Annotated in this window: 56 protein-coding genes and 4 pseudogenes (2 of these 60 only partly in view); 39 read left to right on the plus strand and 21 right to left on the minus strand. The window is 69.5% G+C overall.

Annotation, left to right across the window (positions count from 1 at the left end; genetic code table 11):
• From IO30_RS0113760 to IO30_RS0113775, 4 genes are all read left to right on the plus strand, one after another.
• A protein-coding gene (locus IO30_RS0113760; RefSeq protein ID WP_031142742.1) for a hypothetical protein crosses the window boundary here: on the plus strand, window positions 1-83 show its 3' end. 580 nt of this gene lie to the left of the window's left edge; 83 of the gene's 663 nt are visible here — the last part of the coding sequence; the start codon falls outside the window, past its left edge; it ends in the stop codon at window positions 81-83.
• A gap of 304 nt (window positions 84-387) precedes the next feature.
• The gene (locus tag IO30_RS0113765) at window positions 388-591 is read left to right on the plus strand and encodes a cold-shock protein (RefSeq protein WP_031142743.1); all 204 of its coding nucleotides are present in this window, start codon (window positions 388-390) and stop codon (window positions 589-591) included.
• A 630-nt stretch (window positions 592-1221) separates the two neighbouring features.
• A complete protein-coding gene (locus tag IO30_RS0113770) occupies window positions 1222-2706 on the plus strand; it encodes an MFS transporter (protein ID WP_031142745.1) in 1485 nt (494 codons plus the stop codon).
• Window positions 2707-2943: 237 nt separating this feature from the next.
• Complete coding sequence (locus IO30_RS0113775) at window positions 2944-3432, plus strand: DUF4265 domain-containing protein (protein ID WP_031142746.1); 489 nt, start codon at window positions 2944-2946, stop codon at window positions 3430-3432.
• 45 nt (window positions 3433-3477) lie between these two features.
• Here IO30_RS0113775 and IO30_RS43390 read toward each other — a convergent pair whose 3' ends face one another.
• The gene (locus IO30_RS43390; RefSeq protein ID WP_078904674.1) at window positions 3478-4359 is read right to left on the minus strand and encodes a barstar family protein; all 882 of its coding nucleotides are present in this window, start codon (window positions 4357-4359) and stop codon (window positions 3478-3480) included.
• A gap of 327 nt (window positions 4360-4686) precedes the next feature.
• On the opposite strand from IO30_RS43390, the gene IO30_RS0113785 reads away from it, so the two are divergent.
• From IO30_RS0113785 to IO30_RS0113810, 5 genes and pseudogenes are all read left to right on the plus strand, one after another.
• Window positions 4687-5337, plus strand: coding sequence for a dihydrofolate reductase family protein (locus tag IO30_RS0113785; RefSeq protein WP_031142749.1), 651 nt, complete (start codon window positions 4687-4689; stop codon window positions 5335-5337).
• 74 nt (window positions 5338-5411) lie between these two features.
• On the plus strand, window positions 5412-5909 hold the full coding sequence (locus tag IO30_RS0113790; RefSeq protein ID WP_031142751.1) for a DUF2975 domain-containing protein: 498 nt from the start codon (window positions 5412-5414) through the stop codon (window positions 5907-5909).
• Window positions 5909-6130, plus strand: a complete 222-nt coding sequence (locus IO30_RS0113795; RefSeq protein ID WP_031142752.1) for a helix-turn-helix domain-containing protein — start codon at window positions 5909-5911, stop codon at window positions 6128-6130. The genes IO30_RS0113790 and IO30_RS0113795 overlap by 1 nt, the downstream gene beginning before the upstream one ends.
• 550 nt (window positions 6131-6680) lie before the next feature.
• A pseudogene (locus tag IO30_RS46940) lies at window positions 6681-6857 on the plus strand (RHS repeat-associated core domain-containing protein); the annotation flags it as partial.
• Between the two features lie 444 nt (window positions 6858-7301).
• Complete coding sequence (locus IO30_RS0113810; RefSeq protein WP_078904676.1) at window positions 7302-7724, plus strand: hypothetical protein; 423 nt, start codon at window positions 7302-7304, stop codon at window positions 7722-7724.
• Between the two features lie 98 nt (window positions 7725-7822).
• Here the strand turns inward: IO30_RS0113810 and IO30_RS48110 are convergent, their stop codons facing one another.
• The 4 genes from IO30_RS48110 to IO30_RS0113830 form a co-directional block, all read right to left on the minus strand.
• Complete coding sequence (locus IO30_RS48110) at window positions 7823-8011, minus strand: nSTAND1 domain-containing NTPase (protein WP_373316396.1); 189 nt, start codon at window positions 8009-8011, stop codon at window positions 7823-7825.
• Window positions 8012-8621: 610 nt separating this feature from the next.
• Window positions 8622-8903 carry a hypothetical protein gene (locus tag IO30_RS0113820; protein WP_051902223.1) on the minus strand — a complete coding sequence of 94 codons (282 nt, stop codon included), beginning with the start codon at window positions 8901-8903 and terminating at the stop codon, window positions 8622-8624.
• Window positions 8904-9038: 135 nt separating this feature from the next.
• Window positions 9039-9377 (minus strand): hypothetical protein, encoded by a 339-nt coding sequence (locus IO30_RS0113825; RefSeq protein WP_051902225.1) that lies wholly within the window; start codon window positions 9375-9377, stop codon window positions 9039-9041.
• A 68-nt stretch (window positions 9378-9445) separates the two neighbouring features.
• Complete coding sequence (locus tag IO30_RS0113830; RefSeq protein WP_031142761.1) at window positions 9446-9625, minus strand: hypothetical protein; 180 nt, start codon at window positions 9623-9625, stop codon at window positions 9446-9448.
• 354 nt (window positions 9626-9979) lie between these two features.
• Here IO30_RS0113830 and IO30_RS46945 point away from each other — a divergent pair.
• Window positions 9980-10387, plus strand: a pseudogene (locus tag IO30_RS46945) (RHS repeat-associated core domain-containing protein); the annotation flags it as partial.
• A 406-nt stretch (window positions 10388-10793) separates the two neighbouring features.
• Window positions 10794-11225, plus strand: coding sequence for a hypothetical protein (locus tag IO30_RS45370; RefSeq protein WP_157853241.1), 432 nt, complete (start codon window positions 10794-10796; stop codon window positions 11223-11225).
• Between the two features lie 101 nt (window positions 11226-11326).
• On the opposite strand, the gene IO30_RS43400 is transcribed toward IO30_RS45370, so the two are convergent.
• Complete coding sequence (locus IO30_RS43400) at window positions 11327-12016, minus strand: IS5 family transposase (RefSeq protein ID WP_157853243.1); 690 nt, start codon at window positions 12014-12016, stop codon at window positions 11327-11329.
• A 997-nt stretch (window positions 12017-13013) separates the two neighbouring features.
• Window positions 13014-14003: a polyphosphate kinase 2 gene (ppk2, locus tag IO30_RS0113850; RefSeq protein WP_031142767.1), complete on the minus strand. Its 990-nt coding sequence runs from the start codon at window positions 14001-14003 to the stop codon at window positions 13014-13016.
• Window positions 14004-14287: 284 nt separating this feature from the next.
• On the opposite strand from ppk2, the gene IO30_RS0113855 reads away from it, so the two are divergent.
• Window positions 14288-14641, plus strand: coding sequence for a PRC-barrel domain-containing protein (locus IO30_RS0113855; RefSeq protein WP_031142769.1), 354 nt, complete (start codon window positions 14288-14290; stop codon window positions 14639-14641).
• A 70-nt stretch (window positions 14642-14711) separates the two neighbouring features.
• Window positions 14712-15413, plus strand: coding sequence for a hypothetical protein (locus tag IO30_RS0113860; protein WP_051902227.1), 702 nt, complete (start codon window positions 14712-14714; stop codon window positions 15411-15413).
• Between the two features lie 39 nt (window positions 15414-15452).
• Here IO30_RS0113860 and IO30_RS0113865 read toward each other — a convergent pair whose 3' ends face one another.
• A complete protein-coding gene (locus tag IO30_RS0113865) occupies window positions 15453-16727 on the minus strand; it encodes a cation:proton antiporter (protein ID WP_031142773.1) in 1275 nt (424 codons plus the stop codon).
• Window positions 16728-17194: 467 nt separating this feature from the next.
• On the opposite strand from IO30_RS0113865, the gene IO30_RS0113870 reads away from it, so the two are divergent.
• Window positions 17195-18076, plus strand: coding sequence for a GNAT family N-acetyltransferase (locus IO30_RS0113870; RefSeq protein WP_031142775.1), 882 nt, complete (start codon window positions 17195-17197; stop codon window positions 18074-18076).
• A gap of 381 nt (window positions 18077-18457) precedes the next feature.
• Here the strand turns inward: IO30_RS0113870 and IO30_RS0113875 are convergent, their stop codons facing one another.
• Entirely contained in the window at window positions 18458-18898 is a 441-nt protein-coding gene (locus IO30_RS0113875; protein ID WP_051902229.1) for an STAS domain-containing protein, read from the minus strand.
• 87 nt (window positions 18899-18985) lie between these two features.
• Entirely contained in the window at window positions 18986-19654 is a 669-nt protein-coding gene (locus IO30_RS0113880; RefSeq protein ID WP_031142778.1) for a hypothetical protein, read from the minus strand.
• A gap of 128 nt (window positions 19655-19782) precedes the next feature.
• Here IO30_RS0113880 and IO30_RS0113885 point away from each other — a divergent pair, with 128 nt between their 5' ends.
• From IO30_RS0113885 to IO30_RS0113920, 8 genes are all read left to right on the plus strand, one after another.
• Window positions 19783-20217, plus strand: coding sequence for an Hsp20/alpha crystallin family protein (locus tag IO30_RS0113885; RefSeq protein ID WP_031142780.1), 435 nt, complete (start codon window positions 19783-19785; stop codon window positions 20215-20217).
• A 98-nt stretch (window positions 20218-20315) separates the two neighbouring features.
• On the plus strand, window positions 20316-20711 hold the full coding sequence (locus tag IO30_RS0113890; protein WP_031142782.1) for a DUF2267 domain-containing protein: 396 nt from the start codon (window positions 20316-20318) through the stop codon (window positions 20709-20711).
• Between the two features lie 56 nt (window positions 20712-20767).
• Window positions 20768-21214, plus strand: a complete 447-nt coding sequence (locus IO30_RS0113895; protein ID WP_031142784.1) for a DUF2267 domain-containing protein — start codon at window positions 20768-20770, stop codon at window positions 21212-21214.
• Window positions 21215-21387: 173 nt separating this feature from the next.
• Window positions 21388-21993 carry a hypothetical protein gene (locus IO30_RS0113900; protein ID WP_157853245.1) on the plus strand — a complete coding sequence of 202 codons (606 nt, stop codon included), beginning with the start codon at window positions 21388-21390 and terminating at the stop codon, window positions 21991-21993.
• Between the two features lie 168 nt (window positions 21994-22161).
• Window positions 22162-23061, plus strand: coding sequence for a hypothetical protein (locus IO30_RS0113905; RefSeq protein ID WP_157853247.1), 900 nt, complete (start codon window positions 22162-22164; stop codon window positions 23059-23061).
• Window positions 23062-23150: 89 nt separating this feature from the next.
• The gene (locus IO30_RS0113910) at window positions 23151-23525 is read left to right on the plus strand and encodes a VOC family protein (protein ID WP_031142789.1); all 375 of its coding nucleotides are present in this window, start codon (window positions 23151-23153) and stop codon (window positions 23523-23525) included.
• A 339-nt stretch (window positions 23526-23864) separates the two neighbouring features.
• On the plus strand, window positions 23865-25016 hold the full coding sequence (locus IO30_RS0113915) for a hypothetical protein (RefSeq protein WP_237403265.1): 1152 nt from the start codon (window positions 23865-23867) through the stop codon (window positions 25014-25016).
• Window positions 25017-25215: 199 nt separating this feature from the next.
• Window positions 25216-25869: a sensor domain-containing protein gene (locus IO30_RS0113920; protein WP_078903954.1), complete on the plus strand. Its 654-nt coding sequence runs from the start codon at window positions 25216-25218 to the stop codon at window positions 25867-25869.
• A gap of 166 nt (window positions 25870-26035) precedes the next feature.
• Here IO30_RS0113920 and IO30_RS0113925 read toward each other — a convergent pair whose 3' ends face one another.
• On the minus strand, window positions 26036-27154 hold the full coding sequence (locus IO30_RS0113925) for a fatty acid desaturase family protein (RefSeq protein ID WP_031142795.1): 1119 nt from the start codon (window positions 27152-27154) through the stop codon (window positions 26036-26038).
• 7 nt (window positions 27155-27161) lie between these two features.
• Window positions 27162-28217: a ferredoxin reductase gene (locus IO30_RS0113930; protein WP_031142797.1), complete on the minus strand. Its 1056-nt coding sequence runs from the start codon at window positions 28215-28217 to the stop codon at window positions 27162-27164.
• Window positions 28218-28304: 87 nt separating this feature from the next.
• Between IO30_RS0113930 and IO30_RS0113935 the strand changes: the two genes are divergently transcribed.
• The 3 genes from IO30_RS0113935 (at window position 28305) to IO30_RS41895 (ending at window position 32584) form a co-directional block, all read left to right on the plus strand.
• On the plus strand, window positions 28305-29444 hold the full coding sequence (locus IO30_RS0113935) for a PucR-like N-terminal domain-containing protein (RefSeq protein WP_031142799.1): 1140 nt from the start codon (window positions 28305-28307) through the stop codon (window positions 29442-29444).
• 130 nt (window positions 29445-29574) lie between these two features.
• Window positions 29575-31089, plus strand: coding sequence for a serine hydrolase (locus IO30_RS0113940; protein WP_078903955.1), 1515 nt, complete (start codon window positions 29575-29577; stop codon window positions 31087-31089).
• 286 nt (window positions 31090-31375) lie between these two features.
• Entirely contained in the window at window positions 31376-32584 is a 1209-nt protein-coding gene (locus tag IO30_RS41895; protein ID WP_157853249.1) for a hypothetical protein, read from the plus strand.
• Window positions 32585-32751: 167 nt separating this feature from the next.
• Here the strand turns inward: IO30_RS41895 and IO30_RS46950 are convergent.
• Window positions 32752-32850: pseudogene (locus tag IO30_RS46950) on the minus strand (LysR family transcriptional regulator); the annotation flags it as partial.
• Window positions 32851-33087: 237 nt separating this feature from the next.
• Here IO30_RS46950 and IO30_RS48115 point away from each other — a divergent pair.
• A pseudogene (locus IO30_RS48115) lies at window positions 33088-33162 on the plus strand (SAM-dependent methyltransferase); the annotation flags it as partial.
• Between the two features lie 117 nt (window positions 33163-33279).
• Complete coding sequence (locus IO30_RS0113960) at window positions 33280-34152, plus strand: alpha/beta fold hydrolase (RefSeq protein ID WP_031142809.1); 873 nt, start codon at window positions 33280-33282, stop codon at window positions 34150-34152.
• A 28-nt stretch (window positions 34153-34180) separates the two neighbouring features.
• Here the strand turns inward: IO30_RS0113960 and IO30_RS0113965 are convergent, their stop codons facing one another.
• The 3 genes from IO30_RS0113965 to IO30_RS0113975 all read right to left on the minus strand — a co-directional run bounded on the left by IO30_RS0113965 (window position 34181) and on the right by IO30_RS0113975 (window position 37553).
• On the minus strand, window positions 34181-35665 hold the full coding sequence (locus tag IO30_RS0113965; RefSeq protein ID WP_245234152.1) for an alpha/beta hydrolase: 1485 nt from the start codon (window positions 35663-35665) through the stop codon (window positions 34181-34183).
• Between the two features lie 321 nt (window positions 35666-35986).
• Entirely contained in the window at window positions 35987-36418 is a 432-nt protein-coding gene (locus IO30_RS0113970) for an ATP-binding protein (RefSeq protein ID WP_037893978.1), read from the minus strand.
• Between the two features lie 178 nt (window positions 36419-36596).
• On the minus strand, window positions 36597-37553 hold the full coding sequence (locus IO30_RS0113975; RefSeq protein ID WP_031142815.1) for a sensor histidine kinase: 957 nt from the start codon (window positions 37551-37553) through the stop codon (window positions 36597-36599).
• Between the two features lie 205 nt (window positions 37554-37758).
• Here IO30_RS0113975 and IO30_RS0113980 point away from each other — a divergent pair, with 205 nt between their 5' ends.
• The 8 genes from IO30_RS0113980 to IO30_RS0114015 all read left to right on the plus strand — a co-directional run bounded on the left by IO30_RS0113980 (window position 37759) and on the right by IO30_RS0114015 (window position 49222).
• Window positions 37759-42345: a HAMP domain-containing protein gene (locus IO30_RS0113980; RefSeq protein WP_051859237.1), complete on the plus strand. Its 4587-nt coding sequence runs from the start codon at window positions 37759-37761 to the stop codon at window positions 42343-42345.
• 38 nt (window positions 42346-42383) lie between these two features.
• On the plus strand, window positions 42384-44801 hold the full coding sequence (locus IO30_RS0113985; protein ID WP_425338108.1) for a SpoIIE family protein phosphatase: 2418 nt from the start codon (window positions 42384-42386) through the stop codon (window positions 44799-44801).
• An 83-nt stretch (window positions 44802-44884) separates the two neighbouring features.
• On the plus strand, window positions 44885-45214 hold the full coding sequence (locus tag IO30_RS0113990) for an STAS domain-containing protein (RefSeq protein WP_051859239.1): 330 nt from the start codon (window positions 44885-44887) through the stop codon (window positions 45212-45214).
• A gap of 283 nt (window positions 45215-45497) precedes the next feature.
• Window positions 45498-45923 (plus strand): STAS domain-containing protein, encoded by a 426-nt coding sequence (locus IO30_RS41900; RefSeq protein ID WP_051859240.1) that lies wholly within the window; start codon window positions 45498-45500, stop codon window positions 45921-45923.
• A 32-nt stretch (window positions 45924-45955) separates the two neighbouring features.
• Window positions 45956-46612 carry a response regulator transcription factor gene (locus IO30_RS0114000; protein ID WP_031142822.1) on the plus strand — a complete coding sequence of 219 codons (657 nt, stop codon included), beginning with the start codon at window positions 45956-45958 and terminating at the stop codon, window positions 46610-46612.
• Window positions 46609-47715, plus strand: a complete 1107-nt coding sequence (locus tag IO30_RS0114005) for a PAS domain-containing sensor histidine kinase (RefSeq protein WP_107066882.1) — start codon at window positions 46609-46611, stop codon at window positions 47713-47715. Before IO30_RS0114000 ends, IO30_RS0114005 begins: the two co-directional genes overlap by 4 nt.
• 41 nt (window positions 47716-47756) lie before the next feature.
• The gene (locus IO30_RS0114010) at window positions 47757-48113 is read left to right on the plus strand and encodes a response regulator (RefSeq protein ID WP_031142825.1); all 357 of its coding nucleotides are present in this window, start codon (window positions 47757-47759) and stop codon (window positions 48111-48113) included.
• 266 nt (window positions 48114-48379) lie between these two features.
• Window positions 48380-49222, plus strand: coding sequence for a MerR family transcriptional regulator (locus IO30_RS0114015; RefSeq protein ID WP_031142827.1), 843 nt, complete (start codon window positions 48380-48382; stop codon window positions 49220-49222).
• 313 nt (window positions 49223-49535) lie between these two features.
• On the opposite strand, the gene IO30_RS0114020 is transcribed toward IO30_RS0114015, so the two are convergent.
• The gene (locus IO30_RS0114020; protein ID WP_031142828.1) at window positions 49536-50279 is read right to left on the minus strand and encodes a DUF1775 domain-containing protein; all 744 of its coding nucleotides are present in this window, start codon (window positions 50277-50279) and stop codon (window positions 49536-49538) included.
• A gap of 59 nt (window positions 50280-50338) precedes the next feature.
• A complete protein-coding gene (locus IO30_RS0114025) occupies window positions 50339-50989 on the minus strand; it encodes a hypothetical protein (RefSeq protein ID WP_157853251.1) in 651 nt (216 codons plus the stop codon).
• 468 nt (window positions 50990-51457) lie between these two features.
• Here IO30_RS0114025 and IO30_RS0114030 point away from each other — a divergent pair, with 468 nt between their 5' ends.
• From IO30_RS0114030 to IO30_RS0114040, 3 genes are all read left to right on the plus strand, one after another.
• Window positions 51458-52129, plus strand: a complete 672-nt coding sequence (locus IO30_RS0114030; RefSeq protein WP_031142831.1) for a hypothetical protein — start codon at window positions 51458-51460, stop codon at window positions 52127-52129.
• Between the two features lie 225 nt (window positions 52130-52354).
• Entirely contained in the window at window positions 52355-52966 is a 612-nt protein-coding gene (locus IO30_RS0114035) for a DsbA family protein (RefSeq protein ID WP_107066889.1), read from the plus strand.
• Window positions 52967-53151: 185 nt separating this feature from the next.
• Window positions 53152-53607, plus strand: coding sequence for a DUF3093 domain-containing protein (locus IO30_RS0114040; protein WP_031142834.1), 456 nt, complete (start codon window positions 53152-53154; stop codon window positions 53605-53607).
• A gap of 156 nt (window positions 53608-53763) precedes the next feature.
• Here the strand turns inward: IO30_RS0114040 and IO30_RS0114045 are convergent, their stop codons facing one another.
• The 3 genes from IO30_RS0114045 to puuE form a co-directional block, all read right to left on the minus strand.
• Window positions 53764-54597 carry a CbtA family protein gene (locus IO30_RS0114045; RefSeq protein ID WP_031142836.1) on the minus strand — a complete coding sequence of 278 codons (834 nt, stop codon included), beginning with the start codon at window positions 54595-54597 and terminating at the stop codon, window positions 53764-53766.
• 12 nt (window positions 54598-54609) lie between these two features.
• Window positions 54610-54837 (minus strand): CbtB domain-containing protein, encoded by a 228-nt coding sequence (locus tag IO30_RS0114050; protein WP_031142837.1) that lies wholly within the window; start codon window positions 54835-54837, stop codon window positions 54610-54612.
• 443 nt (window positions 54838-55280) lie between these two features.
• Window positions 55281-56189 carry an allantoinase PuuE gene (puuE, locus tag IO30_RS0114055; RefSeq protein ID WP_031142839.1) on the minus strand — a complete coding sequence of 303 codons (909 nt, stop codon included), beginning with the start codon at window positions 56187-56189 and terminating at the stop codon, window positions 55281-55283.
• A 228-nt stretch (window positions 56190-56417) separates the two neighbouring features.
• Between puuE and IO30_RS0114060 the strand changes: the two genes are divergently transcribed.
• Window positions 56418-56458: the beginning of an ASCH domain-containing protein gene (locus tag IO30_RS0114060; RefSeq protein ID WP_031142840.1), read on the plus strand. 340 nt of this gene lie beyond the right edge of the window; 41 of the gene's 381 nt are visible here — the first part of the coding sequence; the start codon lies at window positions 56418-56420; its stop codon lies off the right edge, out of view.

A 56458-nucleotide genomic window follows, 5' to 3' on the forward strand; every position in this document is an offset into this window, starting at 1 on the left:
GCGAGGACCTGCTGCTGAAGCTCGACCCGCAGGCCCAGGACCGCGTCCGGGCCCTCGGCGTCAAGGTGCGGAGCCCTTGGTGAGAACGGCGGCGACCGGCCGCGCATGACACGGGCCCGGCCCTCCCGAGACCACTCGGGAGGGCCGGGCCTTGTCCTCTTCTCGGTCGGCCGGCGAGCCTGCTCAAAGTCGCGACGTGCACACCGTTCCTCTGGTGACGGGGCGTGCTGGACGTGTAACGTCTGCGTCAGCTGTCGTGGTTCGGAAGTTACCCCTTGCCCACGCCGTAGGTGTGGGCGTTTTGCTGTGCTGTGCCGCAGGAACCAGGGCGATCACCTCCGCCTTCCGCATGGTGCGGGAGGCGTTCATCGACTGGAAGGCATGGATATGGCTACCGGAACTGTGAAGTGGTTCAACGCGGAGAAGGGCTTCGGCTTCATCGCCCAGGACGGCGGCGGCCCGGACGTCTTCGCCCACTACTCGGCGATCAACGCCTCGGGCTTCCGCGAGCTCCAGGAGGGCCAGGTCGTCACGTTCGACGTGACCCAGGGCCAGAAGGGCCCCCAGGCCGAGAACATCACCCCGGCCTGACCCACCCCGCCTGACCCACCCCGTCGGCCCGCCCAGCTCATACCGACCGAGCAGCGGACGACGGCAGTGGCGGCGGGATTCTAGGCACATCGGATCAGGGCCGCGCAGCAGACGCTGCGCGGCCCTGATGCGCATCGAGGCCGTTCGCCGCGCCGCGGCCGCCAGTGGGGCACCGCGCGCGCCGGTCGAAAGCCTGACTCGGCAGAGTCCTCTGGCCCCCTCCACACGCCGTACAGGGCCGGCCGGGGGAGGCCGCCGAGTGCGTCCCCCGCTCCGGCGTCCTGGCGGGCGGGTCCGCCAACTGGTGTGCGTCGGGGCGCGGGGGTGTCGTATGGTGAGCCGGTTCCTGTGCCGCGGTGTCGGTGGCAGTGACAGGATTCCCTGTTCCTTCTGTGTCGATCTTGAGGTGACGTCCTATCAACCAGGCCGTGTAGTCGTCCGTGTTCCCCACGTGCTGTCTTGTCGCACGTGTCCGGGGCGGACGTCGCGCTGGTCTGAGTTGCGTCACCCCTCCCCGCAGTTCTCTTTCCCGGGTGCAGCTCTGCCGTCTGCCCCGGGTTTCGTGTTCTCCGGCCCCGGCGCGGCTGTCGGCAGGGCTCCCCGATCTCTTTGGATCAGGAGTTTCCCGTCGTGTCTTCCTCCGCGCTCGACAACGAGCCGCAGCCCACCACCCAGAGCCCGAAGCACCCGGCACCTCACCACCCGAAAACGGCTTTCGCGGCCCGGATCGCCCTCTTGGTGCTGCTGACCGCCGAGCTGATGGACATCCTCGACCAGTCGGTCGTGCTGACCGCCCTGCCCGCGATCCAGGAGTCGACCGCCGCCGGGCCGGCCGCACTGCAGTGGCTGACCACCGGCTATTCACTGCCCGTCGCCATCGGGCTGATCACCGGCGGGCGCCTCGGCGACCTCTACGGCCGACGCAGCATCCTCCTCATCGGCACCGTCGTGTTCACGGGGGCCTCGCTGCTGTGCGGCCTCGCCGCCGGGCCGGGCGTGCTGATCGGCGCCCGCATGCTCCAGGGCGTGGGGGTGGCCCTGATGATCCCGCAGGTCCTGGCCACCCTCCATGTCACCTTCGAGGGGCAGAACCGCAGCAAGGCCTTCGGTCTGTACGGGGCGGTCCTCTCGCTCGCCAACGTCCTGGGTCCGGTGCTGGGCGGCCTGCTCACCGAGGCCGACCTGTTCGGGTTGTCATGGCGGCCGATCTTCCTGGTCAACGTGCCTGTGGGGCTCGCCGTGCTCCACCTGGGACGCCGGTTCATCCCCGAGTCGACTGCCGGTGCCGGGAAGGCCGACCGGCCCGACCTGACGGGCATGGCCTTGTCCGCACTGGCCATCGTCCTGATCGTCTACCCCCTCACCGAGGGACATCTTCAGCACTGGCCGCTGTGGTGCTTCGCCCTGCTCGCCGCAGGCCTCCTCACGCTGGTCGTCTTCCTGCGCCACCAGCAGCGCAAGCAGGACAACGCCCCGCTCGTGCCATTCGCCCTCTTCCAGGGGCGGCAGTTCGCTGGCGGCATGGCCGCGCAGCTGATGCACGGCCTGCTGTGCGGGCTGTTCTTCATGACCTGGACCCTCTACCTCCAGCACGGACTGGGCATGAGCCCCTTCCGCGCGGCGCTGGCCTTCGTGCTGCTCTCCCTGGGAGAGCTGTTCGGCGCGACGGTCGCGGCGAAGAGCGCCGGGCGCTTCGCCCGCCGGTTGCCCCAGACCGGATCCCTCGTCACGATCGCTGCGATGGCCGCCTACGGACTCCAGGCCCACCGAGGTCAGGGGGACCTGACCCTGCTGGCGATGACCGCTCCGGTGGTACTGATCGGCTTCGGCCTCGGCATGGTCGGCGGCCCGCTCGCCGACATGTCGCTCGCCAAGGTCCCGCACCAGGACGCCGGGTCCGCCTCGGGCCTGTTCAACACCGCCATGCACTTGGGCATCGCCCTCGGCACCGCGCTGACCGCCCTGGTGTTCTTCACCACCACCGGTGGCTCGCCCGGCGCCGGACTCAACCGCGACGCGTTCATCAACGTGCTGTGGTGGGTAGGCAGCCTCCTCGCCCTGATGTGGGCCCTGATGTTCTGCCTGCCCAAGGAGGCCAACAGGCAGGCCGACTGAGCCCCCCCGGCCACCGGGATACGCGCCAGCGGCGCTGCTGGCACGTATCCCGGGGCTGTCGCGTCCTCTGAGCAACTGCGGCCGAAGTGTTCTGCGTACTCAGCTGCCAGCCGGCTGGGATCTGCTGTGTCTTCACGGGGGATCTGAAGATCGCTTCCCCCGCACACATTGATCTCTTCCCGCGAAGGGATGGGCAGCCGAGGGCACGGTCGTCGAGGCGGTGTGGATGATGGTGCCGTGACGAACATCAGCACCGACCACGTGAAGGTCCACTTCCGGATGGATGTGGATGAGGACGGATGGCCGCCGGCAAGCGTCGAGAGTCTGTGGGCCGTGGACCTTGGCGACGGCACCGTGCGGTTGGACAACACACCGTGGTTCGTACGCGGAGTCGCCAGCGACGACATCATCCGAGTAGAGGTCGATGATGAAGGTGTCCGGTGGGCCGGGGAGACAGTTCGGGCTTCCGAGAACTGCACGATCCGGCTGATCGTGCTGAAGGACGGCGGCTCAGGCGCTGCCCGTCAGAGCGTTCTGGAGATCTTCCACGGCCTCGGTACGACCGGTGAGGGCATCGAGCGGTACCGGATGGTGGCTCTGGACGTCCCACCGACAGCGAACTTGCCAAAGATTCGCAAGCTCTTGGAACACGGTGACGTCAAGGGCTGGTGGCACTGGGAGGAAGGATGTGTCACCGCCGCCTGGAAGTCCACGGCCTCGGAATGACGGTCTCGTAGCGGCTGCAGGTGCCCCCGAGATGGTGCCGCGTTCTCACCGGCGTTCGGCGTCGAGCCATTCGTCGCGGTTCCACATGACGGGCATGGCGCCAACTGGTTCGAACCGGATGTCGGGGTCGCTGCTGTGGATCAGGCAGAAGAAGCGGCGCTGAAGCACCGCCGCGCGGCGGGCCCGGTCGGCAACGATGTCCAGAACGACCTGGGCCGCTCGCGGGCAAGCGGCGACGAAGCGGTCGTAGTCGGTGATGGAAAGGACGAGCCCGGTGCCTACTGGTGAGTCATCGTAGGGGCCGTAGCAGGCCACGTCGCCGAGACAGTCGTTGAGCGCGTCGAGGTTGTGACCGTAGTAGTCGGGGAACTGCAGCGCGGCGGCGACATCCTTGTGCATGTCCTGCTCGGAGGCCCACTCGCCCGCAGCGAGGCGAATGACACGGAAGCCGCGGTCTTCGAGCCGCAGGACGGCTTCCGAGAGGAGTCTCCGGCGCCAGAAGAGGGTGACGAAGGTGGTCGCCATGAATTCGATGCCGGGCAGGCTGGTTGTTCGGACAGCCGGTGCCGCTTGCGCGGCGGCTTCGCGCCGGAAAGCGTCCAGCAGCTGGAAGAACTCGACGACAGGGGTGGAGTCCGGGGGCGTACTGCGTTCGATCTCGGCGGCCCAGCCGAGGGAGCTGGGCGTTCCGCGACGCTCGTGAAGCCATTGCGTGAATCGCGATTCGGGCCAGAAGTCGAAGGGTTCGTCGATCGCATGCACGCCGAGCGCGACGCGGTAGCCGGTGAGGACCGCCTCCAGATGACGGAGTGAGCCACCTGGCAGCCACATGTGGGGCCTCAGCCGGATCTGGTCCAGGACGTCGTACACGTCCGTGCAGTCCTGCCAGTGTTCGACGGTGTCCTGCGGGCTGTCCTCGGTCGGCATGGGGTGAGCCTACGATGCGGGCAGGAGCGCTCCTTCAGCGGAGGTGTGCAGCCACGCGGCGGGCGAGCCTGGTCGTTTGGGAGCCTCCGCGGACACCCTCTGCCGAGAGGGAGGCCTCCGGCACCAGGGGACCTCGAAACGACGGTCATCGACGGTTTCCAGGACCCGACGACCTGATCCCGGTCACTCCCCGTGGGCCGGTGAGGGAGGCCGGTGACGGAGAGTGGCGGCTGAACGGGTGAACGGGGAGCCCCCGGAGCGATGAGTCGGGCCGCCTCCACCGGTCTACCTACCGAACGGCTTCGTCCACTTCATCGGGAGCACGTCATGGGCCTCATTCACATCGAACTGTTCGCAACTCTCGACCTCGTCGGGCAGGCGCCCGGCGGTCCCGACGAGGACCCGGTGGGCTTCCCGTTCGGCGGCTGGCAGGCACCCTTGTTCGACGAGGTCGCCGGGGCACAGGTCGGTGCCGCGTACGAGGGCACGGACGCCCTCCTGCTCGGCCGGCGGACGTATGACATCTTCGCCGCCTTCTGGCCGCACCAGAAGGGCGGTGAGGACGGCGAGATCGCCACGCTCTTCAACAGCGTCCCCAAGTACGTGGCCTCCCGCGGCAGGCCCGACCTGTCGTGGGCCGGCTCCACGCAGCTCGGTCCGGACCTGGCCGGCGCGGTGCGCGAGATCCGTGACCGGCACGAGCACGTGAAGGTCGTCGGGAGCCTGAACCTGGTGCAGACCCTCCTGCGCGAGAAGCTCTTCGACCGCCTCGACCTCTGGGTGCACCCGATCGTCCTGGGCGTCGGGAAGAAGGTGTTCGACGACGGCGCGGTGCCCACGAACCTCACACTCCTTGAACCGCCGGCAGCCGGCCCGAAGGGAACCGCCTACCTGCGCTACGGGCTCGCCGACGGCACGCCCGGGACGGGGGACATGAGCGCCCCCGATCGCGGTGCCGCCGGGCGGCACGACGGCTGAAACGGGGCCGCCGTCTACCGAGCGCACCCCAAAGACCCATTGACTATCGATCGGAATCGATCGATTATCGATGCATGCATCGCTTCTTCATCACCATGCTGCGCGGTGGCATCGCCACGGCGATCCTGTTCGGCCTCTTCGGCCAGCTCGTCGTCATCCCCACCACGGCAGCCGACGAGGTCGACCGCTTCCCCCCGTACGCCCCGTACGCCCTGCCCTACACGATCGTCGCCGTGGCGGGGATCGCCTGCGTCCAGGTCGTCCTCGCCGCCGCATGGCGGCTGCTCACCATGGTCGAACGTGATGCGATCTTCTCCCCGGCAGCCCTGCGCTGGGTCGACACCATCACCGGCTCCACCGTCGCGGCCACCGTGCTGGCCCTCGGCGTCACCTGCCACCTGATGCTGGCCGCCGTCCCTTCCCCCGATGACGGGATGGAACTCCTCGGCGCGCTGGCCGCCGCAATCGCGGCCACCGGCATCGGGGCCTGCCTGGTCATGCTCATCGTCATCATGCGCAGTCTGCTGCGCAAGGCGAACCACATGAAGAGCGAACTTGCCGAGGTGGTCTGATGGCCATCATTGTCGACCTGGACGTGCAGCTCGCCAAACGCAAGCTCTCTGTCGCCGAGTTCGCCGCCGCCGTCGGAATCAGCCCCGCCAACGTCGCGGTACTGAAGAACGGCCGGGCCAAGGCGGTCCGGTTCACCACACTCGACGCGATCTGCCGCACCCTCGACTGCCAGCCCGGCGACGTACTGCGCTGGGCGCCCGACGACGCGGACGAGGGATAGGCCGCCGCATCCTGCCCACCGGCCCCGCGGACGCCTCGGTGCGGGGCAGGCGGTCCGAAGAGGCCGTCCCAAACACCGGCCTCCACCCGTGGCGTACGGAGTGCCCCTTGTGGTGTTCAGGGCGACGGTCTGGCCGCTTTCGCGGACCCCGACAGGTACGCCTGACCTGTACCACCGGCCGTACGGCCAGTTCCGGGGCAGGCCGCTGGAACCCTTTCCTCTGCCAGGGCGCGGGCCATACCTCCCACGTTCCAACCCTTGTCTGGCGCGCACGTCGCATTGCATTGCTCGCGCGACCGCTTGCAGCCGCACCTCCTGCGGGATCACGAGCGCGTCGTGATGAAGCTCGACCGTTTCTGCCGGAGGGCACGGGATACGCCTCCCCGCTCGCGGCCGACGAGCTGGAGGAGTGAGGGACGGGCCTGGGCCGACACCTGGCCGGCCACGGCTACGCCGGGCCCACGTGTAGGGCCGGTGAGCCGGTCGTGAATGCCGGTGAGGTGGCCGTCGGCGCGGTAGCTGTAGTCGCGGCGCTGGATGCTACGGCCGCCCCGGCCAGTACTTCGACCTCGAGACGGGGCTGCACTACAACCGCTTCCGCTACTACGACCCGGAGTCGGCGCGCTACGCCTCACCCGACCCCCTCGGCATAACGCCGACGCCCAACCCCGTTGCGTACGTGGGCAATCCGTACCGGCGCAGCGACCCCCTGGGACTGTCACCGTGCGGCGGCGGCATCGATTGCATGGCGGACAACCGGATCCCCGCGGGCGATCCGGTGACTCACAGCCCGACCGGAACGCTGGTCGGCACCGACGGGCAGAGCACGCGCAACTTCAACAACGTGGCGAACGCCGGTGAACACGACGTGGTGGCGCACGGGAGCCCGAACGGCTGGCTGGAGATGCCCCACGGCAATGTCAACGCGGGCCAGCTCGTGGACGCCGTGACGACAATCCGCACTACAACGGTGGACCGCTCCGGCTCATGGTGTGTCACTCGGGCTCGGACGGATCCTGGATCGCCGACCGCATCGCCAACGAACTCGGCGCCACCGTGCGCGCCGACGGACCGCGTCGGCACCGATAGACTCGAAGGGACGGGACAAACCCCAGTGATCGACAAGGGCGGCTACTGGAGGGGTTCCGCCCATGCTGGAAGGATGACCTGAATGGAAATGATCGGATTCTACCGGGAGATGGACCCGGAGAACGTTGCCGTATTCCGCGAACCCATCGCGGACAAAGTACGGGATCAGGCGTCCTATCCGAAGGCGGAAGTGGAGCGGTACCTCGAATCCGGGCATCCGATCTTCGACATCATGGAGGGGACGATCGACGTCATCGGGGGCACCTTCCGCGTGCCCGGCGGATCGTCGCTGCTGTCCGACAACCGCTTCGTCTGGCGAGTCGACCTCGCCGCCTATGTCGAGCGGTACAACCTCGAACTCCCGGCGGAATTGGTCGAGCACGCCGCGGGCCACGGATTCTCGATGCCGGCCGAGGACCTGCCCGCCCTGCGCGCCGCCTCCAAGGCCGCGTCGGGCGCCCTGGGATTCCGAGCGGCCGGCGGCGCGGGACCGGCTGCCAGGTAGCCGCCTGGAGGATGGCCTCTACAGGCAGGTGCGCCGCGCCGCGTGGCGCCCTGATCCGGACGTGGAGGTCTTGTCGGACACGGCAGCGCTCGAACTCCTCACTGGCCCGGCCGCCGCTCCTGGCTGCTCGTCGGGCCGAGCACCACCCGGGTTCGGCTGGTCGCGGCCGCGGTGGCCGTGATCAACAGGGTGATGAACGCGGCTCGTTCGTCCGGGTCGCGGGAGAGGGTGAAGTCCTCCTCGAACTGGTCGACAAGACCTGGCCCAGCCGGACCAAGCTTCTCGATGTCTCAGGCAGACGACTGATCGTCCATTCCGACAAGGACCTGAGCTCATCCGCACACAACTCTGCGAATGCAATAGACAGGCCCACGGGCACCCCTCGGGCCTCCGCACTGGCGCACAGCAGGTCGAGTACGCCCTCCACATCCTCAAATCCATCCACCGCGGGCAGCAGCCCCTCTCCTATGTCTCCTGCTCGGCCGGGGCGACCGGGTGGCAGGCGACGTCCAGCAACTGGTGAGTCGCGTCGCCCTACTGCACGCGCTGAGCGATCTCGACGGGTACGGGAAGCTCGAAGGTGTCGATCTATCACCACTGGGAGAGACTCCAGAGTCCATGATCTACGTGGAACACCGCGTGTACATGGATGAATTCGCCCCGCTCACCGCGGGGGCGAGTAACAACATCGCAGAGTGAGCGTGCACACGTGCTCACCTGAAGGCCGCACTTGCGTATGGCGAGGTCAACCATTGGCAGTTCCACTCCCCGATACAACACGACCGAAAAAAATCCAACGGGGTTGTATGTCGCGGGAAGAAGGCTTGGACGGTCCTGCCGTCCGAGCCCGTGACCCTTAGGGTCTGCTGCGAAAGTGGCTGAAGGTGCGGGTGTCGTTCAGAGACTGCGGATGGCCTCGGAAAGGTCGGACCCGTAGGAGGCCCAGCAGATCACTGAGCCGTCGTCGTCGAGCTGCCCCATGAACCACTCACCGTCGTCTCCCACGAGGCACAACTCGTGGAACGCGAGAATTACATCGGGCCGGAGCGGCTCGTAGTCGCCCTGATCGGCTGCCTCGACGACTACAAACCGATCGAAGGAGAGCGGGGCGGCGCTTGGGTCTCCGGAAAGAGCGCGTACGCGTTCGATCGTCCATCCGGCGGGGAGTCCTGAGTTCACCGGCGCATGGTCTCAACAGGAGGTCTGCCACAGCCACTCGTTAAGGACTGCGATCAGCAGGGTCGCTTCGTAGCGGACGGCGAGCTTGATGCCCCTATCGCTTGAGCCGGTTGACCCCGCAATCGACCGCGCAGCTCAGCGACAAGTGTTGGTATTCACCATCTCGCCGGTCTCCAGGTCGATACGGCCCTGGAAATCGCCGGCGTTGCGCGTAACCATGATCACGAGTGGCCGCCCGTCCTGGGGGAAGGCGGTGTAGAAGCCGTGCACATCGTCCGGGTTCGGCAGCAGGTCGCGTGGCGGGTGCAGCCGGAACCGCTCCGAGCCGTCGGCCCGGTAGACCGCCGCGTTGTCGGAAGGTGTGAACGGTGCGCCGTTGATAGCTTCAACCACCAACACCAGCGTCTCGCCGTGCTCCCGCCACACCAGGACGTCCTGCGGCGGCAACTCGTACTGCTGCTCGACGTTGCCCACGGGGCCGCTCCACCGGACTGTGGTGTCACCACGGGTCCAGGCGAGTACGACGTCGGGATCTGCTTCTGTCACTTGGGGAGCTCCCTGGGCGGGTCGACTGGGATCAGCCGCGCTCGATCTCCGAATTCCATGATCTCTACTTGAGTCACGACGCCGGGCAGATGGCCCAGCTTCGGGTCCATCTGGGGCCCGATGATGGTCTCCTGTACGAGGACCGCGTCACCGTCCGAGACGCGGTAGCTCTGCAAGAGCGAGGCGTCATCCTTCCAGTCGGCGCGGACGGCCAGCTGACCTCGAAACGAACTGCTGATTTGGGACGTCGTCGAAGGTACCGAACCCGCCCGGTCGGGCCTGGCCCTGCGGGGGTCTGCAGGTCCACCGCCATCGTGTTCTCATCGTCGCCCTTGATCTGCTTCTGCGACAGTTTCACGCTTTGAAGGCTTCATGTTCGCTGTCGCCTCGGCCGTCAGACAGAGAGCCGGATGCGGAGGCTTGAACAGCTCACGCTGATGCACCCCTCGCTCCTCGGTCAGCGGCAGCAGCACTCGTCCTCCAGCGGCCGCTCCGTTTGGCGCAGGGCTTTCCACAGTGATGGTCCTGGCGTCACCCTCACATGGAACCACAACGGCCTGCACCCCCTCACCCAGGCAGAACGGCACCTCGGTACCACCGACGATCGTTTCTTCGTGATCGTCACCGACCTCGTTGCCCCCCGCGAATTGATCGACGAATCGGGTGACATCGCCTGGCGCGCCCGCTCCACTCTCTGGGGCCCCACCACCTGGACACGCGACGCCACCGCCTACACCCCCCTTCGGTTCCCCGGCCAATACTTCGACCCCGAGACCGGCCTCCACCACAACTACTTCCGCACCTACGACCCCGAAACAGCCCGCTACCTCACCCCCGACCCTCTGGGCCTCGCCCCTGCTCCCAACCCGGCGAGGTATGTCCACAACCCTCACACGTGGGCCGACCCACTGGGCCACAGTCCTGAAGGCTGCCCTGACCGTGACTTCTATACGGTTCAGAGCCCGGCGGATGCATCACGTCTCACGAGCGGCGGAGAACTGTGGCCTGATGACGCGACCCGAGGTCAGTACGGCCACGGTGTGTATTCATGGGGCACGATTGAGGATGCCCGCATCTATGCAGACGTCCGCCTGGGCCAGGGTGTGAACGTTGAGATCGTCCCCTTCAGAGTCTCCGCCGAAGACTTCCTGGGACTGAAGAAGGCTGAGATTGTCTCCATGTCCCCAGAAGACGCGGAGAGATTCATGGAGGCCCACAGCAGGATATGCGGAGAGGATTTCCCGCATGATTACGACTAAATCCGAGGATTTGCCTGGAAGTATGGCCGTGGATATTTCTTCGATAAGCGCATATTCCACCTGTTGAAATTCTGAGGAGATTTAAGTGGCAGAGGTTTCCCGCTACAGATTCTTCAAGGGTGGCGTCGGCCTCGCCGCCGATATCTCTGCCGAGGTGCGCGAGATTGCAGGGGTTCCGGCCGGTGCGCTGCAAATCTACCGCAATGTCTACCTTCACCTCCCGGCAGGCCCACTGGCCTGGAAGGATGCCGCCTGGCTTTCCTTCGGGCTGTCATTGCATGCCGACCTTCTTGCCGTTGCCGATCAAGGTTGCAGCCGAGTGGTCGATGTAACTTCTCTGGACTATCCAAACGGGGACTACCGAGCAGAAGTGGCCGCTCTCGCAATGGACGGCTGGTTGCATCGTTTCCTGGACCTTCCGCCATGCGGAGCATCAGTAGCCTATGATCGGGAAAGTCATGAATTCTCGTTCAGCTGGCCAGGCGGTGTCACTCCCTTCGCGGATGACCTGCCTTAGCTTGGGCAGCCCACGCCCCTGTCGTGATGCTGTGTCAGGGCTCACCTGGTTGAAGGATCAAGCAGGGGATACCGAACCGTTCCCAGAATCCGGCGAGCGTGTCATTCGGCTCGATGGCGAGTATTCAGAGTCCGCAGGGTTCGACCCTTAGAGCTCGTAACACGATCATGAGTCGGGCTTGTTGAGGCGCCGCCAGCAGATGAGGCCGCAGGCGAGGGAGACGAAGGCGTCGTGGATTTCGGTCGGCGTTTGCAGCGGACGGCGAGTCGTTTGGACTGATGGAGGAGGGCGAAGGTCTGCTCGACGACGTAGCGGAGCTGGCCCGTGCTCTTGATGTGCGGGGCTCCTTTGCGGGAGATGACGGGCAGGATCCGGTGTTTGCGCAGTTGATCGCGGTTGGGGTTGGAGTCGTAGCCCTTGTCGCCGAGCAAAGCTTCGGGACGTCGGAGGGGCCGGCCGGGACGCCCTGCCACCGGTGGAATGCCGTCGATGAGGGCGGGGGTCTGGGTGACGTCGTTGACGTTCGCCGCGGTCGTGATGACCTTGAGCGGGGTGCCGCGTCCGTCGCAGATCAAGTGGTGTTTGCTGCCCGTTTTCCGCCGTCGACCGGCGACGGACCAGTGTTGGCGCCCCCTTTTTTTTGCGCGGATGTGGGAGCCGTCCACGCACGCCCTCGACCAGTCGAGCCGGCCGGCCGCGTTCAGCTCTGCGAGCAGAATCCGGTGCAGCTGGTCGAAGACTCCGTCCTGCTGCCACCACTTCTCCGATTCGACGGGGCCCTGCACGGCCACCGGATGGGCGCTCGCCGGAGGGTGGGCACCTGCGCAGTGGGGGAGGGGCAGGTGCCCACGGTGACGACCGGGGGCCGCTCCGCGCACCGGCCGTCGTTTCCAGCGTAAATTCACCGGCCGGGAGGCGCCGCCGCAAGAGCTGGCCCCGTAAGGCATCAGCCGTGTATCCGCCTGTGGAGCACCACCGGAGATGGCACCGATGCCTTGGCCCGGCAGTCGCTCCCTCACCCTCGGCCACCACGACCCGGCCGGCTGCGCACGACCGTACGGCCCGCTGCGCTCGGAATCAGCAGATCGGTGAGCCGCTGACCGCGGTGGCCGCCGCTCACCGTGGACGTGGGCGAGGCTCGCCGCGACGTGCGCCCATGGGCGAAGCCGATGGAGCGGTTGCCCACCATGAAGCCCAGGCCGGCTGGTCTGTCGCCGACGTTCCTGAGTTTGGCTGACCCCGCGGGAGCACAGGATCAGGCCATGACCGAGACAGCGCCGAACCGGAGCCGAAACCGTGCGTGGGAACCCGTCGGGACCACTCCCGTGCGCGACGAGGTGACGGTGTCCTCCGTAGGAGCCCGATCCGGATGCGGTGAGCACGCCGGCAGCCCTGCAGGGCTGTCTCCCGCGGTGCGGGAGGCGGCTGAGGCGATCGTGCTGGCGGTGGGAGCAGGGGACGACGTCCTGATCGGCCGCCTGCTGAGGAGGTTCACGCAGGTCGCTGACTTCGAGGCCCTCATACACCTGCGCAACCGCCTGCACACGACGCCACTGTCTCGGAGCGGTGACGTGGGGGTCGCCGGATCGGTTCAGCTGACGTGAATACGTCGGGTGTCCGGGCAGGGCCCCCGGGGCCCTGGAGGCCGTCGCGCGGGCGACGGGGAGCGGGGAGCGTTCGGCGTGGGCAGCCCTGCAACGCCATCGCGCGCCGAGGGGGCACGGATTTGCTTGTGCTGTGTCGACGGATGCTGAGCCGGCGTGAACCGCCTGGTCACGACGGGCCCGGTCAGGCGCGCTCGGTCGATGGGGTGTGGTGGTGCGGGTGGCGGCCGGGGCCGGGAAGGGGTCCGGCCAGCGGGGTGGGGGAGAGGGCGGCGTCTTCCTCTCCGGATTCCAGGAGTGTGTCGGCGGCGCCCACGATCAGGGGGTCGGGCTGCCCGACCGCCGAGGCGTCCTTGCGGTCGTAGTCGATGCGGTCGAGAAGGCTACGGATCGCTTCCAGCCGGGCCCGCCGCTTGTCGTTGCTCTTGACCACGGTCCAGGGTGCGTGCTTGGTGTCGGTGGCCCGGAACATGGCGACCTTGGCGGTGGTGTACGCGTCCCACAGACCCAGGGAGGCAAGGTCCGTGGGAGAAAGTTTCCACTGACGCACGGGATCGACCTGGCGGATCGCGAAGCGGGTGCGCTGCTCGGCACGCGAGACGGAGAACCAGAACTTGACCAGAAGGATGCCGTCCTCGACGAGCATGTCCTCGAAGGCCGGACACTGCCGCAGGAAGAGTTCGTACTGATCGTCGGAGCAGAAGCCCATGACCTTCTCGACGCCGGCCCGGTTGTACCAGGACCGGTCGAAGAAGACGATCTCGCCTGGGGCGGGCAGGTGGGCGGTGTAGCGCTGGAAGTACCACTGTCCGGCTTCCCGGTCCGTGGGCTTGTCCAGGGCCACGATGCGGGCGCCGCGGGGGTTGAGCCGCTCGGTGAACCGCTGGATCGTGCCGCCCTTCCCGGCCGCGTCCCGGCCCTCGCAGATCACCACGACCCGCGCACCGGTTTCTCTGACCCAGCGCTGAAGCTTGAGCAGTTCGATCTGCAGGATCCGCTTGGCCCGCTCGTACTCCTGACGTCGGATTTTGCGGTCGTAGGGGTAATTCTCCCGCCAGGTGCGGATCGCAGTGCCGTCGGCATCAAGCAGCACCGGCTCCTCCGGGCGGCTGGCATCCACACTCAGCCCCGCGAGCAGGTCCTGGGCGTTCTCTGTCGACTTCTCGGCTTCCATGCCCGGCGCCTACCCAGCTGAAGGCACATCGACCTCAGCCCGGCGAGTTCCTGAAACGGCCCGTCTGGCGGTGAGGTGAAGGCGGGCGGCCGGGAGGACCTCCCTCAGAGCGGTGAACCCGGCTCGGTATCGGAGCCGAGTGCGTGCGGGAACGAATACGGGGCATGGGAGAGCTAGGCGGAACGAGAAGCTCAAATTTCCGCAGCTCGTGAAATGCGGAACAGGAATAGCAGTGCATGCTGCGTTTCTGCCGCCTCTCGATGACCGAAGGAGTTGTTTTTCGCATGACTGAAAACGTGTGGGGCTACCGCGAGACGTCGGGCCGTCTGGCTGGTGCCGATCTGACGGGTTACAAGGTCGAGGCGACAGACGGTTCCATCGGCAAGGTCGACAAGCACTCCGACGAGGTCGGTTCCTCCTACATCGTCGTCGACACCGGTCCGTGGATCTTCGGCAAGGAAGTCCTGCTGCCGGCAGGCACGATCAGCCGGATCGACCCGGACGACGAAAAGGTCTTTGTGGACCGGACGAAGGAACAGATCAAGAACGCTCCCGAGTTCGACAAGGACAAGCACCTCGGTGACGCGGACTACCACCGCCAGGTCGGCGGCTACTACGACGGTCCGCACCGTCTGTGACCGGAGCGGACACGGATGTGCGGGGCGGGGGCGGCAACCACGCGGTTGCCGCCCGCCCCCAGAGCCTGATGTGCCGTCCTACCAGGTAGTCCTGACGGAGACTGACTGGGGTTCGCTCCAGACCGCCTTCGGGAGCGGTGAGTGCCTTCCCGAAGTCCTCGCACGGCTGCTGGAGCCTGATCCCAAGGTGCAGGTCACCGCTTTGTCGGAACTGAGCGAGCTGGTCGGCCACCAGAGCACCGTCTACGAGGCCACCGCACCCGTCGCCATGTATGTCGCCGGCATCCTCGCCCACCCGGCGACCATGACCCTCCGGCCGTATCGCAACGTACCCGTCCGCGCGACCTTGTTGAACTGGTTGGCTTCCACGGCCTACGACGCCTCCGACGAGATGGTCGACCGCATCGAGCGATACTTCCCTGGCTTCCTCACGCACGGCACCACGATGGTGGCCCTCCGGGACCTGCGCCCGATCCTGTATCGAGCCGTCGCGCCCTTCCTGCAGGACAGTCACGAGGACGTGCGCGAAGCCGCCGGCCTCGCAGCGCTCATCCTCGCCGAACACCCCGCGCTTGCCCAGCACCGCGATCACCTCGCGGTGCACGCGCGCCGGCTCCTGGACACCAGCAGCGACGCCCATGACCGGCGCGTTGCCTGGAAGGCCCTCGAAGCATGGGGCCACGACGTCACCGGCGTTGAACCTCTTCAGGAGGAGCCGTGGGACTGCGGGCCACACAGTGATGGCCGCGGCGATCTCGAACCGCCCTTCTGACGGATAGGCGAACACAGAGTTCGGTGGCACCGGCTCTTCTCACCCATCCCGGGCCGAGCGGTCGAGCCGGGCCGTAACGGGTGTCGCCGCGACGCCGTGAAGGAGTACCGAGAGCAGCACGGTGAAAGTGACCACGGCCCACAGCTCGCGCGCGGGCGCAGCGAAATCGGCTTCGCCCAACGCATAGGCGAGATAGAAGAACGAGCCGATGCCCCGGATGCCGAACACCGCGATGGCCATCCGCTCTTTCCCCGTGGCATTGCCCCGCATCTGGACGGCCCAGCCGACGGCCGGACGGATCAGCAGGAAGAGCACCAGTCCCAGGACGGCTCCGCGCCAGGTCAGTGCAGCGAGGCCACCGTCGGCGATGAAGCCGCCCACGAGGAAGAGGATGACGGCGGTGAGAAGTCTTTCGACCTGATCGGTGAAGGCGTGCATGACGCGGTGGTACCCATGGGCGCGTTCGGCGTTCCGGATGGTGCAGGCCGCGACGAACACAGCGAGGAAACCGTAGCCGTGGAGGAGTTCGGTCAGACCGTAGGCAGTGAAGGTTGCGGCAAGCGCGACGAAGCCCTCGCGGTGTTCCGAGAGCCGCAGTGCCTTCCACGCGGCCTGGAAGAACATCCAGCCGAGGAGGCGCCCGACGCCGAACCCCACGGCGAGTCCCACGACGCTGCGCACCAGGATGTCACTCCACACCCAGTGCCAGAGCCCGTCCGTGGACCAGCCCGTGGCCGAGGCCGTGGTCAGCGCGATGGCAGCCAGGACGAAGGGGAAGGCCAGACCGTCGTTGAGTCCTGCCTCGCTGGTCAGGGCGAAGCGAACCTCGTCCTCGTCGTCCTCGTCGTCGGTCGGCTCTCCGACGCGTACTTCCGCGGCCAGTACCGGGTCCGTAGGAGCCAGGGCCGCCGCCACCATGAGCGCGACGGCCGGCGGCCACCCCACCAACCACCCCGCCGCGGCCGCGGTGAGCAGGATCGTCAGCGGCATGGCCAGGCCGAGCAGCCGCCACGTCGTAGACCAGGTACGTCGGCCCGGAGGCCTGTTGATGGCGAGTCCCGCGCCCATCAACGCGACGACCACGCAGACCTCCGTGAGGTGCTCCACCAGGCTCCGGTGCCGGACGGGATCCAGCGATGGGAGCGCATCGAGCGGCAGCAGGAACACCAGGAACCCCGCCGCCAGAAATACCATGGGCAAGGACAGGGGCCGCTTGGCCAGGGCGGTCGGAAGCACCGCCGCGCACAGAGCCCCCAGCCCCGCGCAGGCGTACACCACGTCGATCCCGGTCAAACCCAGCAAGCCGATCACCATTCCCGTACGAGCCTTCTCGGGGCCGCCTACCCGATCTTGCGACGGGCAGCCCTCGGGACACCTCTGCTGCCTTGGTGCGCGATGACCGCCACGGCAGCACGGGATGCCGCTTGCCGACTTTCGCCGTCCTACCCGTCGACACTGGCAGGTCGGACCCGCCGGGGCACGACGCCGCGCATGCCCTGCTGCGTACGTCGTCGACAGCGGCGGCAACGTACGGGCGGGCGGTACCCAGGAAGCGTGGTGAGCAGGGGCGCCCCGAGCGGCGGAGCGGACGGGTCGGCGTCGTCCCCTGCCTGGCGGGCTGTGCCGGGGCCCTGTCGAGGTGCGTCCGGACAGTGTGCCCGGCCGGTGTGCCGGGCCCCGACGGAACACCGGCCCTGCCCTGGGCCCGGTGACGGGAGGTCAGTACCCTGCCTGAACTGGCCAGCGGCTCCCGCCGCCCAGCCCCCAGCAACGGAGACAGCTTGTCCGTCCGCATCACCACCCTGATCGACCCCGACGAGACCTCCTCCAGCCGCCGTCTGGCCTGGCTGGCCTCAGACGCCGACGGCAGCCCGACCGGGTCCGCCTTCCTGCGCCTGTTCACCCGACAAGGCCAGCGCCACCTCGCCGAACTGGACATCCAGGTCCATCCCGCCGAGCGACGAAAGCAGGTCGGTAGCCAGTTGCTCGCTGCGGCCGTCGCGGCAGCTCGCGAGGACGGCCGACGCAGCATGATCGCCCAGGCCCAGGACGCGACTCCAGGCCCGGCTTTCCTTGCCGACGCCGGGTTCAAGATCGCACTGACCTTGACCTATGCCCGCCTTGACCTGGGCGACGCCGACCTCCCCGCGCTGACGGCCATCGCTGAAGCGCCCCACACCGGCTACCGGCTGACCGCATGGCAGGGGCAGGTGTCCGACGAACTCGCCGACACCTACGTAGCCTCGCGCCGCGCGATGGACGACATGCCGATGGGCGCCGTCGACTACGGCAGGGTCGACTGGGACGTCGAACGGATGCGGGCCGCGGCTGCGGCCGTCGAGGCGCGGGGGGAGATCCTCCACACCGTCGCGGCCGTCGACCGGTCGGACGGGCACGTCGTCGGCTTCACCGAACTCGTGGTCCCGGGCAGTGGCACCGGCGACGCCCTGCACTACGGCACGGCCGTCCTGCCTGGCCACCGGGGACACGGCCTGGCCCGCTGGATGAAAGCGGCCGCGATCCTGGCAGCCCGCGAGAACCATCCTCAACTCGGCGGCCTGCTCACGGACACTGCCGACAACAACCCCTACATGCGCCGTGTCAACGACAGGCTCGGCTACCTGCCGACGCACACGGCCTACGAGTACCAGTTGGACCTCTAGCCCGCCGAGAAGGCCGACCGCTGCTCGACCGGACCGGCCTGCTCTCCGCCGACCGTGACGTGGGACGGATGCGTCGACAGGTGGTGGGCAGACGGGCTTCGTACGCATATGTGGGAGGAGACCAGCCATGGACCGCGACAATGATGTAACGGAGCCCAAGCCGGAGCCGGAGCTTCCGGCTTCGGTTCCGGAGAACCGCAACGCCGTGACCCCTGACCTGCCGCCCGTCGGGCGGGGTGCCCCCGACCTTGAAGGCACCGGCGATGAGGACGGGAGCGAGACGGCTGAACCTGCCGAGCCGGAGGCCGGACCGGCGGGGGGAAAGCCCCAAGAGCCGACCGACTAGGGGGACTGCACGGGCGCTCGCGCCCCCTCGCCCCCTCACGGATCCGCCCGCGGAGAACCCCTGACCAGCCCCGCGGGCCTACCGAGGGGGCCGTCCGGACCCCGCGCCGGTGCGCGGTCGCCGGTCTGACGGTCCTGGTCCACGGGGAAGAGGGGCAGGGCTCCGGTCATGTCCAGGAGGCGCAGGAGCTGATGGTTGGGGGCCGCCAGACGGATGGTGATCCCGTTCTCCTGCGCTGCGCGTCGCGCGGAGAGCAGCGCGTTGAGCCCCGTGGAGTCGCAGAAGGAGACGCGGGTGCAGTCGACCGCCACGGGCCTGGCCGGTGAGGCGTGGGCGAGGGCCTCGGTGAGAGCCAGCCGCAGGGCGGGGGCGGTCTCGATGTCGATCTCGCCCGAGGGCCTGATGGCGACGGCGTGATCCAGGATCTCCACGGCGATGTCGTTGCCGTCGGCCTCCGGAGAAGGGCGTTGAGCCATGGTGGGTCACTCCTCGGTCTTCTGGGCGCGGCCCCGCGGTCCGCGGTCCGGTTCGGCGGCCGGCGGCTGGCGGCCGGGGGCCGGGCGTCATGAGCTGCGCTGGTCGTGGGTGTCCTGGCGGAGCTGGTCGGTGTGCCGGGTGAGGGCGTCGATGTGTCCGGCGAGTTCGGCGTCCTGGGGTCGTAGATGGGCCCGGGTGCCGATCAAGGGGCGGACGAGGCGTGCGGCGTCGTCGTCGGCGAGGGCCAGGTTCAGGTCGTCCACAGCGCCTTCGGCACTGGCTGCGAGACCGGTCAGCGCGGTGACCTGGCCGGCGAGCCGGCGCAGGTCGGCCGCGTTCTCGCGGGCCCAGGCGGTCACGGTGCGGTCGGCGGCGCGCGTGTCGCGGGTGGCTTGGACGCGCTGCTCACCGGTGCTTCCGGCGGTGCCGGGGCGCAGCCGCAGGTAGCGGCGTTCGGCTGCCTGGCGGCTGGCGACCCCAAGAGGCCCAGCGAGGTCGGCCCAGCTCGCGCCATGCCCGCGGGCGGTTTCGATCAGGCTGCTCTCCCAGCCGGCGAGCTGCTCGCGGACCTCGCGCAGCATCAGGAGCGCGGCCAGCGCCGGGTCCGGGCCGGTGTCCGGCAAGGGCTCTGCCGGGGCCGTCAGTGGTGCGGTGGGGAGCCGCTGCGCGTCCTTGACGGCCTGGTCGATGGTCTCCAGTGCTGCTGCTGCGGCGAGGAAAGGCACCTGCGCGTGCGGGGTATCGGCTTCCTTCATCACGTTCTCCAGCGCTTGTCATCCTCCAGATGACGTCTTGCTTGTCATCGTTTCGATGACATGTTACAACGGGAGCACGTTGAAGCGCATTGGCAGTTTCTGCCTGAACCAACTGGAGGTGTTTCGCGATGTTGATGCGCACTGACCCGTTCCGCGAGATGGACCGGATCGTTCAGCAGCTGTCGGGGACCTCGGGCACGTGGTCCAAGCCGTCCGTGATGCCGATGGACGCATACCGGCAGGGCGACGTCTACGTGATCGCCTTCGACCTTCCCGGTGTGAGCACCGAGGCGATCGACATCGACGTCGAACGGAACATGCTGACCGTGAAGGCCGAGCGCCGGCCCACGGGGAAGTCCGACGGTGTGCAGATGGAGCTGTCCGAGCGGCCCCTCGGGGTCTTCTCCCGCCAGGTCATGCTGGCCGACACCCTCGACACCGAGCACATCGAAGCGGACTACGACGCGGGTGTCCTGACCCTGCGGATCCCGATCGCCGAGCGTGCCAAGCCCCGCAAGATCAGCATCGGCGGCGAGCCCGGCCGTAGGCAGATCTCCGGCTAGAGCGGCCCGCACAGCGGCGGAGGACGGGGAAACCGATCCCCCTCCGGCCCCCCGTCCTCCGCGGCCTTCCCCCTTCACCCCTGTCCGGAGGTGACGTGATGCCGATACGCAGGGAAGCGTTCCTGACCCACGTCCAGGAGCGCGGCGAGTACGAGAGCGTGGAAGAGGCAGATCGTGCAGCCCGGGTCGTTCTGGCCCTGCTGGGAGCCCACCTGGTCGGCGCAGTGCGGGCCGAGCTCGCCGCCCGGCTCCCCGAGACGTACGCCCTGATCCTGCTCAATCCCCTCCAGGCCGCCGAACCACTCACACCCGAACGATTCGTCCGGGCGACCGCAGCCTGGATCGAAGGCGCTACCGAGAGCACCTCCCTGTGGGACATCGGCGCGGTGCTGTCCACCGTCGCCGCCACCGCGGGCGCTGCCCTCACCCGGGAGCTCCTGCTCCAGCTCCCACCCGGCTACGACGTCCTCTTCGGTCACCCCCAACCCACCTGACACCGGGACTGGAACCTCCCGACCCTCCCTCCCCGAGAAAGGCCGGCTCACCCGCCATGTACGAGCAGACCCGACCGCAGCGGTTCCCCGCGGCCATGACCTACGACCAGATGCTGGAGCGCGTCCGCTACGAAGGCGCCTACCCCACCCGGGAACGCGCCGAGCTGGCTGTCCGCTCCGTCCTGGGCGCCCTCGGCCGGCAGCTGACCGGCGACGAACGCGTCGACCTCGCCCGCCGCCTGCCCGTCGAAGCAGCGCGCGCCCTGACCGCGACGGTCCCCGACACCGAACAGCTCACGGGTTGGGGATTCGTCAAGGACCTGGCCGCCCGTACGGGCGCCACACCGGCCACCACCCGCTGGGACACCGGCGCCGTCCTCGCCCCCGTGTCCGCCCTCGCCGGGCCCGACCTCCTCGCCCGCATCCTCCGGCAACTCCCCGACGGCTACGCCCTCCTCTTCGGTCAGGCACAACTCCACCGGCCCCGGGCCACGGCCGCCTGATCTCGGGAGCATGCCTCCCGAAGGAGGAGCCCCTCGAAGCCGACGGGCCGGCCGCCCTTGGTCCGGGGACGGGTTCCGGGCCCTGGACCGGTTGTTGGGGACATGGTGAATCCCGCTAGGGTGCCTTGATCACCGCCCCAGGTGAGCGAACCGACTTCTTCAAGGGGACCATCGTGGCCACTCCACCACCGCAGCAGGGCTCGGTCCCGCAGCACCAGCACAACCCGTACGCCCAGCAACCCGGCCAGGGAAACCCGTACGCCCAGCAGCCCCCGCAGCCGGCGGGGCACGGCAACCCGTACGCGCAGCAGCAGCCCGGCGTCGCCGCCCCGCAGCCCGCCGGTCACGGGAACCCGTTCGCCGCGGGACTGCCCCAGCAGGGCGGCCCCGGCTGCCGGCTGTGCGGGGCGCAGCCGGCGGCGCAGGCGACCGTCCGGGGCCACCAGGGCATGGTCCTGATGATGCGCTCGCTGAGCGTGCAGGGGCCGTTCTGCCGTGACTGCGGGACGGCGACCGTCCGGGACATGTCCGCGAAGACGCTCTGGCAGGGCTGGTGGGCGCCGATGTCCCTGCTGCTCACCCCGATCACGGTGTTGCGAAACCTCGGTCCGAGGTCGACGTTCGCCGGGCTCGCGGCCCCGCAGGGCGGCTTCCGCCCTCCGCTCGACCCGGGCAAGCAGTTGCGGCGACGTCCGGAGGCGCTGGTGGTCTCGGTGCCGATGGCACTGTCCCTGCTCTTCTACGCGACGTTCATCGTCATCGCGGTGGCCACCGGCTGACCGGGGTCCGACCGACGTGACCGTGCCCCCGCGGGCCATGTGCCGACGGGGGCACGGATGCTGGCCGAAACGTACCCAGTGCTGGAGGCGAAGTCCGGAGACTCTCCCCAACCGGGCCTACGCATGGTCAACTTGAGGGTCGGCCGTGCAATGAGGGGGATGCTGCGCATGTCGGAAGTCCTGGCGACCACATCCGTTCCCAGTGAGAGCAGGGGCCGTCTGCGGCGCGGGGGGCCCGTGTGGGCGGTTGCCGTTGCCGCCGTCCTCCTCGCGGGTGCGGTCTCGTGCGGCGGGGGCGGCGACAACGCAGGCGGGCAGGCGCCGGCGGACAAGGGAGGGCCGACGGCATCCGGTCAGGCTCCGTCGGCGAAGGCGGAGCAGCAGAGCCTGGAGATGAAGGGCCTGGTCGCGTTGGTGTCCGGAAACCTCACCGAGCTCGTGGTCTTTGACGAGACGACCGGCAGGACAAAGGCGGGAGCCTTCCTGCCCCAGCACGCCGTGCCGAGCGCGTGGAGGAGGCAGGCGTTCTCGGCGGACTGGCACTCCGTCGTGTGGACGACGAAGGCGGGCGGCCTGTTCTTCGGGGAGTACACGAGCGGCGCGGGGCCGAACGGGAACTACGGGGACACGCCGGTGAGTATCGGCGGCAAGCCCACGTACTCGGGCGGCAAGCCCGGCTACACACAACCCCGCTTCGGCCCGGACGGGAAGCGGGTGTACTTTCTCGCCAACAACGACAAGGTGTACTCCGCCGACCCGAAGACCCCGGATGACCTGAAGGAAGAGGCGACCCTCGAAACAGGCACGTTCTCCCGGGACAGCGAGTTGAACTGGGACATCGCCGCCTCCGGCCAGGTCGAGAAGCGACAGACGGTGTCCCCCGGGCAGAAGAACGAGGCGACTGCCCCGGATGGCAAGAGGAGCGTCATCAAGAACGGGTCGGGCTGGTTCCTCAAGGAAGCGGGCAGCACCGCCGAACCGAAGTTCCTCTTCGAGCACCTCCTTGACCACGATGAGAAGCCGTTGGCGAACAAGCGCATGACCGTTGACCTCCTCGGCTGGTACTGACCTGCCGGTCCCGGGGCGAATGGCGTGGCCCGGCCGGGGGCAGGGGCATCCACGAGGCCAGGGCCGGTCTGTGTGAAGAGGAGCCGAAAGTGATTCGAAAATTGCAGGCGATCGCGCTGGACTGCGCCGATCCGGTACAGCTCGCGGAGTTCTACGCAGCCCTGCTCGGCGGCCGGGTGGTCGCCGAGCCGAAGGATCCCGACTGGGTCGAAGTACACGGGTTCGACGGAACGCCGCTGGCCTGCCAGCGGGTGGACGGCTACCGGCCCCCCGAATGGCCGGGCCAGCAGCACCCGCAGCAGCTCCACCTCGACTTCGACGTGGACGACCTCGACACGGAGGAGAAGCGGGTGCTCGCCCTCGGAGGGACCGTCCTGGAGCGGACGGACCAGCTCCGCCCCGAGGCCAACTGGCGGGTCTGCGCCGATCCGGCCGGGCACCCGTTCTGCCTCTGCCTCCACTGAGCCGCCACGCACCCTCGGCACGAGTGCGGCAGTCCCTGCCCGAGGCGTGCCCACCCCGCGGGCGACTGTCACCGTACGTCCACAGCCTCCGGCGTGAGGACATCGGCAGGGTCTGCGAACAGGTGCGCCGACCGCGGGCGCACAGCCCTGGTGCCCTACTGCAGTTCGGCACCCCCTGCCTCGGCCCGTCCGGGGCCGGACACCTACGCTCGGTGCCCGGGGCGGCCGCGGGCCGCACCGGGCAGGCTACGAGGGGGATGCGCGATGCGTGTGGGGTGGGTCCGGCTGTGGCAGTGGGCGGCGTGCGGAGGGATCGGACTGAGTCTGTACGCGGGCTGGTTGACGTTCGACGACATCCGGGACCGCGCATCCAGCGAACGCGACATCAGCGCGGCCTGCGACGGGCTGGTGTCCGGGGCCGCGGTGATGGACCTGCAGGGCGGGATGCTCCGGGCAACTGGAAGCGACTACGACAAGTCCCGGCTCGATGTGGGCCGGCTGCCCGGTTCCTGCACCGTCTACAAGGTGCCTGGTCCCGACAAGAGCACGAGCCTGTTCACGTTGACGGTCAGGGTGAGCAGCCCCTCCAGGCCGATGCAATGGATCGGTGACGACAACGATCTCGAGCCGTTCCGCGACAGTCTGGGCGGCCAGGAATCCGATGTCACGGCGATCGCCGACCGCCCCGAACCGTGGCCGATCGGAGACGGCACTCTGGGCCGGTACGGAAACTGGTACGCCAGCGTCCGAGCCGAGTGCGGCCCCGGCAGCCGCGCGACGGCTCCGAAGCTGCTGAACGTCACGGCCCGCGCGGACTACGACGACGTCTCCGCCGCGGACCGTGCCCGCCTCGCCCGCATCGCCCGCTCGGCCGCCGGGGAGCTCATCGGCCGGATCGGTTGCCAGAGCGAGCTGCCCGCCCTGCCCGCCGAACCGTTGCCGTCCGTACCCTCTGACCTCCGGCCCGCGCAGGAGACGGACGGTTCGTGCAAGTGGTTCTCCCGGCACGTCGAGGAGCAAGGGCAGGGCCGGCTGCCTGACCGTGCCCTCGCGACGCCTGTCCCGGACGCGTCCCCCATCGAACTCTGCCTCCTTGCGGTCAGCCCCGAACAGGTGGGCCGTATCGCCCAGGGCCTGCCCGACGACGCAGGCGAGTCCGCACGCCGTGCGCGCACGCACTCGCCGTGGTGGCTGCGTACCGCCTCCTACTTCGGCGCAGAGGCGCACACGGTGGGGTTCGAAGCCCGGGTCGGCGAGGACAAGATCATCGCTGTGGGAACGGCCGGGCACGGAGGCGGCGCGTGGTGGGCCTCCTCCGTCTGCGACGGCGAGCCCGCCCTGCACACCCTCAGCTCCAGCTACACCTATGACAACGTGCTCAGCCCCCAGACGATGTCGGCCCTGTTCCACGCGTACGTCGACGACGTGACGAAGCGGCGCGGCTGCACCCAGGTGACGTACCCGGAGGCGAAGGACTTCGGTACCCCCTGAGCACCGCCCCCGACGGGCACCCCCGTGGTCGCCGTCGCCGCCGGCACACCTGCTCTTCGAGGCCCGCACCAGCAACAACTACGAAGCACACACCGACCCGGAGCGGGCACCCCGGCTTCCGAGGGGTGGGGTAAGCCCTACCCTCCGGTGGCCGGGTAGCAGGCTCCCCCCGGCATCGTGAAACCGCGAGCGTAGTCCCATGACTGAGACCGCCTCACGCCTCACTGTGCCGCAGGCGCCCACCGCGCCCGCGCCCGCTGCCCGCCGGTTCCGCCGCGAGCTGGGATACCTGCTGTCCGGACTGCCGCTCGGGCTGGCGGCCTTCACCTTCGCGGTGACCGGAGCCGCCGTAGGGGTGTCCACCCTCGTGGTCTGGGTCGGGCTCCCGATCCTGGCCGGAACACTGCGAGCGGCCCGGGCACTGGCCAACCTGGAACGACGACGTGTCACGGCAGTCACCGGCCGCCCGCTGCCGCCGTACCACCTGCGGCCGTCCGGCTCGGGATGGGCGGGAACGCTGCACGCTGTACGCGATCCGCAGTCCTGGCGTGACCTCGTCCAGCTGGTCGTCGCCTTCCCGCTCCAGGTCACCACCTTCAGCGTGGCCCTGACATGGACCCTCGGCGGCATCGGTGAGCTGCTCTACGTCACCTGGTCGTGGTCCCTGCCCCGGGGGCAGGACAACCAAGGCCTGACCGAGCTGATATTCGACACCTCCTCGCGGGCCGCCGACATCGGCTTCAACACCGCCATCGGGGTGTTCCTGCTGGCCACTGCAGTCCCGGTGGTCCGCGCGCTGGCCGCATTGCAGACCCGGCTCGCCACCTCCCTGCTGACCGCCCGGGCCGCGTAGCCACGAGCCGGCACCCCCGGCTACTGACGCAATCACTCACCCAACGCAGGGCACCGCCCCGAAAGGAAGGCGCCGGTCGGCAGGCGCCGACCTGTACCACCACGGCTGACCGTACCGGCGGCACCGCCGGTACGGTCAGCCGCGAGATCTGAACCCGTACGGGGAATCAGGCCGCGACGAGCTCCTGCTCGCGGTCCGGCATTTTGACCTTGGGCTTCTTGTTCGGCAGCGAGAGCCGGAAGACCTTGTGCCACGCGGAGAACACCTGCTTGGGCAGCGGGCCGGTGACGTACTCCAGCTCGTACTTCTCGAACAGCGCGCGCACCTTCACCGCGACCTCGGCGTACCGGTTGCTCGGCAGGTCAGGGAACAGGTGGTGCTCGATCTGGTGCGACAGGTTGCCGGTCATGAAGTGCATGGCCTTGCTGCCGCTGATGTTCGCCGAGCCCATCATCTGGCGCAGGTACCACTGGCCGCGCGTCTCGCCGTTGATCGACCGGCGCTCGAAGACCTGGACGCCCTCGGGGAAGTGCCCGCACATGATCACCGAGTGGGTCCAGATGTTGCGGACCAGGTTCGCGGTGAACGTGGCGGCGAGCGTGGGGAGGAACGACGGCCCCGACAGCAGCGGGTGGATCACGTAGTCCTTGAGCACCTGCTTGCGGATCTTGCGGCCCACGGCCTTGGCCCGCGCGCGGAACTCCGGGTTCTTGCGGCGGCGCTTGTGCAGGTTCTTGCCGAGCTCCAGGTCGTACGCTGCGATGCCGTACTCGAAGAAGCAGGCGTTGAGGAAGTTCCACAGCGGCTGTCCGAGGTGGAACGGGTGCCACCTCTGGTCCTCGTCGACGCGCATGATGCCGTAGCCGAGGTCGTTGTCCTTGCCGATCACGTTGGTGTACGTGTGGTGCAGCTCGTTGTGCGAGTGCTTCCACTGCTCGGACGGCGAGACGTGATCCCACTCCCAGGTGGTGGAGTGGATCTTCGGGTCCCGCATCCAGTCCCACTGGCCGTGCAGGATGTTGTGGCCGATCTCCATGTTGTCCATGATCTTCGCCACGGACAGACCGGCGGTGCCGAGCAGCCACGCGGGCGGGAAGATCGAGAACAGCAGCACGCCCCTGCTGACCAGCTCGAGCTTGCGCTGCGCCGAGATGACCTTACGGATGTAGGCGGCGTCCTTCTCGCCGCGGCCGGCGATCACCTCGTCGCGGATCGCGTCCAGCTCGCGGCCGAGCTCCTCGATCTGCTCCGCGGTCAGGTGGGCGGTGGGGTCGATGGCGGTCAAGGTGCTCCTACCGTTCGATGTCGCAGGGGCCCGCCGCGGCGGACACGCAGGTCTGGATGAGGACGCCCGGCTCGGCCTCGGTGATCTCGCCAGTGCGCAGGTCGCGGACGGCTCCCGCCTTGAGCGGCGTGATGCAGCCGAAGCAGATGCCCATGCGGCACCCGGAGGGCATGAGCACGCCGGCCTCCTCGCCGACGTCCAGCAACGGCGTGGCGCCGTCCGCGTCGACGGTCTTGCCGGTGGCGCTGAACGTGACCTCGCCGCCGTCGCCGACGACGACGATGCTGGAGCGGAAGCGTTCCGTGTGCAGGCGCTCCTGTACGCCGTGCTCGGTCCAGTGCTTCTCGGCGGCGTCGAGCAGGCCCGCGGGCCCGCACGCCCAGGTCTCGCGCTCGGCCCAGTCGGGCACGAGTTCGTCGAGGCGGGCGATGTCGAGCATGCCGTCCGTGTCGGTGTGCACCTCGGTGAGCCGCAGCTTCTTGTCCGCGACCAGGTCGTGCAGTTCGTTGCGGAAGATCACGTCTTGCGGCCGTGGCGCGCTGTGGACCATGACGACGTCGTCGAACTCGGTGTCGCGCAGCATGCCCATCACGGGCGTGATGCCGCTGCCGGCCGTCAGGTAGAGCACCTTGGCGGGCCTGGCCTGCGGCAGCACGAAGTCACCGGTCGGCTGGTCGAGCTGGATCAGCGTGCCCGGTTTCGCCCTGCGGACCAGGTGGTTGCTGACCTTGCCGTCCGGGATCGCCTTCACGGTGATCGTGACGCGGCCGTCCTGGCGGTCTGTCGGCGAGGTGAGGGAGTAGGCACGCCACAGGCGCACCCCGTCGACATCGACCCCGATCCGCACGTACTGACCTGCTGTGTGGCCGCGCCAGCCCCGTCCCGGCCTGATCACGATGGTCGCGGCGTCACCCGTCTCGGGGTGCACGGCCTCGATGCGCCCACGGAGGTCGGCGCCCGCACGCAGCGGGCTGACCAGGTCGAGGTAGTCCGACGGCAGCAGCGGCGTCGTGACCATCTCCAGCAGTTTCCACGCCCTGCTGCGGAGGGCTGCACTCGTCATGACTCCAGCTTGCTGCGCCTCAAGGCGTAAAGTCCTGACCACAGGACGTAAATCTGATCAGCTAGATTGTTCGCAGGGAACAAAATCGTGAGCCATGCAACCAGGAGGGCCAGCGAACTGGCCCTGGACGAGACGACGGTCACCGCACTTCGGGCCGCGCTGAAGGCCACCGCCGACGAGGTCGTCCAGGCGATCATCGACGAGGTCCCTCCCTATGCCAACGCCCTCTCGGGCCGCATGGGCGCCACCATCCGCAGATCCGTCCGTACCGCCCTGGGGCACTACCTGGACCTCGCGAGCGGGAACGCCACAGGCGGCGACGCAGGTGACGCTGCCTACGAGCTGGGCCGCGGCGAGGTGCGCGACGGCCGTTCGATGGACGCCCTCCTCAGCGCCTACCGTGTCGGCGCCCGCGTGGCCTGGCGATGCCTGGCGGCGGGTGCCGTACCCGTAGGTCTGCCGGCCGCCGAGGTCGCCAAGTTCGCCGAGCTGACCTTCGCCTACATCGACGAGCTCTCTGCCGCGAGCGCCGCGGGCCACGCCGACGAACTGGCCGCCCGAGGCAGGGCCCACGAGCGGCACCTGGAACACCTGGCGCGCGACCTCCTCGCCGACGCGAGCCCGGACGTGCTGGTGGCCTCCGTCCAACGGGCCGGGTGGAAACCTCCGGTTTCGCTGACCGCGGTCCTGCTGCCCGCTGCCCAGGCCCGGCCTGCCTACCGCGCGCTCGACCCGAGCACCCTCGTCCTCGACGATCTGCCGGACGCCACCGGTGTGCTGCTCGTCCCCGACGCCGACCGGCCCCATCTCCTGCGGCAGCTGACCGACCGCACCGCAGTGGTCGGCCCGGCCCGGCCATGGACGCGCGCGTCCGCCTCGTACGCACGAGCGGCACGCGCACGCTCCCTCTCCGCCGATATCCGCGACACCGAGGACCACCTGCCCGAGCTGGTGCTGAGCGCTGACGCGGACGCGTTCGCCGACCTGCGTGCCCGAGCCCTGGCACCGCTGCGGACCTTGCCTGTCGCGACGGCACGGCGGCTGGAGGAGACGTTGCGGGAGTGGCTGCTGCACCAGGGCAGGCGGGACGAGGTGGCGGCGGCGTTGTTCGTCCATCCCCAGACGGTCCGGTACCGGATGTCGCAGCTGCGCGAGCTGTTCCCGGATCTCGCATCGCCCCAGCGGGTCCTTGAACTGACGCTGGCGGTCGGTCTTCGGGCCGGCTGACGCGTACGTCGACCGGCCACGACCGCTCCCGCGAGCCATCACCGCGCGTCGGTGGGTGCGGCCCTGGCACAGGGTTTCCGTGCCCCGGCTTCCCCGGGCGCCCGGCGCTTGACCGGCGTTAAATGGACGTATGCCACGCAACAGCAGGCGGCTGACGGTGGTCGCTGGGCTCGCCTTGGCGGCCGGGACCGTCGCTGCCGCACCGCCGCCGAGCCCCGATGGCTTCGACGTGGCGAGGGCCCTGGACACGCTGGATTCGCAGGTGCAGGACGGCATGCGGCGCACCGGGGTGCCTGGTGTCGCGGTGGCGGTGGTCCACGACGACAAGGTCGTCTACCTCAAGGGCTTCGGTGTCCGCAGCACCGAAGCCCCGGGCGACAAGGTCGGCCCGGACACGGTCTTCCAGCTCGCCTCGGTGTCCAAACCGGTGGCCTCCACCGTCCTGGCGCAGGCCCTCGGCGCCGAGGGCTTCGACGCCCCGCTCAAGGGCATCACCCTCAAGGACCCGTGGGTCAGCTCGCACGTCACGGCGGCCGACCTGCTCTCGCACCGCTCGGGCCTGCCGGATCACTCCGGCGACCTCCTGGAGGACCTGGGCTACGACCAGGCGTACATCCTGTCGCACCTGCGCTACGAGCCCCTCAGCCCCTTCCGCACCAGCTACGCGTACACCAACTTCGGCTTCACCGCGGCCGCCGAGGCCGTCGCCAAGGCCAAGGGCGTGCCCTGGGACAAGCTCTCCGAAGACCTGCTGTACAAGCCCGCCGGGATGACGCACACCAGCTCCCGCTTCAGCGACTACGAGAAGGCGGCCGACCGCGCCCTGACCCACGTCAAGACCGCCGACGGCACCTGGAAGCCGCGCTACGTCCGAGACGCCGACGCGCAGACGGCGGCCGGCGGCGTCAGCTCCAACGCCCGGGACATGGCCCGCTGGCTACGCCTCCAGCTGGGCGGCGGAAAGATCGACGGCAAGCAGGTCATCAACGGCGACGGCCTGGCCGAGACCCACGTCCCGCACAGCATCAGCCAGCCGCCCGCCGCAGCGAACACCCAGCCCGGCTACTACGGCCTGGGCTGGAACGTGCGCTACGACGACCACGGACGCCTGCGCCTGAGCCACGCCGGCGCCTTCGCACTCGGCACCAACACCAACGTCACCCTGGTCCCCGCCGAGAAGCTCGCCATCGTGGTGCTCACCAACGGCGCCCCCACGGGTCTCCCCGACACCGTCGCACTCAACTTCTTCGACACCGCCGAGTTCGGCAAGCCCAGCCGGGACTGGCTGCCCGTGGTGGCGGAGGTCTATGAGCAGCAGCTCGGCGAGGGCCGCTCGGAGACGGACTTCGCCAAGGCGCCCGCGGACCCGAAGCCGGCCCGCGCTGACAGCGCGTACACCGGGACGTACACCAACCCGTTCTACGGGCGGGCCACCGTCACGGCCGGCCCGGGCGGCGGGCTGGTGCTGCACCTGGGTCCGGCGCCGAAGGCGTTCCCCCTCACCCACTACGACGGGGACACCTTCAGCTTCGAGACCGTCGGCGAGAACGCCGTCGGCCGTACCGGGGTGACCTTCACCGACGGCAGGATGCGGGTGGAGTACCTGGACGCAGGCGGCCTCGGCACCTTCGAGGAGAGCAGCTAGCCGGGCTGCGAGAAGGATGCGCACGTCGGTACAGCACCAGGCCGGTCCCGCCAGGGCCGCGAGGGCCTTCGGCTTGCGGACGAACGGTCAGTGCACGGTGATCCCTTGCCCGTGGTGGACCCCGCCGTCCGCGTTGGCGGAAGCGGTGGAACACCACGCTGGAACCTGATCTGATGGTCCGTTGGGTCGTGTCGGTGTTCGCGCAGGTCGGCGATTTGGGGGCACCGGGCAACTGCGAATCTGCACGCACGTCTGCGAGCACGCCGACAGCCGAGGAGGGGGAGAGATGAGCAGACCAGGACGTCCGCCGGGCCCGTTGAAGGGCCGTACACCCGAAGCCAACGCCCTCGCGCGGTTCCTGCGGGAGCTGACAGCCGAGGACACCGTCAGCCAGCTCGAAGAACGTCACCGGCTGAGCAGGAGCGTGTGGAGCGAGTACCGCTCCGGAGCGAAGATCATCCCCCTTGCGCGGCTCAACCAGATCATCGAGAACCGCTACCCCCGCGACGCCCGCACCAGAACGGACAAGCTCCAGCAGGCGCGCCGCCTCCACACCGCTGCGACGACCGCTGCCTCTGCACCGGCCCCCACGCCGGCCACCCCTCCGACGCCGATGCCGGTCATCCTCCCCGGCCCCCTGCCCACGACCCGACCCGAGGAAGCCACCTCACCAGCGGGCTCGGCGGCCCTGCCGCAGCCCGGGCACCGGGCCGTCGACGCGCCGGACATCAGCCCGCCACCGCGCGAACGGCGGTCACCGGCCTCCGGGCGCGCACCGCGGACCGGGCGCGCACCGCGGACCGGGCGCCGGGGACGCTGGAGCGCCCCCGCGCAGTGGGCCGCACTCGCGGCCTTGGTCGCCGTACTGGTGATCGCCAACCATTACGGCGGCTCGTCGCAGACGTCCGACGAGGCCTCCTCACCCGGAGACACAGCGCAAGAACAGCCGATCTCAGCACCTGCCCCGCCGAACCCCTCCGCCACACTGCCGCCGTCGAGTTCTGCGCCACAGTCACCCCCACCGGTGCCGTCCGGCTGGCATGTCGTGCGGGCGAATGCGCTCCGCCTCGCCGTCGCCGTACCCGACGGCTGGAGACCGGACGTCGACAACGCGCTCCAGTCCACCTGGGTCTCACCCGACGACCGCTACGTGATCGGGGTGAAACGGGACGACACCAACGGTCACACCGCCCAGACGGCCGCCCGAGGACAACTCGCCTGGTACGCCAAGACGGAGGAGTCGAAGATGGTGGCCCTGACCGCAAGCACCCACGCGGACACACACGGCGAAAAGGAAGCCGCACGGCTGGAGCTGGACTACCACTGGCCCGCCCGGGAGACCCCCTGCCATCGGACCGAACTCTTCGTCGCCGGCGACGGCGGACAGGTCTACCAGCTCCTCGTCAACGACCAGCAGTACGACGAGACGTCCTCGGACCTCCCGCAACTCCTCTCCACCGCCCGCGCCCAGTGGCGCACGGACCTCACCGACTGACCACGGCCGGACGGGATGCGTTCTATCGGCCGGCCTCGCGGTGTGCGGAAGGGCAGGTAGCTGTCCTCCCAGTAGTCCTGCAGGTCCAGGGCGGTGCCGTGCGGGAGTTCTGCGAGCAGTTCAAGCGGTACGGATTCCCGTCCTGCGAGCTGGTGGTCGGCGGCCACGGAAAGGGGCGCCTGCGAGACATGCAGACGCTGTGCTGTGCGGCCGGAGTGCAGCTCCTCGGCCAGCACCAGGAAGATTTCGATGTCCCGCAGCTCCACCTGTTCCCGGTCCTCCTTCGACAACCCAGCGGATATCGAACCGCGCACAAGTGGCTCTTGATCTAAGGCGCGAACTACAAGATCGTTTGGGGCATGCTGTCACGCGTCCAAGGCGCCCTGCTCGCACGGCCGGACGGGCGGAGGAAGCTGGGCCAGCCCGTCGACGCGCTGACCCGCGGCCTGGGCGGCTACCTCAAGCACGAGGAGGAAGCGGCGCTCCCGCTGGTCCAGCAGGTGCTGGACACCTACGAGTGGGCCTGCTGGGGCTCGCTGGCCTCATGGGCCCTGGACCACCCTGCCGATCCCGCGTCGGACCTCGGAGTGATCGCGTAGGCCGCCGGCAAGCCCACGCAACCCGTACGTCCCCCGCACCCGGGGGCCTCGCAATGGCCGTCGCTGCCCCGCGGCGGCCGGAAAGTGAAGAACAAGATGACGCAACCGACGTTCGTACTCGTGCACGGAGCATTCGCGAACTCCTTCTCCTTCGCGCCCCTTCAGGCCGAACTCGGTCTCCTCGGCCACCGCTCCGTCGCCGTCGACCTGCCCGGCCACGGCTTCCAGGCGACCTTCACCCACGCCTACCAGGCACCGCAGGACCCCGCGGGCCTCGCGAGCGCGCCCGGCTCGATCAAGGGCGTCACGCTCGCCGACAACGTCGCGCACCTGACGGGGATCCTCGAACGAGCCAAGCGGAACGGCCCCGTGATCCTCGTCGCCCACAGCCGCGGCGGTGCCACGGTCACGGCTGCGGCCAACGCGCGCCCCGACCTGATCGACCGCATCGTCTACGTCTCGGCCTGGTGCCCGGTCCGGCTCGACGTGGGTGACTACTACGCCGAGCCGGAGATGGCCGGAGTCGACCCCGCCGCCTTCGCTTCGGCACTGGCCGGGAACCCTGCCGAGCTCGGCCTGCTCCGCGTCAACTTCCGCACCGCCGACCCGGACTCGCTCGCTGCGTTCAAGTCGGCCTTCTTCGCGGACGGCACCGACGAGCAGTTCCTCACCTTCCTCAACACCTTCCAGCCGGACGAGAACCTGGACGTAGGCGGCCCCGCCGACCGGGCACAGGCCGCGACCTGGGGCACCATTCCCAAGACCTACGTTCGCCTGGCCGACGACGCGAGCCTGCCGCTCGCCCTCCAGGACCGCCTGATCCGCGAAGGCAACGAGTTGACGCCTGACAACCCGTACGACGTCCGCACGCTGGAGGGCAGCCACCTGAAATGGCTGGTCGACCCCGCGCCGGCGGCCCGCATCCTGGGCGAACTCGCCACCCTCCCCGCCCCGGCCGCTCAGGAGTGACCGGAACGGGGTGAACGGTCCGGCGGGTTCACGGCGCCGGCGACCCCTGCGGGTCCTGGTCGCGTGGCGGACTCTGACAGGTCACGTCCCTCGCGGGGAGCCGGCCCGTGGTGAGGTAGGTGTCGACGAGGTCGTTGGCACAGGAGGTGGGGTCGCTGAGGTACACGCCGTGGCCCTGCCCGCCCTTCGCCAGCACCATCCGCGAGCCCTTCAGGGCGCGGTGCAGGCCCTGACCGCTGCTGAGCGGGGTCATCGGATCCCACTCGTTCTGCACGGTCAGCACCCGTGCCCGCTGCGTCATGGGCGTCGCGGCCTCCAGCGGCGGCTGCCAGAAGGCGCAGGGCTTGATGTTCGACGAGAAGTCCCCGTACAGCGGGTACTTCACCTTGTCCTGGACCGCGTCCCGCGCGTACTGCGCGGGGTCGCGCGGCCAGTTCTCCGTGTCCCCGCACACCACGGACCAGTAGACGGCGGTGGCGTTGTCGCCGGGGGCGGCCGCCCGGGCGGGCCCGCTGCCCGGCGCCGGGGCGGCCTCCGTGTCGGCATCCGACCCGGCGGCCACCCCGGAGCCGGCGATGAGCCTCTTCACGTCCGGCACCCCGGCGTCCGCCGGCAGGGGTGTCCGCTCGGCCGCGGCTTTGAGGGACCTCGTGATGATCGAGGCCTCGACGGGGGAGTAGAACACTCCCGGGTCCCGGATCTCGTCACCCGTGACCTTCTGCCCGAAGTAGTCGATCGGCTCCCGGTCCGCGCGCGCCACCAGTGCCCAGAACGTGCCGGACACCGCCTCGGGGGTCGCGCCGAGGCCGTATTCGGCCGAACGCTCAGCCGCCCAGTGAGTCCACCGCTCGAAGGCCGGCCCGGAGCTGGTCGCCCACACCTGGTACATGCCGCGCCAGATGCGGTGCGGGTCCACCCCGCTGTCCAGCACGAAGCGGTCCGTCCGCTGCGGGAACATCTGGGAGTACACCGCGCCGAGGTAGGTCCCGTACGAGTAGCCCAGGTACGAGATCTTGCGCTCGCCAAGTGCGGCGCGGATCACGTCCAAGTCGCGGGCCGTGTTTCGGGTGGTGATGTACGGGAGCACGTCACCGGCCTTCTCGCGGCACTTGTCCGCGACGCTGCGCGCCCAGGCCACGTCCGAGGCGAAGCGCTCGGGCCGGTACGCCCCGCCGATGCCCGTCTCGGTCTGGTTCAGCCCGCAGGTGACCGGGCTGCTGGCCCCGACGCCGCGCGGGTCGAAGCCGATGAGGTCGTAGCGGTCCCGTACGTCCTTGGGCATCTCCGTGCTCATCCGCATCGGCCGGTAGAGTCCGCTGGCGCCGGGGCCGCCCGGGTTGAGGAGCAGGACGCCGTGCCGCTTGGCCGGGTTCTCGCTCTTCACCCGGGATATCGCGAGGTCGATCGTGGGGCCCTGGGGGCGCTTGTAGTCGAGCGGGACCTTGAGGGCCGCGCACTCGTAGGTCGCCGGTTTGTCTGCGCTGCAGCGGTGCCAGGAGGGCTTCTGGTTCATGTACTCGGGGGTGGACGGGGCAGCGGATGCCTGGGGAACGGCCAGCTGGGACAGGGTGGTTGCGATGAGTCCGGCAGTCGCTAACAGCGGCGGGAGGCGCTTCATACGTGCGGTGTCCCCTCTTGCGGAGATTGCGTGCCTGCCCACCGTGTTGCATCGGCGGGCGGGGCGAATCCCCCGTAAGGGCCACTCCTTGTACACCTCACGTACCACGCGATATCCGGACAGTTGGCCGACGCGCGGCAGTGAGCCCGGACTTGCCTTGGGCCGGCCGCGGCCCGCCGAGGAGACCCTCGGCCGGCTGGTCCGGGCAGAGGACGGTCAGCGCTCCACTGCGTTGCCGGACACCAGCCGGAGGGCATCGATCTCGGCCCAGACGGCCTTGCCGTCCGCGTGTGTCTGCGCGCCCCACCGGTCGGACAGCCGGTCCACGATGTACAGACCGTGGCCGCCCGGGACGCCGCGCTGCGGGGTTGCACGGCGGGTGGGCAGGGCCGTTGTGCCGTCGTAGACCTCGATGCGCAGGGTATTCCCGGCCGTGAGGACGAGTTCGCGGCAACCGCCGGCGTGCAGGGCCGCGTTGGTGAGCAGCTCGGACACGAGGAGCAGGGCGTCCTCGGCGGCCTCGGTCCCGTCCCACTCCCAGTCGCGCAGGGCGCGGTGCGTGAACTCGCGGCCCTTGGAGACAGGGCTGGGAATGCCCGTCAGGGCGAGCCGACGGCGCTGTCCCGCGGCAGGAAGGCCGGCACTCACTGGATCGCCCGTCCCCGGTTCTCTGGTCTGCACTGTGGCCCCACCCCCGTGTCCGCCCCTCTCCGGTGCCAGCGCCCTGCCCGCAAACGGCAGCTGCTGGGGTCCCGGGCCGATCCGTAGACCTCCTGCGGTACAGGACGCCCGCGCATCGTCGTGACAGTGTAGGTGACCCCTCGTCTTAGGACATGTCCATGTGGAGCCGCAGGGTGAAGCCGCTCTCGGTGGAGCGGACCTCCACCAGGTCGCAGAGCTGGTGGATCATCCACAGTCCGCGGCCGCCGTTGGCGGAGGACCGGGAGGGCCGCCGGCGTCCGGCGAGGGGGTTGGCGAGGTGGCCGCCGTCGCTGATCTCCGCTATCGCCTCGTCCTTGTGGCCGGTGTCGGTCCACAACCGGAGGGCGCCCTTCCCGCCTCCGTGGGCGAGGGAGTTGGCTGCCGCCTCGCTGATGGCCAGGACGAGGTCTGCCCGTCGCGCGCGGGACAGGCCGGTCGCGCGGGCCCAGTTCTCGGCGTACTCGCGGACCTGGGCCAGTGCCCCGTAGGAGTACGCGAACCGGAGCACCTCGCCTGCGGGTTCGGGCAGGAGGAGATCGCAGTCCGCGCAGACCCGCCAGGCGTCGGTGTAGGCCGGACTCGGGAGGTTCCGGCCCGCCTCGATCAGCGTCGGGTGCGTGCGCCGGGCGTCGGCGACCACCTCGGGCGCCAGCCCGCGTACGTCGTACGGGCACAGGATGGTGGCGGGCCGGCCGGCGAAGGCCATGTTGATGAGGGCCTCGTGCCGGGTGGCTTCCAGGATCTCGGCGGGGGAGCGGCCGGGCCAGATCGGCTCGCCGACGATCCGGGGGGCGCGGGCCGAGTGCAGGTCGGCGAAGTCCTGGAGGGCGGCCAGGATGCGGCCGGGATTGCGGCCCAGCTCCGTCATGTCCGTCCAGGTGACCTCAGCCGCGCTCTCGCCGAGGCTTTCGCGCAGGGTGGCCAGGTGCGGACCGGGCACGGCCACGAGGACGGGTTCGCCGGCCGACAGGGCGCCGCGTACGAAACCGCCGACGCCGGCCAGGTAATCGGCGTGGTCCTGGTAGAAGAGGGCGGGGTGGACGAAGGCCCCGGGCCCGGTGGGCGCAGGAAAAGGGCTCATGCTGCGACCTCCCGCGCGGCGCATTCGTCCGGGAACATCTCCACGACCTTGCGCAGTGAGTATGGCGGATCGTGGAGCAACAAGCGCGGCCCTTGTCCGTTCCCGTTGTCGGTCTTGTGGGCGAAGGCAGCCATCAGGGGGCTTAGCCTGACGGGGGACGCTCGAGACATCGGGCACGGCCTGGTCACAGGGAGATGGGGCAGGGATGGTCAAGCCGGCGGCGGCATCGACGCATGCGAAGAATTCGGGGGCGGTGGGGGAGCCGGAGCTCCGCCAGCTCCTTGCCGGACTGACGGCTGTACGGGACGGCGACTTCGGGACCCGGCTGCCGGACGAGGCCGACGGGCTGCTCGGTGAGATCGCCACCGTCTTCAACGGGATGGTCGACCAGCTGTCCCTGTTCACGTCGGAGGTGACCCGCGTCGCCCGCGAGGTCGGTACCGAGGGCACCCTGGGCGGCCAGGCCGTCGTTCCCGGTGTCTCCGGAACGTGGGCCGACCTGACGGACTCCGTCAACGCCATGGCCGGCAACCTCACCACGCAGGTCCGGGACATCGCCCAGGTGGCCACCGCCGTGGCGCGCGGCGACCTGTCGCAGAAGATCGACGTGGCGGCCCGTGGCGAGATCCTGGAGCTGAAGGACACCGTCAACACGATGGTCGACCAGCTCTCCTCCTTCGCGGACGAGGTCACCCGCGTGGCCCGCGAGGTCGGCAGCGAGGGCCGGCTCGGCGGGCAGGCAGAGGTGCCGGGCGTGGCCGGCGTATGGCGCGACCTGACCGACTCGGTGAATTTCATGGCCGGCAACCTGACCGACCAGGTCCGCAACATCGCCCAGGTGACGACGGCCGTCGCCAAGGGTGACCTGTCGCAGAAGATCGCCGTCGACGCCCGTGGCGAGATCCTGGAGCTGAAGAACACCATCAACACGATGGTCGACCAGCTCTCCGCGTTCGCCGACGAGGTCACCCGCATGGCCCGTGAGGTCGGCACCGATGGCCGGCTCGGCGGGCAGGCCGACGTGAAGGGCGTGTCAGGCACCTGGCGCGACCTGACCGACTCGGTGAACTTCATGGCCGGCAACCTGACCGCCCAGGTGCGCTCGATCGCCGAGGTCGCCACAGCGGTGGCGCAGGGCGACCTGTCGCAGAAGATCCGGGTCGACGCCCGCGGCGAGATCCTGGAGCTGAAGACGACCATCAACACGATGGTCGACCAGCTCTCGGCCTTCGCCGACGAGGTCACCAGGGTCGCCCGTGAGGTGGGCACCGATGGCCGGCTCGGCGGGCAGGCTGACGTGAAGGGCGTGTCAGGCACCTGGCGCGACCTGACCGACTCGGTGAACTTCATGGCGGACAACCTGACAGCGCAGGTGCGTTCGATCGCCGAGGTGACCACGGCCGTGGCCCAGGGAGATCTGACCCAGAAGATCCGGGTGGACGCCCGGGGGGAGATCCTGGAGCTGAAGGAGACCATCAACACGATGGTCGACCAGCTTTCCGCGTTCGCCGACGAGGTGACCCGCGTGGCCCGCGAGGTCGGCACCGAGGGCAACCTCGGCGGCCAGGCGACGGTCCGGGGAGTCTCCGGCACCTGGAAGGACCTCACCGACAACGTCAACGTCATGGCGTCCAACCTGACCGGTCAGGTGCGCTCCATCGCCCAGGTGGCCACCGCCGTCGCCCGCGGCGACCTCTCGCAGAAGATCGTGGTGGAGGCGAAGGGCGAGGTCGCCGCACTGGCCGGGGTCATCAACACGATGGTCGACACGCTGTCCGCGTTCGCCGACGAGGTGACCCGCGTGGCCCGCGAGGTCGGCACCGAAGGCAGGCTCGGCGGCCAGGCCCGGGTCCCCAATGTGGCGGGGACCTGGAAGGACCTCACCGACAACGTGAACTCCATGGCCAACAACCTCACCGGCCAGGTCCGCAACATCGCCCTCGTCACCACGGCCGTCGCCAACGGTGACCTGTCCAAGAAGATCGACGTGGACGCCCGTGGGGAGATCCTGGAGCTGAAGACCACCATCAACACGATGGTCGACCAGCTGTCCTCCTTCGCGGCCGAGGTCACCCGCGTCGCCCGCGAGGTCGGCAGCGAGGGCCGCCTCGGCGGCCAGGCCGAGGTCGAGGGCGTGTCGGGCACCTGGAAGCGCCTGACCGAGAACGTCAACGAGCTGGCCGGCAATCTGACCCGCCAGGTCCGGGCCATCGCCGAGGTCGCCAGCGCGGTCGCCGAGGGAGACCTCACCCGCTCGATCACGGTCGACGCTTCGGGCGAGGTCGCCGAACTCAAGGACAACATCAACTCCATGGTCGGCTCGCTGCGCGAGACGACCCGGGCCAACCAGGAGCAGGACTGGCTCAAGTCGAACCTGGCCCGCATCTCGGGCCTGATGCAGGGACATCGCGACCTCGCCGCAGTTGCGGAACGCGTCATGGACGAGCTGGCCCCCCTGGTCGACGCCGGCTACGGAGCCTTCTACCTCGCCGAGGAGACCGACGGCGACACGTGGCTCACCCTGATCGGGTCGTTCGGGCGGCCCGCCGCGGGCTCCACCTCGGCCCTGCGGGTACGGAGCGGAGAGAGCCTTGTCGGGCAGGCCGCCCGAAGCCGGCGCATTCTCACAACCGACAACCTGCCGTCCGGCTACCTGATCTCCTCCGGGCTGGGTGCCGCCGCCCCGGCCAGCCTCATCGTGCTGCCCATCCTCGTCGAGGACCAGGTCCTCGGGGTCATCGAGCTCGCCTCCTTCAACGCCTTCACCCCCGTTCACCGCGACTTCCTCGGCCGGTTGATGGAGACGGTCGGCGTGAACGTCAGCACCATCGTCGCCAACGTGCGTACGGACGAACTGCTCGGCGAGTCCCAGCGTCTCACGGGTGAGCTCCAGGCCCGATCGGAGCAGTTGCAGGACCAACAGGACGAACTCCAGCGGTCCAACGCGGAACTGGAGGAGAAGGCTGCCCTCCTCGCCACACAGAACCGAGACATCGAGACGAAGAACCTGGAGATCGAGCAGGCGCGCCAGGAGCTCGAGGACCGGGCCCAGCAGCTGTCCCTGGCCTCGAAGTACAAGTCGGAGTTCCTGGCCAACATGAGCCACGAGCTGCGCACCCCGCTCAACAGCCTTCTCATCCTCGCCCAGTTGCTCGCGCAGAACCCGTCGCGCAACCTCAGCCCCAAGCAGGTCGAGTACGCGGGCATCATCCACTCGGCCGGCTCCGACCTCCTCCAGCTCATCAACGACATCCTCGACCTGTCGAAGGTCGAGGCGGGCAAGATGGACGTCAACCTGGAACGGGTGTCGCTCAAGAAGCTCCTCGACTACGTGGAAGCCTCCTTCCGGCCCCTGACGACGCAGAAGGGCCTGGAGTTCGACATCACGACCTCGGCCGGGGTGCCGTTCGACCTGCTGACCGATGACGCCCGGCTCCAGCAGATCCTGCGCAACCTGCTGTCCAACGCGGTGAAGTTCACCGAACGCGGCCGGGTCCAGGTGCGGATCGAACCGGTGAACGCCGCAGAACTCCCCGCCGAGCTGACGCGGGCGGGCTCGGTGGTGGCCTTCAAGGTCATCGACACGGGCATCGGCATCGCCGAGGAGCAACTGGAGGTGATCTTCGCAGCGTTCCAGCAGGCCGACGGCACGACGAGCCGGAAGTACGGCGGCACCGGGCTCGGACTGTCCATCACCCGGGAGATCGCCCGGCTTCTCGGAGGCGTGGTCACAGCCACCAGTACCCCGGGCGTGGGATCCACGTTCACCTTGTACCTGCCGGTCTCGCGACCCGACGCCGCCGCCCGGGACGCGGAGTCTCCCGTCGCGGGGGAGGCCGCCGCCGAGTCCGGTGGCCGGCCGGGTGAAAGCGGCGCGGACGCGCCGCTGGAGCGCCACCCCCGACGGCTCCTGGTCATCGAGGAACGCAGCAAGGGCCTTCTCAGCCTCGTGGCCGAAAGCGCCGCCGCCGATCTGATCGCGGGACGAGCGACCGCGGGACCGTCCGAACAGGTCGAGGTCATCTCCGCCGTGACCGCTGCGGACGCGGCCGCGGTCCTCGCGCAGGCTCCGTTCCACTGCGTGGTCCTGGAACTGGGAGCCGACGGTGAAGCCCTGAGCTTCCTCCAGGCCCTTGCGGGGGACAGTGCGCTGGCCGCCCTGCCGGTGCTCGCCCACGACAACCGGCGCATGACCGGGGACCAGCAGGGGCAGCTCGCCCGGTACGCCGCCGGCCAGCGCCTCGAAGTGATCTCCAGCCTGGACGAACTGCGCGAGCGGATCACCCTGCACCTGTCGGTGGACCGCCTCGGGGACGTTCCGGCCCTCGCGCGGCCCGAGGCCGAGGTCGTCCCGGCCGGACAGACCCGCATCGACGACAGCCTCGCGGACAGGTCGGTCCTGGTCGTCGACGACGACCCGCGCAACCTGTATGCGATCAGCGGCATCCTCGAACTCCACGGCATGCGGGTCCTGCATGCCGAGAACGGCCGCAAGGGCATCGAGACCCTGATGGTCACCCCGGGCATCGACCTGATCCTGATGGACGTCATGATGCCCGAACTGGACGGGTACGCCGCGACTGCGGAGATCAGGAGCATGGCCCAGTACAGCGACCTGCCCATCATCTCGGTCACGGCCAAAGCCATGCCCGGCGACCGGGACAAGAGCATCGCCTCCGGTTCGAGCGACTACGTCACCAAGCCCGTCGATGCGAACGACCTGATCGCCCGCATCCGGCAGTGGCTCCTTCCGGCTTCCGCCGCCCGCGCGGGAGACGTCGGCGCCCTGTGAACGACAACCATGACGAAACCGGAGAAGCCGGGACGCCGATCCGCACGCGCAGCCGAAACGGCGGACCGGACGTCCCGGGCGCCCGCCGGCCTGCGGAGCACGTGAAGTCCGCGACCACGGAGGCGGGCGACGTGGGACGGCTCGCCGCCACCGTGGAGCGGCTGCGCCAGGAGGCGCTGGACGCCCAGTGGGCGGCCGACGGGCGTGCGCTGATCGAGATGGCCAAGGGCATCTTCGTGGGCCGGCTGGGATGCGGACCTGCCGAAGCCTCCCGGCAACTGACCAAGCTGGCCAAGCAGTCGGGCGTCAGCGTCCTGGCCCTGGCCGTCGACGTCATCAACCAGGCCGCGCGCGACCGCGTCAGCGAGATCGCGGAGCAGTTCCTCGTACGCGCCGACGGCGAACCCGGCGACCCGGACGAAGCCGCTCCCGCCGTCCGGCTGCGAGCGGCCGAGAGCCGCGCCCTGGCCGCGACCGACTCCCAGGCCGTCGCCACCGCCCTGCTGGAGAACGCGCTCGCCCCCCTGGGCGCCTGCGGGGTCGCGATCTGGCTGGTGGGCGCCGACTCCTCACTCACCTTGGTCGGCCAGGCCGGCTTCACGGAGGAGGAGGCGAGCCGCTGGCGCTACGTCCCGCCCGAGGTGGCCACCTGCGCCCGACTGGCCCTGCACAGTCGCGACCTCGCGGTCGTGGAGGCGCTCTCCGACGCGGGGATCCCCACCATCGGCCGGCGCCAGTACTCCGACGGCGGGCGGATCACCGTCCCGGCCGGGACCGGCGGCCGCATCCACGGGGTGCTGGAGATCGGCTGGCCGGACCGGCTGCCCCCGCAGCCACCTCAGGTCCTGCGCCAGCTGGAAGCCCTGGCGGAACTTTGCGCCCACACCCTCGGGGACCAATCCGAGGAGGAGACACCCCGCGCCGCGCCCGCTTCGGACCTGGCGGCTGTCGCGGACCTGGCAGACCTCGCCGACCACCTCCACGACCCCGTCCTCATCCTCACACCCCACCTCGACCCCGCAGGCAGGCTGTCCGACTTCCGCATCCACCACACCAACAGCCGCTTCGTCGACCCAGCGGGCCGGCCCCGCTCACTCGTCACCGGCGTGCACTTCCTGGAGGCCTACCCGGCGGCCGCGGAGAGCAGCGGCCTCTTCTCCAAGCTGGAGCGGGTCTACGCGACCGGTGAACCCTGCCAGGCGCCGCGTACGACGCTCACGGCATACGTCGACGAAGTGCCCCTCACCTCGGTCGCCGACATCAGCATCAGCCGGCACGGAACCTGCCTCCTCCTCATCTGGAAGGTCGAGGACGAGACCGCCCGGCTGGCCAGCCTCCTGCAGCACGCACAACGCCTCGGCAGGGTCGGTGGCTTCGAGGAGAACGTCCGCACGGGGGACATCACCTGGAACAGCCAGCTGTTCAGCCTGTTCGGACTGCCGGAGACGGCCGAACCCGTACCCCTGCAAGAGCTGACCGGTCACGCTCACCCGCACGACGTCAACTCGATCGGCCGGTTCCTGCGCATGCTCCTGTACCGGCTGCACGAGTCGTCGGTGGACTTCCGGCTGCGGCGCCCCGACGGCATCACCCGGCACATCCGGATAGTGGCCGAACCAGTACTGGACGATCAGGGACGCCTGTATTCCGTCCGCGGCGCCTGCCAGGACGTCTCGGCGCAGCACTGGACGGAGGTCGCCCTCGCGGCCACACGGGACCAACTCGCCAGCACCGAGGCGGAATCCGCGGACCGGACCCGACTGGCCCTGCAGCTCCAGCAGGCCATCATGCCCCCAGCCCCGGCCCCCCTGGAGGTTCCCGGCATCCGCATTGCCGTCCGCTACCGGCCGGCTGAGTCGCAATCTCTCGTGGGCGGCGACTGGTACGACGCCTTCGTACTACCCGACAAGAAGATCCTCATCAGCGTCGGCGACGTGGCCGGCCACGGCATTCAGGCGGCCACCGGCATGGTCGTCCTGCGCAACGCGCTGCGCGGCCTGGCCGTCACCGGTGCCGGCCCGGCGCAGCTGCTCTCCTGGCTGAACACCGTCACCTACCACCTCACCAGCCATCTGACGGCCACCGCAGTCTGCGGGATCTACGACCCGGACACCCGGTGCCTGCGCTGGGCCCGCGCGGGCCACCTGCCCCCGGTCCTGGTCAGGGGGGCGGAGGCCCGGGCCTTCCCCCTCGCCTCGGGCGCGCTGCTGGGAGCCATGCCCGACGTCCAGTACGGGGAGGAAGAAGTGCAGCTGGAACGTGAGGACATCCTGCTCATGTACACCGACGGACTCGTCGAACGCCGGGACGCCTCCGTCACCGAATCCCTGGCACAACTGCTCGCCGTGGCGTCACGTCCCGCGGGCAGTCTGGAAAAGCGCCTCGACAACCTGCTGACCTACAGCAGTTCCGACACCGACGACGACACCTGCCTCATCGGTGTCCGGGTCCACTGACCGGTCAGGCGCGTAGCCTGCGGCTGTCACTGTGGAAAGCGCGCTGGGGATCAGCAGTGCCGAAAAGACGTTTGGGAGTACAGGTGGAGCATCACGTAGAGGTAAGGCCGGACGAGGACGGTGTCCGCGTCATCGTGTGCGTGGGGGAGTTCGACCAGGACACTCTGGAGCCGCTCAGGACCTCCGGCGCACGGGCCGCCTCCGACCCCGACGTCCGCCGGATCGTCCTGGACGTCAGCCAGGTCGCCTTCGCCGATTCCTCCATGCTCAACGAAATGCTGTTCCTGCTGCGCACGGGCCGCCTGGTGCTGGCGGGCCCGCTTCCTCCTCAGCTGAGCCGGCTCCTGGACCTCACGCAGGCCCGGGACCTGTTCCCGATCGCTGACAGCGTCGAGGCGGCGAGCAGCTTGTAGGGCCCGGGCGAGCAGGAGGACAAGTCCTGCTCGCTCCCGCCCTGTTGCTCACGGAGCGGCCCGGAGCGGGGGGCCGGTCCGGGGCCCGACCTCGGTGCTGCCATCCCCTCCACCCCCTGTTGACTTCCCCGTCTAGTGCAGATTCACTAGACAGGTGCTGGTGTCCCCGCACCACGCAACAGCGATACGGCAGCCGGCACCAGGGACTCCTCCGCAGGGAGGGCTCGTGAGATCCGTGTTGGGCGGGTACCCGCTGCGTGAGCATGGAGAGGTTCGGGATGCAGTGACCGTCCACCCGTTCACGTCGCATGCCGTGGTTGATTCGGGTGTCGCGCGAGTGACCGTCTCGGGCGAACTCGACTGGGACACCGCTCCCTACGTCCGCAACGCCATTGCGGCTTGTCTGGCGGAACAGCCGACTGAACTCCGCCTCGATCTGACCGATGTCTCCTTCTGCGACTGCGCCGGTCTGGGCACCCTGCTCGGGGCGCGGACGTCCACCTTCCAGGTCGGCGTGGACCTTGTCGTCGAAGGTATGGGGACGCAGCCGGCCCGGTTGCTCGACCTGACCGGGATGGACGGCATCCTCACCGAAGGGAACACCGACATCGTCACCGAGGCGGCCCGCTGTGCTCCGGGCGCAGTCGTATCGCGAGGTGCAGGAGCGACGGCCACCGGAGAGCCGCCGGTCCGCGACCGGCTGGCATGATCGTGCGCTCCGCCACCTGCAAGGATGCACCGATGTCTTCGCCTTCCCCGCCCAGCCGCCCGGTCAGGATCCTGCTGGTCGAGGACCATGACATGGTCGCCGAGGCGATTTCCCTCGCTCTGGAGCGCTCACCCGATCTACGGATCGTGGGACGCGCCGCGTCGGTGGCGTCGGCACTGGCCGACGCCGGACGATGCGATCCCGATGTCGTCCTGATGGACAGACGCCTGCCCGACGGTGACGGGGTCCGCGCCATCGCCGACCTGCTCGCACTCGCCCCGGACGTGCGCGTACTGGTCCTGGCGGGCGAGGCCAGCGGCTCGGTGGCAGCGCGCGTCGTGGAGGCGGGCGGAGCCGGCCTGATCCTGAAGGCCCGAGGTCTGAGCGAACTGGAGGACGCCGTCCGCCGGGTGGCCGCGGGCGAGGTGGTCTTCAGCCAGGACCTGCTCAGCGATGTCCTGGGACGCCTGACCGGCAGGCAGGCGGCCCCGGGCGCGAATCTGACCCCGCGGGAACGGGAAGTCCTTGATCTCCTGCAGGAAGGGCGCACTACCGCGGCCATCAGCGAACAGCTGGGCGTCGCTCTCAATACGGGGCGCAACCACGTCCAGCGGGTGCTGGAAAAGCTGGGAGCCCGTTCCCAGCTGGAAGCCGTGGCGATCGCGCGGCGTGAAGGGCTCCTCAAATGACGCGGGAGCCGCACGACCAGCCGTGGGCGCGCAAGCAGGCGGCTCCGCTGTCGGAGGCGGCCTTCACCCTACTGGTCCAAGGGGTGCTGGACTACGGCATCTTCATGCTCGACCCGCAGGGCTACATCATCAGCTGGAACGCGGGGGCGGAGCGGATCAAGGGGTACAGCGCCGAGGACATCCTCGGACAGCACTTCTCGGTCTTCTACCCGCCGGAGGACCAGTCGTCGGGCAAACCGCAGTGGGAGCTGGAGACCGCGGTGGCCGAAGGGCGACTGGAGGACGAAGGCTGGCGGGTCCGTCAGGACGGCTCCCGGTTCTGGGCGAACGTGGTCATCACAGCGCTGCGGGATGAGAAGGGCGTACTGCAAGGGTTCGGCAAGGTCACCCGGGACATGTCAGAACGACGGGCGGCACAGCACGCCCTCACCGAGCGACGGCGGCTGTTCGATCACCTGGTCCAAGCGCAGGAGACGGAACGACGACGCATCGCATGGGACGTCCACGACGACTCCATCCAGGCCATGGTCGCCGTCGGGATGCGGCTGGAGTTGCTGGCAGAGCGGGTGCCGGCGTCGCAGTCCGCGGAACTGCAGCGCCTCGACGTCTCCGTGCGCGAGGCGATCGGCCGCCTCCGCAGCCTGACCTTCCGGCTGCATCCACCTGGCATCGACAGGCACGGTCTGGCCGAGGGGCTTTCCAGTCACTTGGACGATGTCGTGGGTTCCTGGGGCACGGCCTACACCTTCGAGCACCAGCTGGACCACGAACCCACGCCCGAGACGGGCATCACCATCTTCCGCATCGTCCAGGAAGCACTGCTGAACGTGCACAAGCACGCACGCGCCAACCGGGTCGATGTCCGCGTCACGTCGGCCGACGGGGGCATTCTGACGCGTGTCATGGACGACGGGACCGGCGCGCCGATGTCCCAGAGCGGCGCCCGCGATCATTTCGGGGTCATCGAGATGAGGGAGAGAGCCGAGACGGCAGGAGGATGGTGGTCCCTGCACAGCCGGCCCGGAACGGGGACGACGGTCGAATTCTGGGTGCCGAACCCACTTCCGGTTCCCGCGTCACCACCGGCAGACGATGCACCGTGACCACGTCGACTCCGAATGGTTCCCCCGGCCCACGGTTCAGTGTGGTCCTCTGTGATGACAACGCGACGCTCCTCGAGACCCTGAGCGAGGTCGTGCAGGCACAGCCGGATCTGGAAGTCGTCGGCACCGCGTGCGACGGCGAGCAAGCACGTCAGCTCGCACACCTCCATCAACCGGACCTCGTGGTCCTGGACGTCCGCTTTCCCGGCGGCGGCCCATCCGTTGCCAGGGACATCGCCCGGTGTTCCCCGGCCAGCCGGATCGTGGCCTTCTCCGCGTACGACGACAAGGGCACCGTCGGGCAGATGATGAGCGTCGGCGTGCGCGAGTACGTGCTCAAAGGCGCGAGCAACCGGGAACTCCTCGCAGCCCTGCGCCGGGCGGCCGAGTCCAGGTGAAGGCCGGCCGGGGCAGCATCTACGCCGATGTCGCCCGCTGTGACTGAGTGGGGAAGGCCGACTGGGTGGGGAGAGCCGGCAGCGAGAGGGCTCGGACGGCTTGGGGAACGTCGAGTACCTGGCACTCCGGGCCTGTCCTGGGACGGGATACCGATGACGCGGGACCGCCCGATACCCCGTCAGGATCCGGGTGGTGTGTAGTTGCACATGCCGTAGCGGCATGTGGTGTCGTCGAGGGCACCACAGCAAGAAAGGCCCTGTCTGCGATGTACCCCTCCGCCACGCCTCCCCGCGAGGTCAAGATCGGCGATGCCGCCGCCTTCGCCGGAACCACCCCGCGCGCCATTCGTCACTACCACCAGATCGGCCTGCTGCCGGAGCCCGGGCGAGGCGGAGACGGACGCCGACGCTACGGCTACGACGACATGATCCGCCTGCTGTGGATCCGCAAGATGTCCGAGGCCGGCATCAGCCTGGACGACATGCGGGCCGCCTTCGACGAAGCCCGGGACGTCGAGGACGTCCTGGGCCGGCTGGAGGAGACCCTGGCCGCCCAGGAGGCCGACATCAAGCGTCAGCGCGCGGCAGTCCAGCGCCTGCGGGTCGTCGGCAGCCCACTGGGCTTGCTCTCCCCGTTGGTCACGGACCGGCTCAGCCACCTGCCTCCTGGCTCACTGCGCCCCAGCGACCTGGACGCCCTGCTGGTCACGGAACGGATCTTCGGGCCACTGGGAGCCGCCATTCAGGCCAGCGTGTTCATCACCCTGGCGACCCATCCCGACCTACGGGCCGAGGCGGACCGCCTCGACGCGGCCGACGCCGCCCTCGATGACACCGTCGACCCCCACGACCCGCGGGTCGAGGAACTCGCCGCGCAACACTGCGCCCACCACGAGGCCCTGCTCCAGGCCATTGAAGCCGATGGACTGGACGTGGCCGAGGAGAATCTCTTCGATGTCTACGACGCCGAGGCGAGCGGTGAGGAGGAGGCGCAGATGAGTGCCTTTGAAGCGGTGACCAAGATGCCCTACGGCTTCTCCGCGGCCCGGACGCGGTGCATGGAACTCACGGCACAGCTCCTTGCCGGGGACCTCTGCGCCGACAGCTGATCGCTGGTGTGGCGTGCGTGAGGATCCCGGATCGGCCGCCGATACGAAGCCGGCGTCTCGACACGGCCCGCACACTCCGCGAGCGGAAACCCAAGCCGCCGATCCGGGCCACGTTCCTTGAAGGGTCAAAGAGCGCCATCAAGTGCCCCTCGCCTTGTTGCCGGCAGGGTGCGGATCCAGGAGTTCGCCACTGCTGCCTGGACTGTCCACCGCACCGCACCGCACCGCACCGCACCGCACCGCCCCGCACCGCACTGATGCACGGCTGGGAGGGCGCACGCATCACGGCGTGCGCCGACCCCGGCCGCTTCGGTCAGGCCTGGCTTCGACCTCGGCGCAGCCACCAGAATGCGCCGGCAGCGGCGAGCACGACGACGGCCGCGATCACGCCGACGATGGCTCCGGTACTGCTGCCCGCGTCGTCCTCGCTCGTCGCCTGCGCGCTCACGGACGCCGCGGGAGCAGAGGGAACCGCCGCCGAGGGCTGCGCGGATGCGGCGTCGCTCGGCGGCGGGGTCGGCGACGGCGAGGGGGTCGGGGCGATCGGCTTGGCCCCGGGGGCCGCTGCCTTGAGTTCGAGTACGGGGGCCGGGTTGTCGACCTTCTCGCCGTTGGTGGGCACCTCGATCCAGCGGGAGATCTTTCCGTCGCTGTAGGTCTCGAGCGTCTTGAACACCAGGGACTTGGCGTCGGGCAGCTGCCGCACCGTGATGCTGTACTCGGCATCCGTGCCGGTTGCCAGGGCCGGGCCGCCGATGGAGTACCCGTCGGCGGTGGCGGCGAGCTTCCAGTCCGTCGGGGCGTCCTTGAGTGCCACGGCGTCCGGCGTGATGCCGGAAGGGAGGACGACGCGCAGGGACGCGATGCCCGCGGTGTCGGACTCGGCCTCGGAGTTGAAGGTGAGCGTGACGTTTTCGGCGAGGGCGCGGGGGTCGGACGCGGAGACCTCGGCGTGCGCGGCCGCGGGCCCTGCTGCCAGGCCCAGCAGCACCAGGGCGCCGACGGTTGCGAGGCCGAGACCGCGCGCGGGGTGGATTCGGATGGGCGATGTGGTCACGATGAGCTCTCTCGGCTCGGGCAGGTGTCACCGCCCAGATGCGGTGACACCTGACGGGTTCATAGGACGACGTCTGCTGCCCGAACGGTCGGAGGCCCGCGGCGTACCACCGCGTGAGAGAGCATGACCGCCGCAGCCCGGAGTTCCGGGCCGCTCTTGAGTGGCGGCTTTGCCGGCTGCCGAAGGTGGTTGGTCCGGTGCAGGTTCCGGAGGCCGGACAATGCGGTGGCCGTCGCGACGGCGGCTTCGGCCCAGCGGCGCATCGCCTGCGGAATGCGGCTGATGACCTGATCCGCCCGGTAGATGAACAAGGTCATCGCGCCGACGGCGGCACCATGCGCAGTGGTCATCACCCAGGGGCTCTGATGGGCCGCGTATCCGATCTCGGCTGAGGAGTGGGTCTCCACGAGCCCGCCGCCGGCCGGCGCGTTCATGGACAGCGCCGCGTGCAGCAGGAGCTGACTGCTGAGCGTCGCCCCGGTCACGAGCCACCAGGGCCGTCCGGGCCGGGCCGCGAGGGCGGCGACGGCCAGGACGGCGGCGGCAGCGCACAAGACCCGGATCCACGGCACCGGGTCCTCCGACGCGAGGTGGTGGCCTGCGACTGCCAGCGCCGAACTGAGCAGGGTGAAGACGACAGCCCGCAGCCACTGCCCGCCGCGCGCTGCGCGTTGCGGACACGGGCGTGGTTGTGTTCGGGCCCGGGTCATAGCGCGTCCATCATCTACCGCACCCGGCGCAGGCAAGGGGCAACAGTCAAATGAGGCGCACTATTGCTCTGCGGTGCTCTGCTCTGCCCTGCCCTGCCCTGCCCTGCCCTGCCCTGCCCTGCCCTGCCCTGTTCGGGCACGGGCCCGGCACGATGCCCGCCGAGGAGATGAGCCGACAGGGCGTTCTGGCCGACGTGCTCTGACAGATGTGCAGGTCGTGAACTTCGAAGACGCACCCCTGGCCCGCGATCCTGCCGCCGACCAGCAGCGTCAGCCCGTTGGCCTGGGCGCAGCTGACCTGCGAAAACAGGTTTCGGCGGTGGAGCCGTGAGGCGAGGCCTCCCTGGGGTCGGACGTCACAGGCACAGCGGTTACGCTGCTGTCCGCGAGTGCTCCGAGCACTCCCTGCCCCTGCCCCTGCCTCTTCACGCCGACGACGGCGTGACTCCCCGGAAAGCCACTACCCTCATGCCCGCGTTCCCCGCTCTGCGCGATGCCTCGCCGGCAACCGGCGCGGCGCGCGCTCTGCGGGCGGCTGTGCTGGCGGTGCTCTGTGTGCTGCTGCCGATGGCGGGTCAGGTCCTCACCCAGGGGCACACACCCCGTTGGGTGACCATCGCGGCGCTCGCCTTGATCGCGGTGACCGCGGCGCTCGTTCTGACGAAGCGCAAGCTGACCGACACCCAACTCCTCGTGGCCTTCGCCGCTGCCGAGCTGACCTACCATCTGGCCTATTCACTGCCGGGCGCCTGCGCGGCGATGAGTCCCGAGGGCGGAGCCTTCGGGTTGCCCTGGCTCTCGGAGCAGGGCGCCGCGACCGGGCCGCCGTCCGCCGTACTGGTGGGCGGGCACCTGATCACGCTGCTTCTCGCCGCCCGCCTGCTCGGCGTCACCGAGCAGGTCCTGTGGTGCAGCACTCCGCTCCTGGAAGCCGTCCACCGGGTGCTCAGCTTCGTGTGGCCGCTGCTCGGGGCTCCAGTCGCGGGCACCGGCCCGCAGACCTCCTTCACCGAGAGCTCGGCGCCGTTGACGTCGGTCTTCCTCGTTCGGGGCCAGGCCGGCCGGGCACCGCCGCGTCGGCGGCGCAGTGTGTCCGTCCCGCCCCGGCTGACGCCCGCGACCGGCTCCTGCATGGCCTGACGGCCGAGGACCCGGCGCGCTCGCGCCCCGGGTCCCTCACCACCCCGGCGTCGCAGACGTCCCGGGGAGCCAAGAGAGCCGTCCTACATGTATGTCCTTCCCCGGCGTGCCGCCCGTGTGGTGGCACGTTCCGCAGCCGTAGGCGCACCACTCCCAAGGAAGGAACCACACCCCGTGAAGCAGAAGCACCTCCTTGTCGCCTCGGTCATCGTGGCCGCGTTCGCCATGGCCATCGCGTCCTTCGCAGCCTTCAGACCCGACGGAGGACCGGAGACGGTCTCTGCCACGCCGGCCGCGGACGCGCGCGCCGTACGAGACGACAGCCACAGGCTGACCGATCCTGAACGCAGCGAACTGACCGTGTCGGAGTTCCTCGACTTCGAATGCGAGGTCTGCGGCCTGTACTTCCCCATGATCGAACAGCTCAAGAAGGAGTACGGCGACCGCGTCACCTTCGTCGCCCGCTACTTCCCACTACCCGGCCACCGCAACAGCTACCAGGCCGCCCGCGCGGCGGAAGCAGCAGCCCAGCAGGGCCGGTTCGAGGACATGTACCAGAAGCTCTTCACCACCCAGTCCCAGTGGGGCGAGGCGAAGGAGGCCAAGGACCAGGTCTTTCGCGGCTACGCCCAGGAACTGGGCCTGGACATGGCCAAGTACGACACCGACGTGATATCCGCCCAGACGATCGCACGCATCACCGCCGACCAGCGCGACGGCGTGGGCCTCAAGGTGCAGGGCACCCCGACGTTCTTCCTCGACGGCGGGAAGGTCGCCACCCCCGAGACCTACGACGCGTTCAAGGCACTCATCGAGCAGCGCCTGGCCGAGCAGTGAGAGGCGGTGCTCCCCTCGTCCTCCACGAATCCATCGACCAGGACCGAGTGCTGGCCGGCCTCGCAGTCCTCAGCGACCACCCGTGCATCGCCCCGCGCCCCGCCCACGACCCCGACGCGGGCGCTTTCCTGCCCGTATGCACACCCCCCCCCGCCTTCACCCCTGACATCACCTTGGTGGCCCCTGTGACCAACCCTCCTGCCTTCGCCTTCGACGAGCGCCTCACCGCCCCGGGCGCCTGGCGCGCGATCGCCGCGGCCTTCGGCCTGTCGATGGCGCTCGTCTTCCTGCCCTTCGGAGCCCTCGCCGCCATGGCCGCGTTCGCCGCCGGCACCTGCCTGGCCGGATTCTTCGTCGCGGGCCAGGGACGCACCCGCATCCGCGTCGCCGCCGGTCTGCTCGTCATCGACGACGCACGCATCCCGCTCGCCGCGCTCGGCGCGGTCGAGGTCCTGGAAGGCGAGGAAGCCCGCGCCTGGAGGACCTACAAGGCGGACATGCGCGCCTTCACCGTGATGCGCAGCTACATCACCACTGCCGTCCGCATCGAGAACACCGATCCGCAGGACCCCACTCCGTACGTATACGTCTCCACCCGGGCACCCAGGGACCTGGCCGCCGCCATCGCCGTCAACCGGTAGACCCGTAGCGGAGGTTGCATCGTGACCACGCATCCCGCACAACACGTCGAGCGCCGCCGGGTGCCCGCCTCAGCCTGAGGGCCAGGAAACGCAACGTCCCCGCCGCCTCCACATGGAGGCGGCGGGGACGTCGTGGACAAGGCACGCGGCGCGAGATCAGCCGAGTACGGGTGCCTCCTGCTTAGTCGGAGCCGGCACTGCCGAACCCTCGCTGCGTTCGGCCAGGAGCCGCTGGGCGAGGACGCCGAAGACGATGGCGAACACCGTCCACAGCACCAGCTGGACGGCCAGCGAGGCGACCCGGAACTCCCACAACAGTGCGGCGGGGAAACCGGGCTGGACCGCGTCGCTGTTGTCCGGCAGGAACACGAACGCCAGGGCGGCGGCGACGATGAAGCCGCCACCCGCAGCCAACGTCGCGTTCCAGTTGCCCAGGCGAGGCGCGAGCCGTCGTCCGAGGATGATCGCGCCGACGCCGAGCAGCACGCTGAGCAGGATCATCAGGAAGAACAGAGTGGTGCGCTGTCCGATCGTGTCCGGGTTGCCGACCGCTGGCGGGGTGGCCGGGTACTTGAGGAACGGCACCAGGTAGACCAGGGCGAACGCACCCGCCCCGGTGAGCGCTGCCGTGGCCCGCGGGCTGAACCGGCCCACTCGGCCGAGGGCGAACGAGAACGCGAGCGAGGCGATGCCGCCCAGCGCGACCCCGTAGACCAAGACGCCGGTGGCCAGGCCGACGGTCGACTGGACCGGTCGGCTGACGAGCTCTTCCTCCTCGGCTGCTTCGCCCGACGCGGCGTCACCGCCGTGGCCGGCGTGAGCGCTGGGGGCGCTCGCGGCGTCCTTGGCGGCCTGGGCCTCCTCCACGGCGATGGAGCCCCGCACCGGGGGCTCACCCACCACGTAGGCGACGGCGAAGGCGAAGAGCCCGGCGATCAGGCCCGCGAGCATGCCGCGGACCAGCAGTCCTCTGACAGTGGAGGCGTACATGTGCACAGCCTCTCAGTGGCAGGGGAAGCCGAGCAGATGACGACCGTCGTGGACCCACTCGTGCACGCCCTCGCCGGCGAACACGGCCGTGGCGCCCTGTTCGGCACCGACGAAGTACAGGGCGACGAGCATCAGGAGACCGACGAACAGCGCCCAGGGCAGCACCGCGCGCACGGGCAGCGGAGCCGAAAGGGAGTCGGCAGGGGTGGGTATGGCAGCGGAAGCGACAGCCTCGGCCATGATGGAACCTCCTCGGGGAACAACGCGTCCCATACGGTGGTGCAGGACGACGGTCCTCGGGTCTGACTCACCGCGATGCCACCCTGGGGATGTCACCGCAGCACACAGTGGCGCGACCATGCCGGAATCACACCGGACTTCCGTCTCGCCGTCGTCGCTATGTGGAATGTCGCCGTGACGCTACCGTGCGCTCCGCCTCCGGCCAAGGGGGTGAGTCCCTGATCACAGGAGCACGCTGAGGCGATGCCGTGCGCGCCCGCGCCCCCCGAGCGCCTGCCGGCCGTGCAGGGATGTAAGCCCAGGTCGATGTGGGCGCTGGTCGACTTGCCCCGGGCCAGGGCCAGGGCCAGGGCCTGGACGCCGACCTCAGCCGACCTGTGCTGGTCGGCAGTTCGCTGACCCGCACCTGGCGGGACCGTCGAAGCCCCGCGGGGCCTGTGGGATCAGTGCGGGGGAGGGTGCGTGGTGAGCCAATGGCGCGCGATCTGCTCCCGGGTGGTGATCCACGCCCCGCCGCGCTGTGCGACGTGCCGCAGGAAGCCGTCGAGGACGCGGATGCGCCCGGGCCGCCCGATGATCCTGCAGTGCATGCCGACGCTCATCATGCGCGGACGGTCGGCGCCCTCCGCACGGAGGGTGTCAAAGGTGTCGACGAGGTAGGAGAGCATGTCGTCGGCCGTGGTGAACCCGTGGACGAGCAGGAACTTGAAGTCGTTCGCGTCCAGGCTGTACGGCAGGACGAGGTGGGGCCTGCCGCCTGCTTCGACGTAGAACGGCAGGTCGTCCGAGTAGTCGTCGGAGTCGTAGAGGAAGCCGCCGTCCTCCGCGACCAGGTGGCGTGTGCGGGGGCTCGTCCGACCGGTGTACCAGCCCACGGGGCGTCGGCCGACGAGTCGCTCGATGGTCGAGACCGAGCGCGCGACGTCGGCGCGTTCGACCTCCTCGGGAACGTCGCGGTAGTCGATCCACCGCCAGCCGTGGCTCGCCACCTCCCACCCCGCGGCGGCCATCGCCCGCGCTGCGTCCGGGTTGCGAGCGAGCGCCTGCGCCACGGCGTGGACGGTGAGCGGCGCGCCGTGGGCCGTGAGGGTGCGGTGGACGCGCCAGAAGCCGGCGCGCGAGCCGTAGGCGAACATGGACTCGACGTTCAGGTCCCGTCCCCCTGACACGGGCGGCGCGCCGACGAGCTCGTGGAGGTAGGCCTCGGAGGTGGCGTCGCCCTCGAGGACGTTCCGCTCGCCGCCCTCCTCGTAGTTGAGGACGAGGCTGACGGCGACGCGGGCACCGCCGGGCCAGGCGGCGTGCGGCGGCTCGGCGCCGTAGCCGACGAGGTCGCGCGGATGCTCGTGCACGGGCGGCACCCTACCGTCGTGCGTGCGCCGCGTCGCGGGGCCGCGCCAGAGGGTGCCCGGCAGGCGCAGGCCGACGCCTCCACCGGCTTCCACGGCTGCCCGCCGGGCCGCGCCGCATTTCCTGTGGCGCGCAGGCCCACTCTCATGATCCGCTGACCCCTGCGAAGTGACGGAACGGTGTGTACGCAGTGCGGAGGCGATGAGACGGTGTGGCCGCGGGTGAACGGTATGCGTGCTCTGGAGCTGGGGTCGCCCGGACCGATGAGGGC

The sequence above is a fragment of the Streptomyces xanthophaeus genome (assembly GCF_000725805.1).
In the GTDB taxonomy this organism is placed as follows: Bacteria; Actinomycetota; Actinomycetes; order Streptomycetales; family Streptomycetaceae; genus Streptomyces; species Streptomyces xanthophaeus.

What these genes read in the sequence shown, in the direction of transcription:
- IO30_RS0113765 (WP_031142743.1), top strand. Translation starts at nt 388, where the DNA reads ATGGCTACCGGAACTGTGAAGTGGTTCAACGCGGAGAAGGGCTTCGGC.
- IO30_RS43390 (WP_078904674.1), bottom strand. Translation starts at nt 4,359, where the DNA reads ATGCCGACCGAGGACAGCCCGCAGGACACCGTCGAACACTGGCAGGAC.
- IO30_RS0113785 (WP_031142749.1), top strand. Translation starts at nt 4,687, where the DNA reads ATGGGCCTCATTCACATCGAACTGTTCGCAACTCTCGACCTCGTCGGG.
- IO30_RS0113790 (WP_031142751.1), top strand. Translation starts at nt 5,412, where the DNA reads ATGCATCGCTTCTTCATCACCATGCTGCGCGGTGGCATCGCCACGGCG.
- IO30_RS0113795 (WP_031142752.1), top strand. Translation starts at nt 5,909, where the DNA reads ATGGCCATCATTGTCGACCTGGACGTGCAGCTCGCCAAACGCAAGCTC.
- IO30_RS0113810 (WP_078904676.1), top strand. Translation starts at nt 7,302, where the DNA reads ATGGAAATGATCGGATTCTACCGGGAGATGGACCCGGAGAACGTTGCC.
- ppk2 (WP_031142767.1), bottom strand. Translation starts at nt 14,003, where the DNA reads ATGGAAGCCGAGAAGTCGACAGAGAACGCCCAGGACCTGCTCGCGGGG.
- IO30_RS0113855 (WP_031142769.1), top strand. Translation starts at nt 14,288, where the DNA reads ATGACTGAAAACGTGTGGGGCTACCGCGAGACGTCGGGCCGTCTGGCT.
- IO30_RS0113865 (WP_031142773.1), bottom strand. Translation starts at nt 16,727, where the DNA reads ATGGTGATCGGCTTGCTGGGTTTGACCGGGATCGACGTGGTGTACGCC.
- IO30_RS0113875 (WP_051902229.1), bottom strand. Translation starts at nt 18,898, where the DNA reads ATGGCTCAACGCCCTTCTCCGGAGGCCGACGGCAACGACATCGCCGTG.
- IO30_RS0113880 (WP_031142778.1), bottom strand. Translation starts at nt 19,654, where the DNA reads ATGAAGGAAGCCGATACCCCGCACGCGCAGGTGCCTTTCCTCGCCGCA.
- IO30_RS0113885 (WP_031142780.1), top strand. Translation starts at nt 19,783, where the DNA reads ATGTTGATGCGCACTGACCCGTTCCGCGAGATGGACCGGATCGTTCAG.
- IO30_RS0113890 (WP_031142782.1), top strand. Translation starts at nt 20,316, where the DNA reads ATGCCGATACGCAGGGAAGCGTTCCTGACCCACGTCCAGGAGCGCGGC.
- IO30_RS0113895 (WP_031142784.1), top strand. Translation starts at nt 20,768, where the DNA reads ATGTACGAGCAGACCCGACCGCAGCGGTTCCCCGCGGCCATGACCTAC.
- IO30_RS0113905 (WP_157853247.1), top strand. Translation starts at nt 22,162, where the DNA reads ATGTCGGAAGTCCTGGCGACCACATCCGTTCCCAGTGAGAGCAGGGGC.
- IO30_RS0113920 (WP_078903954.1), top strand. Translation starts at nt 25,216, where the DNA reads ATGACTGAGACCGCCTCACGCCTCACTGTGCCGCAGGCGCCCACCGCG.
- IO30_RS0113930 (WP_031142797.1), bottom strand. Translation starts at nt 28,217, where the DNA reads ATGACGAGTGCAGCCCTCCGCAGCAGGGCGTGGAAACTGCTGGAGATG.
- IO30_RS0113940 (WP_078903955.1), top strand. Translation starts at nt 29,575, where the DNA reads ATGCCACGCAACAGCAGGCGGCTGACGGTGGTCGCTGGGCTCGCCTTG.
- IO30_RS41895 (WP_157853249.1), top strand. Translation starts at nt 31,376, where the DNA reads ATGAGCAGACCAGGACGTCCGCCGGGCCCGTTGAAGGGCCGTACACCC.
- IO30_RS0113960 (WP_031142809.1), top strand. Translation starts at nt 33,280, where the DNA reads ATGACGCAACCGACGTTCGTACTCGTGCACGGAGCATTCGCGAACTCC.
- IO30_RS0113965 (WP_245234152.1), bottom strand. Translation starts at nt 35,665, where the DNA reads ATGAACCAGAAGCCCTCCTGGCACCGCTGCAGCGCAGACAAACCGGCG.
- IO30_RS0113975 (WP_031142815.1), bottom strand. Translation starts at nt 37,553, where the DNA reads ATGAGCCCTTTTCCTGCGCCCACCGGGCCCGGGGCCTTCGTCCACCCC.
- IO30_RS0113980 (WP_051859237.1), top strand. Translation starts at nt 37,759, where the DNA reads ATGGTCAAGCCGGCGGCGGCATCGACGCATGCGAAGAATTCGGGGGCG.
- IO30_RS0114000 (WP_031142822.1), top strand. Translation starts at nt 45,956, where the DNA reads ATGTCTTCGCCTTCCCCGCCCAGCCGCCCGGTCAGGATCCTGCTGGTC.
- IO30_RS0114005 (WP_107066882.1), top strand. Translation starts at nt 46,609, where the DNA reads ATGACGCGGGAGCCGCACGACCAGCCGTGGGCGCGCAAGCAGGCGGCT.
- IO30_RS0114015 (WP_031142827.1), top strand. Translation starts at nt 48,380, where the DNA reads ATGTACCCCTCCGCCACGCCTCCCCGCGAGGTCAAGATCGGCGATGCC.
- IO30_RS0114025 (WP_157853251.1), bottom strand. Translation starts at nt 50,989, where the DNA reads ATGACCCGGGCCCGAACACAACCACGCCCGTGTCCGCAACGCGCAGCG.
- IO30_RS0114030 (WP_031142831.1), top strand. Translation starts at nt 51,458, where the DNA reads ATGCCCGCGTTCCCCGCTCTGCGCGATGCCTCGCCGGCAACCGGCGCG.
- IO30_RS0114035 (WP_107066889.1), top strand. Translation starts at nt 52,355, where the DNA reads ATGGCCATCGCGTCCTTCGCAGCCTTCAGACCCGACGGAGGACCGGAG.
- IO30_RS0114045 (WP_031142836.1), bottom strand. Translation starts at nt 54,597, where the DNA reads ATGTACGCCTCCACTGTCAGAGGACTGCTGGTCCGCGGCATGCTCGCG.
- IO30_RS0114050 (WP_031142837.1), bottom strand. Translation starts at nt 54,837, where the DNA reads ATGGCCGAGGCTGTCGCTTCCGCTGCCATACCCACCCCTGCCGACTCC.